49 protein-coding genes, 1 tRNA gene and 1 pseudogene (1 of these 51 running past the window's edge) are annotated in these 57,671 nt (G+C 64.1%); 18 read left to right on the forward strand and 33 right to left on the reverse strand.

Annotation, left to right across the window (positions count from 1 at the left end; all coding sequences use genetic code 11):
* Positions 1 to 251: 251 nt before the first annotated feature.
* On the reverse strand, positions 252 to 1,484 hold the full coding sequence (locus NKI05_RS21355; protein ID WP_023815299.1) for an ABC transporter substrate-binding protein: 1,233 nt from the start codon (positions 1,482 to 1,484) through the stop codon (positions 252 to 254).
* Between the two features lie 176 nt (positions 1,485 to 1,660).
* Between NKI05_RS21355 and NKI05_RS21360 the strand changes: the two genes are divergently transcribed.
* Genes NKI05_RS21360 through NKI05_RS21370 form a run of 3 tightly spaced genes read left to right on the forward strand, consistent with a single transcriptional unit; the run spans position 1,661 to position 4,433 of the window.
* A complete protein-coding gene (locus tag NKI05_RS21360; RefSeq protein ID WP_023704977.1) occupies positions 1,661 to 2,431 on the forward strand; it encodes an SDR family NAD(P)-dependent oxidoreductase in 771 nt (256 codons plus the stop codon).
* Between the two features lie 2 nt (positions 2,432 to 2,433).
* Entirely contained in the window at positions 2,434 to 3,501 is a 1,068-nt protein-coding gene (locus tag NKI05_RS21365) for an ABC transporter ATP-binding protein (RefSeq protein ID WP_023815300.1), read from the forward strand.
* Between the two features lie 50 nt (positions 3,502 to 3,551).
* A complete protein-coding gene (locus tag NKI05_RS21370; RefSeq protein ID WP_023681445.1) occupies positions 3,552 to 4,433 on the forward strand; it encodes a MurR/RpiR family transcriptional regulator in 882 nt (293 codons plus the stop codon).
* Between the two features lie 3 nt (positions 4,434 to 4,436).
* On the opposite strand, the gene NKI05_RS21375 is transcribed toward NKI05_RS21370, so the two are convergent.
* Entirely contained in the window at positions 4,437 to 4,751 is a 315-nt protein-coding gene (locus NKI05_RS21375) for a DUF167 family protein (protein WP_023730192.1), read from the reverse strand.
* Between the two features lie 13 nt (positions 4,752 to 4,764).
* The gene (locus tag NKI05_RS21380) at positions 4,765 to 5,055 is read right to left on the reverse strand and encodes a YggT family protein (RefSeq protein WP_023668602.1); all 291 of its coding nucleotides are present in this window, start codon (positions 5,053 to 5,055) and stop codon (positions 4,765 to 4,767) included.
* Between the two features lie 148 nt (positions 5,056 to 5,203).
* Here NKI05_RS21380 and NKI05_RS21385 point away from each other — a divergent pair.
* A tRNA-Ala gene (locus NKI05_RS21385) sits at positions 5,204 to 5,279 on the forward strand.
* 101 nt (positions 5,280 to 5,380) lie between these two features.
* On the opposite strand, the gene NKI05_RS21390 is transcribed toward NKI05_RS21385, so the two are convergent.
* Both NKI05_RS21390 and NKI05_RS21395 read right to left on the reverse strand, forming a co-directional pair.
* Positions 5,381 to 7,342, reverse strand: a complete 1,962-nt coding sequence (locus NKI05_RS21390) for an acyltransferase family protein (RefSeq protein WP_081727335.1) — start codon at positions 7,340 to 7,342, stop codon at positions 5,381 to 5,383.
* Between the two features lie 103 nt (positions 7,343 to 7,445).
* Entirely contained in the window at positions 7,446 to 8,054 is a 609-nt protein-coding gene (locus NKI05_RS21395; protein ID WP_023815302.1) for a TetR/AcrR family transcriptional regulator, read from the reverse strand.
* Between the two features lie 107 nt (positions 8,055 to 8,161).
* Here NKI05_RS21395 and NKI05_RS21400 point away from each other — a divergent pair, with 107 nt between their 5' ends.
* The 3 genes from NKI05_RS21400 to NKI05_RS21410 all read left to right on the forward strand — a co-directional run bounded on the left by NKI05_RS21400 (position 8,162) and on the right by NKI05_RS21410 (position 12,764).
* The gene (locus tag NKI05_RS21400; RefSeq protein WP_023715889.1) at positions 8,162 to 8,848 is read left to right on the forward strand and encodes a PspA/IM30 family protein; all 687 of its coding nucleotides are present in this window, start codon (positions 8,162 to 8,164) and stop codon (positions 8,846 to 8,848) included.
* A 111-nt stretch (positions 8,849 to 8,959) separates the two neighbouring features.
* Positions 8,960 to 9,247 (forward strand): YiaA/YiaB family inner membrane protein, encoded by a 288-nt coding sequence (locus NKI05_RS21405; protein WP_023668598.1) that lies wholly within the window; start codon positions 8,960 to 8,962, stop codon positions 9,245 to 9,247.
* A gap of 91 nt (positions 9,248 to 9,338) precedes the next feature.
* Positions 9,339 to 12,764, forward strand: coding sequence for an acyl-[ACP]--phospholipid O-acyltransferase (locus NKI05_RS21410; RefSeq protein ID WP_023815303.1), 3,426 nt, complete (start codon positions 9,339 to 9,341; stop codon positions 12,762 to 12,764).
* Positions 12,765 to 12,812: 48 nt separating this feature from the next.
* Here the strand turns inward: NKI05_RS21410 and NKI05_RS21415 are convergent, their stop codons facing one another.
* From NKI05_RS21415 to exbB, 12 genes are all read right to left on the reverse strand, one after another.
* Positions 12,813 to 14,027 carry a hypothetical protein gene (locus tag NKI05_RS21415; RefSeq protein ID WP_023815304.1) on the reverse strand — a complete coding sequence of 405 codons (1,215 nt, stop codon included), beginning with the start codon at positions 14,025 to 14,027 and terminating at the stop codon, positions 12,813 to 12,815.
* A 52-nt stretch (positions 14,028 to 14,079) separates the two neighbouring features.
* The gene (locus tag NKI05_RS21420; RefSeq protein ID WP_352793105.1) at positions 14,080 to 15,030 is read right to left on the reverse strand and encodes a hypothetical protein; all 951 of its coding nucleotides are present in this window, start codon (positions 15,028 to 15,030) and stop codon (positions 14,080 to 14,082) included.
* Between the two features lie 128 nt (positions 15,031 to 15,158).
* Positions 15,159 to 16,940, reverse strand: coding sequence for an ABC transporter ATP-binding protein (locus NKI05_RS21425; protein ID WP_023704986.1), 1,782 nt, complete (start codon positions 16,938 to 16,940; stop codon positions 15,159 to 15,161).
* Between the two features lie 187 nt (positions 16,941 to 17,127).
* On the reverse strand, positions 17,128 to 18,072 hold the full coding sequence (locus NKI05_RS21430) for an acetamidase/formamidase family protein (protein WP_023693232.1): 945 nt from the start codon (positions 18,070 to 18,072) through the stop codon (positions 17,128 to 17,130).
* On the reverse strand, positions 18,062 to 19,657 hold the full coding sequence (locus tag NKI05_RS21435; protein ID WP_460221874.1) for an ABC transporter substrate-binding protein: 1,596 nt from the start codon (positions 19,655 to 19,657) through the stop codon (positions 18,062 to 18,064). The genes NKI05_RS21430 and NKI05_RS21435 overlap by 11 nt, the downstream gene beginning before the upstream one ends.
* 76 nt (positions 19,658 to 19,733) lie before the next feature.
* The gene (locus NKI05_RS21440) at positions 19,734 to 20,654 is read right to left on the reverse strand and encodes an ABC transporter permease (RefSeq protein WP_023815305.1); all 921 of its coding nucleotides are present in this window, start codon (positions 20,652 to 20,654) and stop codon (positions 19,734 to 19,736) included.
* A gap of 13 nt (positions 20,655 to 20,667) precedes the next feature.
* Positions 20,668 to 21,570, reverse strand: a complete 903-nt coding sequence (locus NKI05_RS21445) for an ABC transporter permease (RefSeq protein WP_023668590.1) — start codon at positions 21,568 to 21,570, stop codon at positions 20,668 to 20,670.
* Complete coding sequence (locus NKI05_RS21450; RefSeq protein ID WP_023668589.1) at positions 21,548 to 22,162, reverse strand: ANTAR domain-containing response regulator; 615 nt, start codon at positions 22,160 to 22,162, stop codon at positions 21,548 to 21,550. The genes NKI05_RS21445 and NKI05_RS21450 overlap by 23 nt, the downstream gene beginning before the upstream one ends.
* Positions 22,159 to 23,253 carry a transporter substrate-binding protein gene (locus tag NKI05_RS21455; RefSeq protein WP_023700174.1) on the reverse strand — a complete coding sequence of 365 codons (1,095 nt, stop codon included), beginning with the start codon at positions 23,251 to 23,253 and terminating at the stop codon, positions 22,159 to 22,161. The genes NKI05_RS21450 and NKI05_RS21455 overlap by 4 nt, the downstream gene beginning before the upstream one ends.
* A 171-nt stretch (positions 23,254 to 23,424) precedes the next feature.
* A complete protein-coding gene (locus tag NKI05_RS21460; RefSeq protein WP_023715882.1) occupies positions 23,425 to 24,387 on the reverse strand; it encodes an energy transducer TonB in 963 nt (320 codons plus the stop codon).
* Positions 24,384 to 24,842 carry a TonB system transport protein ExbD gene (gene exbD / locus NKI05_RS21465; protein WP_352793109.1) on the reverse strand — a complete coding sequence of 153 codons (459 nt, stop codon included), beginning with the start codon at positions 24,840 to 24,842 and terminating at the stop codon, positions 24,384 to 24,386. Before exbD ends, NKI05_RS21460 begins: the two co-directional genes overlap by 4 nt.
* 6 nt (positions 24,843 to 24,848) lie before the next feature.
* Complete coding sequence (exbB, locus tag NKI05_RS21470) at positions 24,849 to 25,859, reverse strand: tonB-system energizer ExbB (protein WP_502898767.1); 1,011 nt, start codon at positions 25,857 to 25,859, stop codon at positions 24,849 to 24,851.
* A gap of 323 nt (positions 25,860 to 26,182) precedes the next feature.
* On the opposite strand from exbB, the gene NKI05_RS21475 reads away from it, so the two are divergent.
* Complete coding sequence (locus tag NKI05_RS21475; protein ID WP_023702406.1) at positions 26,183 to 26,851, forward strand: cysteine hydrolase family protein; 669 nt, start codon at positions 26,183 to 26,185, stop codon at positions 26,849 to 26,851.
* A gap of 89 nt (positions 26,852 to 26,940) precedes the next feature.
* On the opposite strand, the gene NKI05_RS21480 is transcribed toward NKI05_RS21475, so the two are convergent.
* Together NKI05_RS21480 and NKI05_RS21485 are read right to left on the reverse strand one after the other, a co-directional pair.
* Positions 26,941 to 27,894: an LLM class flavin-dependent oxidoreductase gene (locus tag NKI05_RS21480; protein WP_023715880.1), complete on the reverse strand. Its 954-nt coding sequence runs from the start codon at positions 27,892 to 27,894 to the stop codon at positions 26,941 to 26,943.
* Positions 27,895 to 28,052: 158 nt separating this feature from the next.
* A complete protein-coding gene (locus NKI05_RS21485) occupies positions 28,053 to 28,208 on the reverse strand; it encodes a hypothetical protein (RefSeq protein WP_023670454.1) in 156 nt (51 codons plus the stop codon).
* A 233-nt stretch (positions 28,209 to 28,441) separates the two neighbouring features.
* On the opposite strand from NKI05_RS21485, the gene NKI05_RS21490 reads away from it, so the two are divergent.
* A complete protein-coding gene (locus NKI05_RS21490) occupies positions 28,442 to 29,209 on the forward strand; it encodes an SDR family NAD(P)-dependent oxidoreductase (protein WP_023686096.1) in 768 nt (255 codons plus the stop codon).
* Positions 29,210 to 29,280: 71 nt separating this feature from the next.
* On the opposite strand, the gene NKI05_RS21495 is transcribed toward NKI05_RS21490, so the two are convergent.
* The 8 genes from NKI05_RS21495 to NKI05_RS21530 form a co-directional block, all read right to left on the reverse strand.
* Positions 29,281 to 30,225, reverse strand: coding sequence for an ABC transporter permease (locus NKI05_RS21495; protein ID WP_023694455.1), 945 nt, complete (start codon positions 30,223 to 30,225; stop codon positions 29,281 to 29,283).
* Positions 30,222 to 31,277: an ABC transporter permease gene (locus NKI05_RS21500; protein WP_023683937.1), complete on the reverse strand. Its 1,056-nt coding sequence runs from the start codon at positions 31,275 to 31,277 to the stop codon at positions 30,222 to 30,224. The genes NKI05_RS21495 and NKI05_RS21500 overlap by 4 nt, the downstream gene beginning before the upstream one ends.
* 281 nt (positions 31,278 to 31,558) lie before the next feature.
* Positions 31,559 to 33,070: an ABC transporter ATP-binding protein gene (locus NKI05_RS21505; RefSeq protein ID WP_023747356.1), complete on the reverse strand. Its 1,512-nt coding sequence runs from the start codon at positions 33,068 to 33,070 to the stop codon at positions 31,559 to 31,561.
* A gap of 173 nt (positions 33,071 to 33,243) precedes the next feature.
* Entirely contained in the window at positions 33,244 to 34,269 is a 1,026-nt protein-coding gene (locus tag NKI05_RS21510; RefSeq protein WP_023694458.1) for a BMP family protein, read from the reverse strand.
* A 128-nt stretch (positions 34,270 to 34,397) separates the two neighbouring features.
* A complete protein-coding gene (locus NKI05_RS21515; protein WP_023752674.1) occupies positions 34,398 to 35,345 on the reverse strand; it encodes an ABC transporter permease in 948 nt (315 codons plus the stop codon).
* 2 nt (positions 35,346 to 35,347) lie between these two features.
* Positions 35,348 to 36,319 (reverse strand): ABC transporter permease, encoded by a 972-nt coding sequence (locus NKI05_RS21520; protein WP_352793114.1) that lies wholly within the window; start codon positions 36,317 to 36,319, stop codon positions 35,348 to 35,350.
* 1 nt (position 36,320) lies between these two features.
* Entirely contained in the window at positions 36,321 to 37,838 is a 1,518-nt protein-coding gene (locus NKI05_RS21525; protein WP_023715878.1) for a sugar ABC transporter ATP-binding protein, read from the reverse strand.
* A gap of 48 nt (positions 37,839 to 37,886) precedes the next feature.
* Positions 37,887 to 38,900 carry an ABC transporter substrate-binding protein gene (locus NKI05_RS21530; RefSeq protein WP_023670464.1) on the reverse strand — a complete coding sequence of 338 codons (1,014 nt, stop codon included), beginning with the start codon at positions 38,898 to 38,900 and terminating at the stop codon, positions 37,887 to 37,889.
* A 204-nt stretch (positions 38,901 to 39,104) separates the two neighbouring features.
* Here NKI05_RS21530 and NKI05_RS21535 point away from each other — a divergent pair, with 204 nt between their 5' ends.
* The 9 genes from NKI05_RS21535 (at position 39,105) to NKI05_RS21575 (ending at position 52,783) form a co-directional block, all read left to right on the forward strand.
* Positions 39,105 to 41,525 (forward strand): glucan 1,4-alpha-glucosidase, encoded by a 2,421-nt coding sequence (locus NKI05_RS21535; protein ID WP_502898768.1) that lies wholly within the window; start codon positions 39,105 to 39,107, stop codon positions 41,523 to 41,525.
* A gap of 42 nt (positions 41,526 to 41,567) precedes the next feature.
* Positions 41,568 to 42,581, forward strand: coding sequence for a phosphogluconate dehydrogenase (NAD(+)-dependent, decarboxylating) (gene gnd, locus NKI05_RS21540; RefSeq protein ID WP_023670467.1), 1,014 nt, complete (start codon positions 41,568 to 41,570; stop codon positions 42,579 to 42,581).
* Between the two features lie 23 nt (positions 42,582 to 42,604).
* The gene (gene zwf, locus NKI05_RS21545; RefSeq protein WP_352793117.1) at positions 42,605 to 43,978 is read left to right on the forward strand and encodes a glucose-6-phosphate dehydrogenase; all 1,374 of its coding nucleotides are present in this window, start codon (positions 42,605 to 42,607) and stop codon (positions 43,976 to 43,978) included.
* Between the two features lie 119 nt (positions 43,979 to 44,097).
* A complete protein-coding gene (locus tag NKI05_RS21550; protein WP_023670469.1) occupies positions 44,098 to 44,802 on the forward strand; it encodes an ROK family protein in 705 nt (234 codons plus the stop codon).
* 214 nt (positions 44,803 to 45,016) lie between these two features.
* Positions 45,017 to 45,481, forward strand: coding sequence for a Ros/MucR family transcriptional regulator (locus NKI05_RS21555; RefSeq protein WP_023670470.1), 465 nt, complete (start codon positions 45,017 to 45,019; stop codon positions 45,479 to 45,481).
* 133 nt (positions 45,482 to 45,614) lie between these two features.
* Entirely contained in the window at positions 45,615 to 46,715 is a 1,101-nt protein-coding gene (locus NKI05_RS21560; protein ID WP_352793120.1) for an aminotransferase class I/II-fold pyridoxal phosphate-dependent enzyme, read from the forward strand.
* A gap of 158 nt (positions 46,716 to 46,873) precedes the next feature.
* Positions 46,874 to 48,115: an MFS transporter gene (locus tag NKI05_RS21565; RefSeq protein WP_023670472.1), complete on the forward strand. Its 1,242-nt coding sequence runs from the start codon at positions 46,874 to 46,876 to the stop codon at positions 48,113 to 48,115.
* A 361-nt stretch (positions 48,116 to 48,476) separates the two neighbouring features.
* A complete protein-coding gene (locus tag NKI05_RS21570; RefSeq protein ID WP_352793159.1) occupies positions 48,477 to 49,583 on the forward strand; it encodes an efflux RND transporter periplasmic adaptor subunit in 1,107 nt (368 codons plus the stop codon).
* A complete protein-coding gene (locus NKI05_RS21575; protein WP_023815310.1) occupies positions 49,580 to 52,783 on the forward strand; it encodes an efflux RND transporter permease subunit in 3,204 nt (1,067 codons plus the stop codon). Before NKI05_RS21570 ends, NKI05_RS21575 begins: the two co-directional genes overlap by 4 nt.
* A 30-nt stretch (positions 52,784 to 52,813) precedes the next feature.
* Here NKI05_RS21575 and NKI05_RS21580 read toward each other — a convergent pair.
* The 6 genes and pseudogenes from NKI05_RS21580 to NKI05_RS21605 all read right to left on the reverse strand — a co-directional run.
* Positions 52,814 to 53,448, reverse strand: a pseudogene (locus NKI05_RS21580) (LolA family protein).
* A gap of 56 nt (positions 53,449 to 53,504) precedes the next feature.
* On the reverse strand, positions 53,505 to 53,768 hold the full coding sequence (locus NKI05_RS21585) for a YMGG-like glycine zipper-containing protein (RefSeq protein WP_023670477.1): 264 nt from the start codon (positions 53,766 to 53,768) through the stop codon (positions 53,505 to 53,507).
* A gap of 188 nt (positions 53,769 to 53,956) precedes the next feature.
* Positions 53,957 to 54,673: a glutamine amidotransferase gene (locus tag NKI05_RS21590; protein WP_023670478.1), complete on the reverse strand. Its 717-nt coding sequence runs from the start codon at positions 54,671 to 54,673 to the stop codon at positions 53,957 to 53,959.
* A 14-nt stretch (positions 54,674 to 54,687) separates the two neighbouring features.
* On the reverse strand, positions 54,688 to 55,167 hold the full coding sequence (locus NKI05_RS21595) for a tellurite resistance TerB family protein (protein ID WP_023702389.1): 480 nt from the start codon (positions 55,165 to 55,167) through the stop codon (positions 54,688 to 54,690).
* A 76-nt stretch (positions 55,168 to 55,243) separates the two neighbouring features.
* Positions 55,244 to 56,845 carry a heme biosynthesis protein HemY gene (locus tag NKI05_RS21600; protein ID WP_023815311.1) on the reverse strand — a complete coding sequence of 534 codons (1,602 nt, stop codon included), beginning with the start codon at positions 56,843 to 56,845 and terminating at the stop codon, positions 55,244 to 55,246.
* A 10-nt stretch (positions 56,846 to 56,855) separates the two neighbouring features.
* A protein-coding gene (locus tag NKI05_RS21605) for a COG4223 family protein (RefSeq protein WP_023670481.1) crosses the window boundary here: on the reverse strand, positions 56,856 to 57,671 show its 3' portion. The gene runs 675 nt beyond the window's last position; 816 of the gene's 1,491 nt are visible here — the last part of the coding sequence; its start codon lies beyond the right edge, outside the window; its stop codon occupies positions 56,856 to 56,858.

Genomic DNA, 57,671 nt, shown 5'->3' on the forward strand with positions numbered 1-57,671 from the left:
GGTGTGGGTGGGTTTGGTTGGTAGCGATGCTCGACGGAGTGGGGGTCGACGGAGTGGATGTCGACCCTTGGGGCGCAAGGCGAGGTGATGTTTGCCCCTATTGCCCTTCCTATGTCCGTTCGCGGCGGTTGCCAGGTGGTTGGCCCCCCACCCGAAGCGGGGACCCGCCCCCCACCCCCCCCCCCCCGGGGGGGCGGCTTGTTGGGGGGCGCGCCCGCCGGGCCCCCCCCCCGGGCGCAGGGAGATACGCCCTATTTCTTGATCACGGCGTTGGCCTTGGCAGCCGCTTCCTTCAAGCCTGCCTCGGGGTCGCCGCCGAGATAGATCTTCTGCATGGCATCCGAGGTGATCTGGGCGACTTCTTCCCAGCCGGGGATGACCGGTGCAAAGCGGGCGTCGGGCAGCAGCGCGGTGAACGCTGCCAGATCGGCATTGTTGACGTAATAGTCCATCTTGGCCTCATCCTTGTTCACCGGCAGGAAGCCTTCCCCTTGCGTGAACTTGGCGCGCTGTTCGGTGGTGAACAGGAAGTCGAGCAGCTTCCAGGCCTCATCCTTGTTCTTGGAATTCTTGAACATGATGATGGAATCGGTGACGCCGTACGTGCCGCGCGCGCCGGTCGGTCCGGCGGGGATAGCAGCCACGCCATATTTCAGGTTCGGCGCCTCGTCCTTGATCTGGTTGGACAGGAAGGGCGCGGTGATCATCATGCCGACCTTGCCCTGCTTGAACAGGTTCTGGACGTCCTCGCGGTTGTTGGAGGTGACGCCGGGTTCCGTCAGGCCTTCGTCGATCATCGACTTGTAAAGCTTGGCGGCTTCGAGCGCGCCCGGCGTGCCGAGGCCCGACGTGCCGTCCTTGTTGAGGATCTCGGTGCCTTGCGACCACATCGCATAATAGTAATAGACGTCGGTCTCGATCTCCTTGCCCTGCAGGCCGAAGCCGAACGTGCCGGTGCCCAGCGCCTTGATCTTGCGCGCATCCTCCTGCAACTCGGTCCAGGTTGCCGGCGGGTTGGCGATTCCGGCCTTCTCGAACAATTCCTTGTTGTAGTACATGGCGCGCGCCGAGGCCGCGATCGGCAGGCCATAGGTCTTGCCCTCCATGATCGACGGCGACAGGAAGGTGTCGATGAAGCGGTCTTTGAAGTCTGGCTTGATGTAGGCGTCGAGCGGCTCGGCGACATCCTGCTGGACGAAATCGATCAGCCAGCGGGTGCCGATGATCGACAGGTCGGCATTGGTGCCGGCCGTGATGTCGGTGGTCAGCTTCTGCAGCAGCACGTCCCACGGCACAACTTCGAACTTGACGGTGATACCCGGGTTGGCTGCCTCGAATTCCTTTTTCACCGCTTCGAAATACGGGCCGGTCTTGGCGCTGTATTCGGCGACGGTTACGCGCACCTCGCCGGCATCTGCCTGCGCGGCCAGGGCGAGCAGGCTCATTCCGGCCATCAGGCCGACAGTCCATTTTGCAAGCTTCATTCGATCTCTCCCATTTGATTGCGCCTGCGCTCTTGCGGCTTCCAGCGGCCAAGGCTTTATGTGACTTTCCTACATTATCCGTGATTTCACGCTGTGCAAGCGGATTATCCTGTTGCTTAATTACATTTGTTAAAATAGCGTTTCCGACTATCGTAGATCCCAGGGAGGCGCGCAGGGTGGTTTCAACGGCCGAATTCGCGGGCAAGACCGTGCTGGTGACCGGCGCCGGCGGCGGGCTCGGCTCGGCTATTGTGGCGCTGCTGGCCGAACGAGGCGCGCGGGTCGTCGGCTGCGACCAGTCGCAAGATGCGTTGCGCAGCCCACACCTGGCGTCGCGTCACGCCTTCGACCTCCTCGACCGGGCTTCCATCGAGGCGGCGATACCAGCGATCCTTGAGAAAGATGGCGTTCCCGACATGCTGATCAACAATGCCGGCTGGACGCGCGCAGAGACGCTTGCCGCATTGACACCTGATAAGATTGAGCACGAGCTCGACCTCAATCTGACCGGGGTGATGCTGTTCGCCGATCCACTGATCAAGGCAATGGCCGCGCGCGGTTCGGGCAGCGTCGTCTTCATCTCTTCCGTCAACGCCATCGCCCACTTCGGCAACCCGGCCTATGCCGCAGCCAAAGCCGGCATCAATGCCTATGCCAAAGCGATCGCTGTGGAACTCGGCCGCAACGGGCTGCGCGCCAATGTCGTCTGCCCCGGCTCGATCCGCACCGCCGCATGGGACCATCGGCTGGCCAAGAACCCGGATGTTCTCGGCAAGCTCAAGCGGCTCTATCCGCTCGGCCGCATCGTCGACGCCACGGAAGTGGCCGAAGCGGTGGCCTTCCTTGTTTCGGATCGCGCATCGGGGATAACCGGCGCGGTGGTGCCGGTCGACGCCGGACTGACCGCCGGCTTCCTGCCCTTCATCGACGACATATTGGGAGCCTGACAATGACCGATGTCGAGTTCCGCGACCTGTCGAAATCCTTCGGACGCCACAAGATCCTTGAAAACATCAGCCTCGACATCAAAAGCGGCGAGTTCGTCGTGCTGGTCGGCCCGTCCGGCTGCGGCAAGTCGACCTTGCTGCGCATGCTGGCCGGGCTGGAGCCGATCACCTCAGGCGACCTCTTGATCGGCGGCGTGCGCGCCAACGATCTGCCGCCGCAGCAGCGCAACATTGCAATGGTGTTCCAGTCCTATGCGCTGTTCCCGCACCTGAAAGCGGCCGACAATATCGGCTTTGGCCCAAAGATTCGCGGCGAAAGCCGCACGGCAATCGACGCCAAGGTGAAAAAGGCCTCTGGCGTCCTCAACCTGTTCTCCTATCTCGACCGCTATCCCCGGGAGTTGTCGGGCGGCCAGCGCCAGCGCGTCGCAATGGGCCGCGCCATCGTGCGCGAACCCTCGGTGTTCCTGTTCGACGAGCCGCTCAGCAATCTCGACGCGCAATTGCGCGTGCAGATGCGCACCGAGATCAAGGCGCTGCACCAGCGGCTGAAATCGACCATCGTCTATGTCACCCACGACCAGATCGAGGCCATGACCATGGCCGACCGCATCGTGGTGATGGACCGCGGCAAGATCCAGCAGGTCGGCCCACCGCTGGAGCTCTACGACCGTCCCGCCAACAAATTCGTCGCCTCCTTCATCGGCTCGCCGTCGATGAGTTTTGTCTCCGGCGCCCTGAAGACGACGCCCGAGAAAAGCTGGTTCGAATCGGCCGGCGGAGGGCGACTGGCGCTCGGCAGCAAGACGGTGCCGGCTGGCAGCACGGTCGAGGCCGGCATACGGCCCGAACACTTCGTCATCGGCGAGGCTGTCGACGCGATGGCGATCAAGGTCGATGTCGTCGAGCCGACCGGCTCGGAAACCCATGTCTATGGCGCGATCGGCGCCGACACGGTGCGCGCCGTGTTCCGCGATCGGATACAGGTCAAGCCGGGTGAAATGCTGCCGGTCTCGGTCGCGCCTGCAAACATCCATCTGTTCGACACGGCGACAGGCCTGCCGCTATGAGAGCGCCGGCATGAAAACGAAAACACCACGATGAAGACGACAACCCAGAAATGAAAACGCCGGCCGACATCATCACGCGCCTGCAGCTGATGTCGCAGGACGGCACCAAATCGGACCGCCGCCTGGCCGGCCTCGTGCTGACCGATCTCGACTTCGCCTCCAAGGCGGCAATCTCGGAAATTGCCGCGCGCGTCGGCGTCAGCGAGCCGACGGTCACCCGTTTCTGCCGCAATCTCGGCTGCGAGGGTCTGCGCGATTTCAAATTCTACCTGGCGCAGGCGATCGCCATTGGCGGCCAGTATCTGTCGCCCGAACCGCTGAACCGCGACGCGCGCGAGCAGCGCATTGCGTCGGCCATCACCGAAGCGGCAATCGCCGCCATCCAGCGCGCCAGCGAAAACCTCGACATGAAGACGCTGGTGGGCGTGGCCGCGCGCATCGTCAGTTCGGGCAATGTGCTGTGCATCGGCTCCGGCGGCATTTCCTCGATGATGGCGACCGAGATGCAGAACCGGCTGTTTCGGCTCGGCGTGCCGGTGCTGGCGCAGATCGACGGGCAATTGCAGCGCATGTATGCCGCGGTCGCCACATCGGAGACGACGCTGATCGCGTTCTCGGTGTCCGGCTATGCGCGCTCGGTGATCGACGCCGTTCAGGTGGCCCAGCAATATGGCGCCACCACCATCGCCGTAACCCCGCCGGAATCAGCGCTCGCCAAGGCCGCCGATACCGTCATCCAGTTCCAGTCGCTGGAAGACGGCAACATCTACAAGCCGACCTCGTCGCGCTATGCGCTGCTGTCGATCGTCGACATGATCGTCACCTCCGTGGCCGAAACGCGCGGACCCAGGGTTCTCGAAAACCTGCGCCGCATCAAGCAGAGCGTGAACACGCTGAAGGTCGACGATCCGAAGCTGCCGCTGGGGGATTGAGGATTATCCGGCGGCCAGTGCCTCGATGCTCTTCACCAGCGTCGATGGTTCGCCAACCACACGCACCGTCTTCAGCCGCGCCGTGCCGCCTGCAATGACCGACACGACCGATGCCGGAACGCCCAGCGCCTTGGCCACCAGCCGTTCCAGCGCCGCATTGGCCGCGCCATTCTCCGGCACGGCGCGCACGCGCGCCTTCAAATGGCTGCGCCCGTCGGCCGATTTTTCGGCGCCTCCGAGCCTGTCCACGGAAGACTTCGGCGTCAGCCGGATAAACAGGTCGATGCCGTCGGCGCGCAAGTGGAATGGCGCGTTCATGCCATCGTCGGGTTCACAGGACCAGCGGCGCTATCGTGGTGAGAATGAGCTGCCTGAGGAAGAACAGGAGCAGAAGCAGGATGATCGGCGAGATGTCGACGCCGCCAAGGTCGGGCATGAACCGACGGATCGGCCGCAGCGCCGGCTCGGTCAGCCGGTAGAGCATGTTGCCGATGCTGCCGACGAACTGATTGCGCGAGTTGACGACGTTGAACGCATAGAGCCAGGAAAAGATCGCCGAGGCGATGATGACCCACCAGTACAGGTCCAGCGCCATGACGATTGTTTGAATGAGGGCGAGCATGCCGGTCTCCGATTGTTGCCGACATGTAGCCATTGCGCGCGAAACCGGCAAGGGCCGGTCGCCTACAAGCTCCGGGCACAAGGGACTTCGGCAAAACCCCGCCTTGACAGGAAACCGCAGCCTTCGATAAATGCGCCATCCGCTGGACGGGGCTGTAGCTCAGCTGGGAGAGCGCGTCGTTCGCAATGACGAGGTCAGGAGTTCGATCCTCCTCAGCTCCACCAGCGGAATTTCCATTTCCTTGCTCGTCCCGAAAAATATCTGGACTCTGTGCCTGCTGGAGCAACTTGGGAAAGCGCGTGGCCCTTTCGCTTTGGGAATCGCATCAGAGGCCGAGCCTGGGGGCGAGATAAGGCGCGAGCGCAAGCGAATAGGTGGCCGTCAAATGACCGGTGTCGCGCCAGACGATCATATTGCCGACGACCGCCGGGCATAGTTCCGGTCCGCACAAAGCGTCAGTCATATCGACGACGCGCACGTTTTTCTGACCCTCCGCGGCAAGCGCCAACAGTTTGTTGAGCTCGGCGTCGCTTCTTTTGGTGAAGCATTTTGCGGGCGTGGCGCTCAGGCAATCGCCGGGTTCGAATCGCATCAAGGGCGTGTTGCGGATGACGATGATCTGCGAACCTGCCTCGGTCAGTTCGCTCCAGACATTGCGCAGCCCCTCGATCATCAGGTCATCCGGAACCGATCCGGCGTTGGACTGGCTGGTGATGACGGCGAGCGGCCTGAGCTTTAAAATCTCAGCCAGCACTTTCTCCCTCCACTCGTAGCAAGATGGATACGGCTTGCCGTCCGACTTGGTGGGCGCACGCGCGAATGCGCAGGCGGATTTCGAGAAAGAAACCAGCTTGTATTTGCGGTCCCTGGCGATCTTGTTCAAGGCTGGACCCCATTGGGCAGCGTGGGAATCGCCAACGAGGACGATGGTTTTCGGGCCGGCGGGGTCGCCCAGCACGCATCCCACCGGTTTTGCGCCTTTGAGGTTCTGCTGACATCCCGCCGAGAACAACCTCGACACATCCCGCCTTAGCCTGGCCAGCGGCGGCAGGAGGTCCACATCGTCCGGAACCGCGGCGCCGGTCAGCAAGGCGGCAGGCCCGGGATAGGCCGGCGTGCCGATCAGCGTAATGTCGGTGCGTTGCGTCGTCACGAAATGCAGCAGCCCCTCCGATGCCGCCACGCATGCCAGGACAGCGATGGTGCCGTACCCCAGCGGCTTCCACCAGGCACCCCGGGATTGCCGGCAGGGTTGTTCGACATAGCGATAAGACAGGTCCGACAGGACCACGGTCACCGCAATCAGGCCGGCACCGCTGGCAAAGGTCAGCGGAAAGCCCTGTCCTAGGAAGAATGTGATCAACGGCCAATGCCAGAGATAGATCGAATAGGACCTATCGCCGATGAACCGAAGCGGCCACAAATCGAGCCCACGAAACCGACCGGCTTGGACTTCGCCAGCCAGGATGATGAGCACGGTGGCCAGGGTTGGCAGCAACGCACTGAGGCCAGGGAACGGTGTCGCCGCTGAAAACAGAAGAGCGGAGGCAAGGATGCCGGCGGTGCCGGCAAGCGCCATCACCCGGCTTGCACCCGCGCCCAGGCGGAACCGGTGCTCGCCAAGCACCAGCAGGCCGCCCAACGCCAATTCCCACAGGCGTGTATGACTGACGAAATAGGCCTGTGCCGGATCTGTTTTCGTCAGGATGACCGAGGCGGCCAGCGATGCCAGGAAAACGAGCGACAATGTCGTCGCCAGGCATCGTCGCAAGGAGAGATGCCATCGCCGCGCCAGCCAGATCACGCCGATCATGAGCACCGGCCAGACGATGTAGAACTGCTCTTCTATGGAAAGCGACCAGTAATGCTGCACCGGCGTCGGCAGATTGTCGGCGTCGAGATAGCTGACTGCCTCGTGGGCCAGACGCCAGTTCTCGACATAGAGCGCGCTGGCCAGGATCTGGTTGGCCGTTTCCTCCCAGCGCGCCTTGGAAATGAACAGCAGCGTACCGAGCAGCGTCACCAATAGCACCAGGATCGCTGCTGGCAGGAGCCGGCGGATTCGTCGCGAATAGAATTCGATCAGCGAGACGCGACCGTCGCGCAGCGCCATCTGCGCCAGCAGCCCGGTGATCAGATAGCCAGAGATGACGAAAAAGACGTCGACGCCGATATATCCGCCGGGAAGAGCATGGGGCCACAGGTGAAAGACGACCACCAGAGCGACGGCCAGTCCGCGCAACCCTTGTATTTCGGGTCGAAACCGACGGTTCTGATCGATTGTCACCGGGTATCCCCCAACAGTCTCAGCCGGCCTGGATCAACCGGCAGTTCGCGCCACGATCTTCATAAGGGCAGAGTGCCGTGAGGCAAGAGCCGATCGCAGCAGTTCATTCCCTTTCCGTCTCCAGTCCGCTCACCAGCGTGCCGACGAAACCCAGCAGCTCACTTTCGAGGTCGGTGGACGCCAGGCCAATGAAACGGTCTTCGAGCGAGATGGCGACGATCCCATGCACGGCGGAGAACAGCGTGCGCGCGCGGGCCAAAAGCTCCGGCGTTGCCGCCGCCGGGAGCAGCGCCGCCAGCGGCTCGACCAGATGCTGGATCAGCACGGCATGTTCGGCCAGATGCCATTCGGGCACCGCCACGCCTGGCGCCATACGGTGCTCGAACAGCGCCTTCCACGCCATGCGGTTGTCGCGGGCGAAGCCGAGATAGGCCTTGGCCAGCGCCTTCAGCCTTGCCCTTGGCTCGGCGACGCCGGTCGCCTCTTGCTGCAGGGCCGCCCCCAGCCTGGCCAGTGTGATCGAATTGACGTGCAGGATGAGCTCGTCCAGGTCGGCGAAGGCGGTGTAGAGCGCGCCCAGAGCGCAGCCGGCATCGGCCGTGATGTCGCGCGCACGCAGACCGGCGAGCCCCGAGGACTGGATGCGCGCTTGCGCGGCCTCGATCAGCCTGCCTTTGAGGTCCTCGCGTTTGGCGTCCCGTTTTGCGGCCATTAACCTTCTCTTATGCGCAATCATGAACACCGTTCATTTTCTCCTTGAACGCCGTTCGCAATGTGCTACTTTGCCTCATGAACAACGTTCATAGAGGAGAAACGGAAATGTTGAAACAGTTTTTTGCTCTCGTTCGCGGCCGAAGCTACGAAGCCGCCGAGGCGGTCGTCGACCGCAACGCGCTGATAATCCTGCGCCAGCAGATCCGCGATTGCGCCGACGCTATCGCGGCCGCCCGCCGGGCGGTTGCAATTGCCATCGCCCAGAACGAACAGGAACTCGCGCAGTTCAAGAAGCTTGTCCTCCGCATCGACGATTTGGAGAAGCGCACGATCGCCGCGATCGAGCAGGGACAGAATGAACTGGCCCGCGAAGCCGCCGAAACCATCGCCATGCTGGAAGCCGAACGCGACGCCTCCGCCGAGGCGCAGAAAAGCTTCGGCACCGAGATCGAGCGGCTCAAGCGGATTATCCGCGTCTCCGAAATGCGCCTGCGCGAATTGCAGCGCGGCCAGCGCATCGTTGCCGCGGTCGACTCGACCCAGCGCCTGCGAGAAAGCGCGCCCGGCTCCAGCCTGTCGGCGCTCAGGGACGCCGAGGAGACGCTGCTGCGCCTGCGCACCAGGCAAAAGCAGATCGACGCCACCGCGGCCGCCATGGCCGAGATGGAACAGTCGGGCGATCCTGCCGCGGTCTCAGAGAAGCTTGCGGCCGCCGGCTGCGGCGCGCCGCTGAGAAGCAGCGCCGACGCCGTGCTCGAACGGCTCACGAAGACCATGACCAAGCCGGCCTGATCGTACCCGGCCTGATTGTTATCCAGTCTGATTGTATCCGGCCTGATTGTATCCAGCCTGAAACAGACCCACGCCCAACCAACCTAACCTTGAAACGAAAGGACCATATCGATGACCCCGAACACCTATTCCCCCAAGGACTCAAGCGCCTGGAAGACCTTCACCATGGCCAGTTTCGCCGTTGCCGCCACGATGATGGCCGGCGGCATCTACTTCATGGAGGCGAGCTTCGCCGCCAAGGGGTTTTATGCGATGGCCGCCATCATGCTCGTGCACACCTCGATCACCATCACCAAGACGCTGCGCGACTCGGAAGAGGCAAGCCGCTTCATCAACCGGCTGGAAGACGCCAAGACCGAGAAGTTGCTGATGGAAGTCAGCCGCAGTAACGAAGTGTAACCGGGTTCCCGCTAAACAAGGCTCAACGCGCAAGACCGCTGATCAATCCAGCCAGGATTTTAATCGGTCATGCCCAATGGAAGTCGCCGCTATGGAAATCGCCCCGATCAACCGACCGACAGCTCATCTGATGACGTCCAGGCGCTTTGCGCCCTTGTTCTGGACGCAGTTCCTGTCCGCCTTCAACGATAATTTCCTCAAGAACACGCTGGTGTTCCTTATTCTGTTCACGCTGGCGGCGGACCAGGCGGCATCACTGGTCACCTTGGCGGGCGCCGTCTTCATGGCCCCCTTCCTGCTCCTGTCGGCGCTCGGCGGCGAGCTCGCCGACCGCTTCGACAAGGCTCTCATAGCCAAGCGTCTGAAATTCGCCGAGATCGCCGCGGCGGGTGTCTCCGTCGTCGGCATCGCCCTGTCGTCCATTCCCGTGCTGATGACGGCGCTGTTGATGTTCGGCATCATCTCGGCGCTGTTCGGACCGATCAAATACGGAATCCTGCCCGATCACCTCGAACGCAAGGAACTGCCCAAGGCCAACGCCTGGATCGAGTCAGCCACGTTTGCCGCGATTCTCGGCGGCACCATAGCCGGCGGCGTCGTTTCCGCCGATGGCATCGGCGTCGCGGTGTTCGGACCGATCATGATGGCGCTCGCCGTCGGTTGCTGGCTCGTCAGCCGCTACATCCCGTCCACCGGTTCGGCGGCGCCCGACCTCGTCATCGACAAGAACATCTTCCGCTCGACCTGGCGCCAGGTCGCCGAATTGCGCACCGACACGCGCATCTGGCGCGCCGGCCTGATGACGTCGTGGTTCTGGCTGATCGGCGCCATCGTGCTCTCGCTCCTGCCGGTCCTGATCAAGGATTCGCTCGGCGGCAACGAAATGGCCGTCACCGTCTACCTCGCCGTGTTCGCCGTCTCGATCGCCATCGGTTCGGCCATCGCCGCCTGGATGTCGCAGGGCCGCATCGTGCTGTTGCCGGCACCGGTCGGCACGGCGCTGCTCGCCCTGTTCGGCCTGCATCTCGCCTGGACCATCTCCGGCATGACGCCGTCGCCCCAGGCGGAAACCCTTGGCGCATTCTTCGCCGGCCCAAACACGATCCGCGTCGCCATCGACCTCGCCGGCATGGCCATTGCAGCCGCTTTCCTGGTGGTGCCGACCTTCGCCGCCGTGCAGGCCTGGTCGCCCGAAGCGCGGCGCGCCCGGGTCGTCGCCGCCGTCAGTATCGTCAATGCCGGCTTCATGACTGGCGGCGGCATCATCATGGCCCTGATCCAGACGAAGGTCTCGACCGGCGGCATCCTGTTCGGCCTCGTCGCGGCCAATGCGATTGCCGCCTGGCTGATGCTGAAATATTTGCCGACGAACCCCTTCCGTGACTTCGTCTCCATCCTGTTCCGCGCTTTCCTGCGCCTCGAAGTCGAGGGCATGGAAAACCTCAAGGCGGCCGGCAAGGCGCCGATCCTGGCGCTCAACCATGTCAGCTTCCTCGACGGTCCGCTCGCCTTGACGCTGACCGATGAGGAACCGGTCTTCGCCATCGACTACACCATTGCCCAGGCTTGGTGGATGAAGCCGTTCATGAAACTTGCCCGCGCTTTGCCGCTCAACCCGGCCAAGCCGATGTCGACCCGCACGCTGATCAAGATCGTGCAGGGCGGCGACCCGCTGGTGATCTTCCCGGAGGGACGCATCACCGTGACCGGCGGCCTGATGAAGGTCTATGACGGCGCCGCCATGGTTGCCGACAAGACCGGCTCGATGGTTGTGCCGGTGCGCATCGACGGGCTGGAGAAGACCTACTTCTCGCGGCTGAGCTCGCAGCATGTGCGCCGCCGCCTGTTCCCGAAGGTCAAGGTGACTATTCTGGAACCGGTCAAGCTCGAGGTGCCGCAGGAGCTGAAGGGCCGCAAGCGCCGCGCCGCGGCGGGTTCCGCGCTCTACCAGGTGATGTCGGATCTCGTTTTCCGCACCCAGGACATAGACAAGACCGTACTGGAAAAGATCATCGAGACGGCGAACGAACGCGGCATGAAACAGCTCGCAGTTCAGGATCCGGTCACCGGTTCTCTCAGCTACAGCAAGCTGCTCACGGCTGCCGCCGTGCTTGGTGAGAAGTTCCAGAACCTTTATGCCGACCAGCAGACGCTGGGCATCATGCTGCCCAACGCCAACGGCTCTTGCGCGACACTGCTCGGCGTCATGTCCGCCGGCAAGGTTCCGGCGATGATGAACTTCACCGCAGGTGCTGCCAATATTCTGTCCGCCTGCAAGGCCGCCGAAGTCCGCACCGTGCTTACCTCCCGCGCGTTCGTCGAACAGGCAAAGCTCGGCGCTGTAGTCGAGGAACTCGGTCGCTCGGTCGACATCGTGTGGCTCGACGATCTCAGAAAGACCATCAGTCTCAAGGATAAGCTGCTCGGCTTGCTGCGCAAGTCGACGCCGCGCGCGAAACGCAAGCCCGGCGATGCGGCGGTGATCTTGTTCACCTCGGGTTCGGAAGGCACGCCGAAGGGCGTCGTTCTGACCCACCGCAACATCCTGGCCAACGCCGCCCAGGCGGCGTCGCGTATCGACTTCCATTCGGGCGACAAGGTGTTCAACGTGCTGCCGATCTTCCACTCCTTCGGCATGACCGCGGGCACGGTGCTGCCGTTGATCTCCGGCGTGCCGGTCTATTTCTACCCCTCGCCGCTGCACTACCGCCTCGTGCCGGAACTGATCTACGGCTCGAACGCGACGATCATCTTCGGCACCGACACCTTCCTCTCCGGCTATGCCCGCACCGCGCACCCCTACGACTTCCGCTCGATACGCTACTGTTTTGCCGGCGCGGAGCCGGTCAAGACAGCGACGCGCATGACCTATATGGAGAAGTTCGGCCTACGCATCCTCGAGGGCTACGGCGTCACCGAGACGGCGCCGGTAATCTCCATCAACACGCCGATGTACAATCGCTCAGGAACCGTCGGCAAGATCATGCCCGGCATGGAATACCGCCTCGATCCGGTCCCCGGCGTCGACGAAGGCGGCCGGCTGTTCGTGCGCGGTCCCAATGTCATGGCCGGTTATCTCCGGGCCGAGAAGCCCGGCGTGCTCGAACCGCTCGAGGACGGCTGGCATGACACGGGCGACGTCGTCGCTATCGACGAGGGTGGCTTCATCACCATTCGCGGCCGCGCCAAGCGCTTCGCCAAGATCGGCGGCGAGATGATCTCGCTGGCTGCTGTCGAAGCGCTGGCCGGCGAATTGTGGAAGGGCTCGCTGTCGGCGGTCGCTACGGTGCCCGACGCCCGCAAGGGCGAAAAGCTGATCCTCATCACCGAGGCATCCGGCGCCACACGAGCGGAATTCCTCGCCTACGCCAAGGCCAACGGCGCCATGGACCTGATGGTCCCGGCCGAAGTGCGGGTGGTCTCAAAGGTACCGGTCCTTGGCTCCGGCAAGCTCGACTTCGCCGCCGTGACAAAAATGGTGCGCGACGAAGAAGCCTCGAAGACCAAGGCCGCCTGACCCGGCTACGGCAACGGGCCGACGCAAGAGCCGGCCCGTTCAGTATGATCAACCCTTCGCCTGCCGCTGCGAAATCAGCATCGCCATGCGCTGGACGGCGCGCAGCTCCATTTCGAGGCCTGGCGATGAGGCAAGCGTCGGCATGTTGAGCGCCACCACGGTCAGCGGATCGAGCGTCGCCAGCAGCACATGGGTCGCCTCATATTTCTCGAACAGCCATGCCAACTGCTCGCGTATGTTCTCGTCCACGGGTGAATCCGGCTGGACATCGGCGAGCGAGCGCACGGGCTCCTGCTCCAGTGCCCGGGCCAGCACCTTGAGGTCGAAATCACCGAGGTCGGCTGCCGGCAGGATCAGCGCGCCGTCGACAAGGATATGGCTCTGCAGGCCGCGCAGGAAGCGCGCCGAATCGGTGAGATCACCCTCGGCCATATGCTTCAGCAACGAGTCGCGGCGCTTCTCCGCGGTGAGGCTGACGCTGTCATTGTAGATGACTGCCAGCAGCGTCGCCGACAGCACGATCACCACGCCCTGCACACTGCCGCGCCAGCCGAGATCGTCGATGCCGCCCAGCGCCAGCCCGGCGAAAACCGAGCTCAGCGTAATCACGGTAAAGGCGCCGATCGTGTCGCGATGGCCAAGGCTCGCGCGTCCAAGGCCGATCGTCAGCCAACACAGGAACAGGATGGCGATGCCGCCAAGCCGAACCGGCACTTCGAACAGGCCGGGCCGGTAGTCGGTGACCATGAACGGAATGATCAACAGCAGCGACAGCGCCATGCGCTCGACCGTGCGGTTTTCGGCCGCCGACAGGCTGTCGCGATCGCGCGTCATCACCAGCCAGCCGATGGCGAGAAAACCTCCGAACTGGAAGGCAAGTAGTACCGCCATCCGCCATGGCTCGGCAAAGCGTTCCGGGATCGGCGCCAGCAGTAGAAACAGCAGGGCGCCGCCGGCGGCAAAGAACTTTAGCGCAAACGGCGCATGCCGGCGCAACAGCCCCTCGGTCAGCAGCAGTGCGGCCAGCGGCAGCAGACCCGCCGCCGTGATGGTGACGAACCGGAAAAAGGCAAGACCCGTGGTCCAGTCGAGGATGCGGCAGGCAAGCAGCACTGCCAGCACCTTGAGGCCGAATAGAAAGCGCCGCGACAGCGGATCGCCCGTGTCGCGCCCGCCTATGATCGATATCACGACAAGCAGGCCAACCAGCGCCGCTAGCGAGGTGATGGTGTCGGCGACGAGCGTGCCGTCGAGGTTCATCATCGGCCGGCTGCCATCAGCTTGCGGATAAACCGAGACGCCACGAATGAAGCCATCAGCGTGTCCATGGTCTCAGCACATTCCATTGGCGGGTGCTATCGGCCCAGTGAACCACCGGCAGCACCAGCCGCTGCAGCGTGGCGGCCGCGCCGGCCACGGCAAGTGCTGCAAGCGAGCGGCGCGGAACCGTGTCGGCGAGAAAGGTGCGCGCCGACTGGAAGCTCATCTGGCCGATCTGCAGCACATCGTCGCCGCGCCCGTAGTCGAGTTCCTTGCGGCAGAACTCGTTAAAGGTCTCCTCGCGGTGCTTGGCCGTCTCGTCGAAGGTTTTCTTCAGATCGTCCGAGCCGCCCGTATAGGCATTGGTGATGACGAAACGCTCTTCGTCGAAACCCGCTTCGGGGCCGACGCCGAAGACATGGCGGTGCCGCGCCATGATCTGCCGCGCCAGAAGCACATGGGTCAGCGAGCGCCGCGCGCCGGCATGCGGTCCGGGAAACACATTGCTGAACGCCTCCGCGACCATGCCGACGACGGCCGGCACCTGGCTGACGTTGGAGATCCAGATCGGCCTGAACTGGTTGCGCAAAAACATCAGGAAGCAGGTCAGGCCGTAGAGGATCCAGCTGAGACCGCGGCTGCGCTCGTCCGGATCGATCATGACCAGACCGAGGTGCAAGACTTCATAGGGCTTGCCGGCCAGCGAAATCTCCATCAGCGCCAGCGCGTTGAAGGCGATCGGCCGCCCGTCGCTGCGGCGATAGACGATGGTGATGATGGAATGTTCCAGCCGGCTGCGGTCACCGGAAAACACACCGTAGGTCAGGCTGCCGACTTTCAGCGTCTTCGACGCCACCAGCCGCAGATCGCTGCTCAACTGCTCCAGCTCGGCCGCCTTCATCCAGCGCCCGGGCCGCTCCACGACACGCGTCTCGTAGTCGGCGGATACGCGCATGCGCACATCCATGAACCGACCCGGCAGCAGCTGCAGAACCGCGTTGAGCACTATTTTTCCCCGTGGCAAGAACTCCGACCGTATAGTGGCCGCCGTCCACCTAAGACGCGGTAAACCCGAGACGGCAGTTCTTGGTTGTACTCAACAAAGTAAAAGAACAGCTGCCAGCCAGTGCGGGCTCAGCTTTCCGCAGCAACCAGATGGCCGCCGCCGACATCGTTCAGCGCCAGCTTCAGCGGCGCCTCCCCGATCCTGCGGGTGGCGCTCGGGATTTCCTGGTCGAGGCGCGCGAAGCGCGTTCTGCGCTGCGCCGGATCGGGCACCGGCACGGCGTCGATCAGCCGCCTGGTGTAGGGATGGCGCGGGTTGGAAAACACCTGGTCGCGCGTGCCCATCTCGACGATCTGGCCGAGATACATGACGGCAACGCGGTCGGAAATGTTCTCGACCACCGCCATGTCGTGCGAGATGAAGAGATAGGCGACGCCGAATTCGCGCTGCAATTCCTTCAGCAAATCGAGCACACGCGCCTGCACCGAGACGTCGAGCGCGGAGACGCTTTCGTCAGCGATGATCAGTTTTGGTCGTAGCGCCAGCGCTCGGGCGATGCAGACGCGCTGGCGCTGGCCACCGGAGAATTCGTGCGGGTAAAGCTCCATCTGGTCGGCCGACAGGCCGACACGCTCGAACAGCGCCCCCACTCGTTCGCGGCGCTCGTCCTTGGAGGCGATGCCATGAATCACCAGCGGCTCGGCGACGAGCTCGCCGACGCGCATGCGCGGATCGAGCGAAGCGAAGGGATCCTGGAAAATCATCTGGACGTCACGGCACACCGCCTTGCGCTCGTCGCGGCCAAGACCGGAGAGATTGCGCCCGCCAATGACGATGTCGCCGCTATACGGCGCCAGTCCGGCCAGCGCCTTGGCGGTCGTCGACTTGCCGCAGCCGGATTCGCCGACCAGAGCAAGCGTTTCGTTGGGCGCGATCGAGAAGCTGACGCCCTCGACGGCGTGGACGCGGCGGGTGACCTGGCCAAAGATGCCGCCACGCAGATCGAAGCGGACATGCAGGTCGTTGATCTCGGCGACATTGGCCGGTTTCAAGACGTCAATCGCATCCCTGGATTTCTGTCGACCGACGCCACTGCCGATGCGCGGCACGGCAGCCAGCAGTTCGCGCGTATAGTCGGCCTGCGGCTGGACAAAAATATCCGATGTCGTGCCTTCTTCGACCATGCGGCCGTCGCGCATGACGATGACCCGGTCGGCCATTTCGGCAACCACGCCCATATCGTGGGTGATCAGGATGACGCTGGTGCCATGCTGGCGCTGCAGGTCGCGCAACAGCTCCAGCACTTCGCCTTGCACGGTGACGTCGAGCGCCGTCGTCGGTTCGTCGGCGATCAGCACGTCGGGCTCGAGCGCCAGCGCCATGGCGATCATCACCCGCTGGCGCATGCCGCCGGAGAGTTCGTGCGGAAACTGCTTTAACCGGCTTTCCGCCTCCGAAATGCGCACCGCCTTCAACGCCTCGATGGCGCGCCGGCGGGCTTGCGCCGACGACAGGCTGGTATGCGCCTCGATTGATTCGGTGAGTTGCCGGCCGATCGACAGAACCGGGTTGAGCGAGGTCATCGGCTCCTGGAAGATCATGGCGATGCGGTCGCCGCGAATGCGCCGCATCTGGCGTTCGTCGAGGGTTGCTAGGTCGGTGTCGCCCCGATTCCCATCCCGAAGACGGATCATGCCTGACGATATGCGCGCCGCCGGCTGCGGCAAAAGCTGCATGATCGCCAGCGCGGTCATCGACTTGCCGGAGCCGGATTCGCCGGCAATGCAGAGCGTCTCGCCGCGCGCCAGCGTCAGCGACAGGTTGGAGACGACATCGCGCTCGCCGTCCTCGCCGCGCACGCTGACGGAGAGGTTGGCGATGGAGAGGATGGGGTTGTCGGCGAGGGTCATTGTGGGTGGAGCCCTGCGACGGATTGGTTCCGTCGCACCATTCGCACAAACCTTGGCGCTGACCCCCACCCGGACCTCCGGTCCGACCTCCCCACAAGGGGGAGGTAGGGTGGCAGCGCTTTACCCTCCCCCTTGTGGGGAGGGTCGCTGCGAAGCAGCGGGGTGGGGGTGCGGCGCCGACGTACCGTCATTCAAACACGCAACGCGGAAAATAGAACGACACCACCCAGTTCGGCATGTCGACGATCTCGCTGATGCGCAGGTCCCCGCACACCGAGGCCAGCATATAGGCCTCGACCGGATCGATCTGATACCGCCCAGCAAGCAGATCGACCATCTGCGCCACCGCCTCCTTGGCGCCGGTCATCAGGTCCGGCCCGATACCCGTCGTCACCTCATAGCCCTTGGCGTCGAGATGGCGCGTCACCGGACCGGCGGTGGTGAAGCGCGGCGTCTTCAGCCTGGCGTCCTTGACAAGGTCGAGCTTGAGCACGACGTCCATCGGGCTCTCGATCGCCGTGCCGCAGACCTCGCCATCGCCTTGTGCGGCGTGCGTATCGCCGACCGAGAACAGCGCGCCGGCCACCTCAACCGGCAGATAGAGCGTCGTGCCGGCAGCGAGATCGCGGATGTCGAGATTGCCGCCGACCCGCCGTGGCGGCACCACCGAGTGAAGCCCCATCTCAGCCGGCGCATTGCCGATGGTGCCGGCGAACGGCTTCAGTGGTACGCGCGCGTTTTTCCCGAACAGCGCCGGTTCGAGCGCGGCTGCATCGTATTTCCAGATGTTCAGCGCCGGTTCCGTGAAGTCGTCGGCGAGCAGGCCGAAACCCGGAATGTTCGCCGTCCAGCCGAAGCCGGACGGTTTGAACATCTCGATCGTCACCTTGAGCGCGTCACCCGGCTCGGCGCCCTCGACGAAGATCGGCCCGGTCACCGGGTTGACCCCGGCGAAGTCGAGCTTGGCGATTTCGGCAACCGTGCTGTCGGCGTTCAGCTGGCCGCCGGCGGCATCGAGGCACTGGAACTCGATGGTCGCGCCGGGCGCCACCCGCTCGGCCGGGACAAAGGAATTGTCCCAGCCGAAATGGTGGTGGCGCCCATGGATGGTGTAGTCGCAGTTATTGCACATCTTTTACGTACACATTGTCGTAGTTGATCGGGATATGGACCGGGTCGACATAGAGGTTGTCGGCGCCGCCCATGCGCGCGGATTTCATGGTGAAGCGCTGTTCGTTGAAGACCGGCGCCCAGGGCGCGTCTTCCATCACCTTGTCGTAGATGGCGCTCCACATCTTGTCGCGTTCGCCGGCCTTTGCCGGGTCGACCACCGAATCCGCCTCGGCCGCCTTGGCGTCGAGATCCTTGTTGCAATACCACGACCAGTTCCAGCCGCCGGGCACCGCGCCGGCGCAGCCGAGGATCGGGCCGTAGAAATTCGACGGATCGGGGAAGTCGGCGATCCAGGCCATGCCGCCCGACCAGATCATCGGCGCGCCGGCCTTGTCACCGCCGGCGGCGATGACATTGGCCTGCGCCAGCGACTGGATGCTGGCCTTGATGCCGATCGCCGCCAGGTCCTGCTGGATCGCTTGGGCAATGCGCGGGTTGGGATCGGTGTTCATGGCGAACAGCTGCGTGTCGAAACCATCGGCATGACCGGCCTCGGCCAGCAGCGCCTTGGCTTTGGCTACGTCATAGGGATAACCCTTGTAGTCCTTGTCGTAGCCCGGCATCGACGGCGGCAGCGGCTGGTTGGCCGGCACGGCGCGGCCGTTGATGATCTGGATGATGCGCGCCTTGTTGAGCGCCATGTTGACGGCCTGACGCACCTTAACATTGTCGAACGGCGCCATGGTGGTGTTCATGGTGACGTAGCCGGTGTGCAGCTGACCGCCTTCGACGACACGCGCCTTCTGCTCGGGATCGGCCATCACCTCCTGGAACTTGGCCGGCGGAATGCCGTCGCCGGGAACATCGATCTCGCCCTTCTGCAAGCGCAGCAGCGCCACGATCGGCTCCTGGCCGATCTCGAAGGTGATCTTGTCGAGATGCGGCAGGCCCTTGTGCCAATAGTCCGCATTGCGCTCGAAGACGATGCGCTGTCCCAGCGTCCACTCGGCGAGCTTGAAGGCGCCGGTGCCGACCGGATGCTTGCCGAAATCGGCGCCATATTTCTCGACCTCTTCCTTCGGCACGACATGGGCGAAATTGATGGCCATGACATGCAGGAAGGTGGCGTCGGGCCGGGTCAGTTCGAACTTGACCGTGTAGGGGTCGATGACGGTGACACCGGACAGGCCTTCGGCCTTGCCGGCGGCGACATCGTCATAGCCCTTGATCGAGCCGAAGAAGCCGGCGCCGGGGCTCTGCGTCTTCGGATTGGTGACGCGGTCGAGCGAATATTTCACGTCGTCGGCCGTCATCTCGCGGCCATTGTGGAATTTCACGCCATGGCGCAGCTTGAAGGTGAAGGTCTGGCCGTCGGGCGAAATCTCGTAGCTTTCTGCCAGATCGGGCTTCAAATTGGTGGTGCCCGGCTCGTAATCCATCAGCCCATCGAACAGGCTCTTGATCATCGACCAGTTCTGCCAGTCATAGCCGATCGCCGGATCGAGGGTCGCAACATCGTCCTTGTAGGTGATGGTGATGGCGCCGCCTTGCTTGGCGTTGGGATCGACCGTGTCTTCGGCGCGGACGCTTGTCATGCCGAGCATGAGGGCCAAGGCCGATGCCGCGACTGTGGATGCGAGAAACTTTTTCATTGTTGTGTTCCCTTTCTCTGTTTCATTTTCATCTGAGCTTGATGCGGGGATCGATGAACGGCGCGATGATGTCGGCGAGCAGATTGCCGAGCACGATGGCGAAGGCCGAGACCAGCGTGACGCCCATGATGATCGGAATGTCGACGCGCTGGATCGCCTGCCACGCCAGCTGACCGATGCCGGGCCAGCCGAACACGCTTTCGACGACGACGATGCCGCCCATGAAGATGCCGATGTCGATGCCTATCATGGCGATGACCGGCAGGATGGCATTCGGCAGTGCGTGGCGGAATATGATGGCGCTGCGCGCCAGGCCTTTGGCCCGCGCCGTGCGGACATAATCCTGGCGCAGGACGTCAATCATCGACGAGCGCATCATGCGCGCGTACCAGCCGGCGCCGAGTATGCCCATCGTCAGCGACGGCAGCACCAGATGGCGCCAGGTGCCATAGCCGCCGATCGGGAACCAGCTGAGACGCACGGCAAAGACGTAGAGCAGCAACAGGCCGACGACGAATTGCGGCGCCGAGACGCCGACGAAGGAGGCCACCATCAGGGTCTGGTCGGTGGCGGTGCCGCGCTTGACGGCGGCGATCAGGCCCATGGAGAGCCCGATCAGCAGTTCGCACAGGATGGCGCCTACCATCAAAAGCAGGCTGGCCGGCAGCCGCGAGACGATGAGCTCGGTGACCTCGGAGCGCTGTATGTAGGAGCGGCCGAGATCGCCGCTGACGAGCTTCGTCAGGTAGTGCCAATACTGGACCACGAAAGGCTGGTCGAGGCCGAGTTGCTGGCGGATGTTTTCCACCGTCTGCGGCGTAGCACTGCGGCCGGCGATCTGCCGCACCGGGTCGGCCGGCAAGAGGTAGAGCAGCGCAAAAGTGATCAGCGAGACGCCAAGCAGGATGAGCAGCGACTGGATCAGCCGGCGGCCGAGATAGGCGATCATGACCGGCCCCCCATTATTCCCGGCCCCTTTGCGTCGGATCGAGGATGTCGCGCAATGCGTCGCCGATCAGGTTGAAGGCCAGCGCCAACGCCAGGATTGCGGCGCCGGGGAAGAACACCAGCCAGGGGGCGGCCTGGAAATAGGTCTGGTTCTCGAAAATGATGTTGCCCCACGACGCGGTCGGCGGCTGCACACCGATGCCGAGGAAGGAAAGCGTCGCCTCGAGCAGAACCGTGGTCGAGATGCCGAGCGTGCCCCAGACGATGATGGTCGGCAGCAGATGCGGCAGGATGTGGCGAAATAGGATGCGCGGCGCACTCGCCCCGATGCTGCGCTCGGCATCGATGAACTCGCGTTCGGCCAGCGACGATGTCTCGGTGTAGATGACACGCGCCGTCTGCACCCAGTTGACCAGCGCGATGACCATGGCGACGATCCACAGGCTGGGCTGAAACACTGCCGCCAGGCAGATGGCGAGCAGCAGCGCCGGGAACGCCATCATCAGATCGGTGAAGCGCATCAGCGCGCTGCCGATCCAGCCGCGGAAATAGCCTGCGGTGACACCCACCAAAGTGCCGATCAAAAGCGCCACGCCATTGGCGACGATGCCGATGATGAGCGAGGTGCGGGCGCCGTAGAGGATGCGGGTCAAGAGGTCACGTCCGAGCAGGTCGGTGCCGAGCCAGTACTGGGCGCTGGGCGGCAGCGGCGAGCCCTCGATGGTCAGGCCGTCGAACATCTGCTCGTTGGGGTCATAGCCGGTCAGCCGGGGCGCCAGCACAGCGCCGGCAAGGACAATGGCGACTATGACCAGGCCGAGCAGCGCGAGGCGGCGTTTCACCAGCCGGCGCCAGACACCGGCGCGCGGTTTTGCCGGCATGCGCACCGGTAGATCAGGCGCGATGGGACTGGTCATCGCCGCCTTCTTCCCCCGTCGCTTCCTCGCTTGTCATTGCCACGATCCGACGCGCGGCATCCTCGACGCTGATCTGCCAGCTCATCGCCAGCGAACGCAGCTGCGCATAGGCGCGCTCGTCGTCGCTGCCTTTCGACAAGGCCGTCACCGCGCGCACGATGGTCTGGCGCTCGGCGACGCGCTGGCGCAGCGACGCTATCTCGCCGGCTAAATGTTTTCGGGCCTCGAAACTCTGTCTCGCGATCAACAGAGCGCTGTAGACGCCGGCATTGCCGACCGGCTTCAGCAGCTGCGCATCGGCCTTGTGCGACAGCGCCCATTCGATACGCCCCGGCGCCTCGGAACCGATCAGCGCCACCAGCGGCATCGGCGCCTCGCCCGGCTTCCACGGGAATTGCTCGTCGAAACCGAGATCGGCATCGAAGAAGACGAAATCGGCGGCGAGAGCTTCCGGCGGCAATTCCGGCCAGCAGTCGATCGTAGCCAGGCCGATGGCCGACAATTGCCTGGTGATGGCCTGCACCGTCGGATGCGGGCGATGCAGGATGAAAGCCCGCGCGCCGCCGAGATTGGGGATGCGCGTCCGGGTCATGACACCACTCTCAGACGCGGACGGCCGAACGTCTTGGCGGGGTCGTAGCGCGACAGATATGGATCCGGCGCGACCTCATCCTCCTGGCTGACGACCTCGAAGAAGCCATCGGCGATCCGGCCGATGATCACCGGCAGCGTCGCGTGCTGGGAGTGGGCGTCGATGGCGATCGGCCCGAGCCGGGTGGAGAAGCGCCGCTCGGCGAAGGCTTTGGAAAATTCCGCCGGGCCGGCATCAGTGTCGCGCGACAGCACGTCGGCCATCACCTGCACCGAGGCATAGGCGGAGGCCTCGAAGGACGAAGCGAAGGCAGCCGGCCGGGGCGCGAAATAGGGCCCGACCGACAGATGCCCTTTCCCTGTATCGCCGATCGCCGGCAACTCGCCTTCGGTGAGGTTGCAGGAGATGACGGGGCAGTTTTCCGGCCTGAATGCCGCATCCTCATCGCCCAGCTCGCGGTAAGCCGCCAGGAAGGCGTAGGATGAGGTGCCGATCAGATTGTTGAGGATGAAGCTCGGCCTCGTCGCCCGGATTTCCGCGATCAGCCGCGACACGTCGGTCTCGCCGATGCGCAGATAGCGCTCGCCCAGCACTTTGCCGCCGGCATCCGCGATCAGGTCGCGCGCCACGCGGTTCATCTCCCAGCCCCAAATGTAGTTCGAGCCGAGCAGGAAGCCGTTGGCGCCGAAACGCGGCACGACATGCGCCATCAGCGGAACCAGATGCTGGTTGGGGCAGGCGTGCATGTAGACGACATGCTCGTTGGCCTCGAACCCTTCATAGGGGCAGGCATACCAGAGCATGCCGCCGGCCTTCTCCAGCACCGGGATGGTTTCCTTGCGGCTCCAGGAGGTGACGCAACCGACGACATGGCGCGCGCTGCTGGTCCTGAAAATATCTTCGCACAAAGTCGCGTAGCGATCGGCATTACTTTGCGGATCGCGCTCGACCGGAACCAGTTCGATGCCATAGCTCCGATCGGCATTGATGTCGGCGATGGCGCGCATGGCGCCCATCCGGCACGCATCGGAGACCAGCTGATAGCTGCCCGAGCGGGAATACAGGATGCCGATCTCGATACGCCGTTTCAAACCGATCCTCAGAAATGACAATGCCCCGCAGCCAGCGCCGGAGGGCGAGGCATGCGAGGCATATTTGCCGCCCGGCGACCAAGGCCGGTATTTTGCGCTAGCGTATTCGGTCCGGCGGGTCAGTCAAGCGGGAAAGTACGTGGTCATGGGATCGGCCTTGTCCGACTGATTCTAGTTCCGCAGCGTGAACATCAAAGGCGCCACGACAGCCGTCCCGGCCTTCTCAGGCGGTGGCGCGGGCACCGTCGCACCCTGCAGAATGCCGAGCGCGGCGCGATCGAGATCGGCGTCCCCCGAAGATCGTGTCAGCCGGACGGAGGTCACCTTGCCCGAAGCGCTGACGACGAAGGTCACATTTGCGGTACCCACGGCGCGCCGCGACCTTGCCGCGCTCGGGTAGCGCTTGTGCCGATTGATCCATCCGATCAGCTGGGAGTTCCATTTGCTTGCACTGACTGATGATCCTCTCGATTGCGAAGCCTTCGGCGCCGACGCCTTCGCCGCTGCCTTTTGATCGACACTGGCGGTCACGACCGCTTTCGCCGGCGCGGCCTTTTCCTTCTTCTCTTTCGGTTTCGGCTTGGGTTTTTCGGCAGCCTTCTTCGCCTTCTCGATCGGCTTGGCCTCCACCGGCTTGGTTTCCGCCGGCTTGGTCTGGGGCAGCGGAATGACCACATCCGGCGCTATGGTCGGGACGATGTCGGGCACCACCTCATCCAGCGGCGGCGATTGATCGGGCTGCTCGGCCGCTGCCGTCTCGATCGGAGCGGTCTTATCGAGTTGAGCCGCTTCCGTCTTCTCGGTGACCGGCTCCGGCTTACCGGGCTCGGGCTCTACGACGGGCTTCAGTTCGGCAACCGCCTCCTCGATCTGGTTCGGCGGCTCGGGCGTCACCACGTCGGCCGCTGAGTCCACCCGCACCGCCGGCGCCACCATCATCGGCGACAGCTCGATAGCCACAGCCGGCGGCGGGCCGCCATCGGCCATGTTGGCCAGGCTGAAGCTCTGGACGGCATAGACGATCGCGACATGCGCGCCGACAATGACAATGGCCGCAGCCGCCCACAAACCGATCTCGCGCGCGCCGGCGCCCGGCGGGTCGGCGGTGGGAACGGCCGCGGCCAGTTGCGTCATGGGGCGGCGCCTGGTTGCGGCGGGGATGCGTCCGCTGGCACCGTCTCCAGCCCGACCAGCGCGATCTTCAGATAACCGGCGCCGCGCAGCAGGTTCATCACCTCCATCAACTCGCCATAGCCGACCGCCTTGTCGGCACGCAGGAAGATGCGGGTCTGCTTATCGCCCTTGGTTCTGCCGTCGAGCACGGAGGCAAAAGCCTGGCGCGGCACGCTGTCATTGCCGATCGCCAGCGTCAGATCGTCCTGCAGCGTCAGGAACAGCGGCGTTTCCGGCCGCGGCGCCGGTGTCGCGGTCGAACCCGGCAGATCGACATTGACGTCGACTGTCGCCAACGGGGCAGCGACCATGAAGATGATCAGCAGCACCAGGATGACGTCGATGAACGGCGTCACGTTGATCTCGTGGCTTTCCTCGAGATCGCCGTCGACAGTCTCGCGAATACTAGCCGCCATGGCCCATCACTCCGCCGCCAGCGCGGGCGCCTGCGGCACCGTGCGGAAATCGAGATCGCGGCTGACCAGCCGTTCGACCCCGGCCGAGGCATCGGCAAGGAGCTGCCGGTAGCCGGCTATCGACCGCGCAAAGACGTTGTAGATGACCACCGCGGGAATGGCCGCGACCAGGCCCATCGCAGTGGCGAGCAGCGCCTCGGCGATGCCGGGCGCGACGACCGCGAGGTTGGTGGTCTGCGCCTGCGAGATGCCGATGAAGGCGTTCATGATGCCCCAGACGGTGCCGAACAAGCCCACGAAGGGCGCCGTCGAGCCGATCGTCGCCAGCACGCCGGTGCCGCGCGACACGCGCCGCGCCGCCGCCGCCTCGATGCGCGACAGGCGCGACGCCACTCGTTCCTTCAGCCCGTCGCCGGTAACATGGCCGAGCGCACCGGCCGAAAGGGCAGTCTCTTCCTCGGCTGCCCGCACCAAAAGCGCACCGGGGCCGCCATTGTTGCCAAGCGAGCGCCCGGCCTGGCGCAGCGTGGCGGCATTGCCGATGGCGCGCGCAGCGCGCCGGGCGCTGAGCTTGCCGAAGAGAATCTCCAGCGATTTGGCCAGCCACACCGTCCAGGTGACGAGCGAGGCGAAGGCCAACCCGATCATCACCGCCTTGACGATGATGTCGGCGGCCATGAACATGCCCCAGGGCGACAGATCGTGCGGCAGCGTCAGCGATATTGCCGAAGGCTCGGCCTGCGCGGATGCACCGGGCTGGTTTGCCGGCTGGGGCGCGGTCGGCGCCGCCTGCCCGGCAGTTGGCGAAGCCGGCGCGACAGGCGCAGCCGGTGCGGGCCGTTCGACTGCGACCGGGGAAGGCTGGGCCGCCGACCGGGCAGCTGCAGCGGGTTCCGTCGTCACCCTGGGCTGCGTGTTTGGCTGCTCTTGCGCAGCAGCGCTGCCGGCCGACAGCATGACCGCGGCCAGCGCCGCCAACAAACCATTTCTGGACACGCTTCGTCCTCGCTTCGTCATTGCACGTACCGATCGGCTGGTCGGTGACGGGATGCGGGAACACCCCGATCTCGACCCCGAAAACTCCAGCCACGGATTCTGGCTTCTCTCAAACGCGGCACAGCCGCTGGAAACAATTCAGGCGGCCGAGTGCCCCTGCTTGACTATAAAACATGAGTTTAATAGTCAACAAACAAGATGGCTTTTTTGGCCAACGATTGTGGGCGCGATGTCTCAACGGCACATCGTCCTGGCATCGGTCTACCTGGTGTCGTCGCACTGAGGGATGGACGGCCGCAGGGTTGCTGGGCCACGATACCGGGCAGCAATTGAGGCAGGCTGCGATGATCAAGGCGATACCGTTCGATTTCCCCTATGACGGCCGGCTGGTGCCAGCAAACACCGCGCTGCTGGTCATCGACCTGCAGGAGGATTTCCTTTCGCCGACCGGCTATTTCGCCAGGAAGGGTTATGACCCCGCGCCGCTGCGCGCCATCCTGCCGACAGTTAACCGACTGATATCAGCGGCACGTGCGGCCGGCCTCACCATCATTTACACCAGGCAGGGATATCGCGGCGACATGGCCGACATGACGCCGTACGAGAGATGGCGCCGCAAGCGGGCGGGTCTCGAAGGCACCGACGTGCTGCTGCGCTCCGGCCCCGGCTTTCAGATCGTCGCCGAGATCGACGTCGCGCCGCACGACATCATCGTCGACAAGACCTGCAACAGCGCCTTCACCTATACGGATCTGGAGCTTGTGCTGCGCGCACGCGGCATCACCCATCTGATCTTTTCCGGCTGCACGACCGATGTCTGCGTGCACACGACGCTGCGCGAGGCCTGCGACCGCAATTTCCAGTGCCTGACCATCGCCGATGCCTGCGCCAGTGGCGACCAATACGCGCATGACGCGGCGCTGCATATGGTGACGGTGGAGGACGGGGTATTTGGTACGCTGACGGAATCTGACGCGGTGCTGGAGGCGCTGGCAGTGCTGAGTGGTGATTAGACGCTGGCGGGACAGCGCCCCTCTGCCCTGCCGGGCAGAGGGGGGTGTGACGGAACGCTACGAAATAGCTTTTCATTCCACCCGCAAATTCACCCTGCGTGAATGTCCCCACCCGCCCGCGCAAACGCGCCGGGCTGCGGCACCTCAGCCTCACGGCGTGCCAGCGAGTTGCGCAAGAGCGCGATCGTCTCGCGGCCGACGCTGGCGATCTCGCGCGGCCGGTCGACACCGACGATCATGAACTCGCTGATGCCCAGCGCTGCATAGGGCAGCAGCGACAGGGCGATCTGCGCCGGTGGTCCGGAAAGTTCGACCGCCTTGTGTCCGACGGTAGAGGCGCCACCCTCCGAGCGGACCCGGACCGGAAGCGCAAAACGCAGCTTGCCGGCGCGGCCATGCTCGGCGGCGGCGCTGCGCGCCCGTTCCATCAGCTGGCGGATCTCGTCGAGCGAACCAGCCGTGAGTTCAAACACGTCGGCATGGCGGCCGGCGACCTTGAGCGCGGTGCCGGACTGGCCACCCATGCGGATGATCACGTCGACGCCATGCGGCCCCTTGCGCGGCACATAGCCACCCTTGATGCTGTAGAACGCACCTTCATGGTCGAAGGGCCGGTCGTTCGACCACAGCCGCTTCAGCAGCACCAGATATTCGTCGATGCGCTGCCAGACCACGGTGTGGCCGACCGGACGCGTCTCGGCATCGTCGTCATCCAGCGGCTCGCTCAGCATCCTCAGCGCCAGCCGGCCGCCGCTCCTGGCGTCGAGCGCCGCCAGTTGCCGCGCCGCAACGGCTGGCGCGATCACGCCGGCCCAGTGCGTCAGCACCACTTCCAGCGACGAGGTGCGGTCCAGCGCCTGGGCGGCGATGTCCATATTGGTCAACAGCCCGGCCGGGTCGTCGACGACGATGTTCTGGAAGCCGGAATCCTCGATCAGCGACAGCTTGGTCGCCGTCTCGACGAAATCATAGAAGAACGGTACGGCCGAACCGGCATCGGCGGCGTGCGTTTTACCGGGAACATGCGTGAACTCGATCGGCATTGCCATCTCCTCCATCACGTTGGATGTATGTCGCCCCCGGTTTTGAGACGACGACATGCGTAAAAACAAGCATCAGCGCCAAAGCGCGTCCGCGTTCGGTTCATCAACTCCGGTCACTCACTGAAAGCGCTAGGTCGCCACCCTTTCGGCCTGATCGGTCAGGGAATCAAGCCGAGCACGACTGCCCCGGTGAACACGAACGCAAGGGCAAAGACGAGATAGGCGAAAGCGCCGGCATAGGCCGGGCGGAAAGCCTGGCTATTGGCCAGCCTCTGGCTGGTGCGGTCCGTCTCGGCGTTCTGGATATAGGACATATCGACCTCCGTCTTGCGGATTAATCTATAAAATCAGTAGACTTTGTCGAGTGCTATTTTTTGGCGATATGTAGAACGATTTTCTCAGTATTCCTTATTATTTGGTTTGGGATTGCTGGGAGACCCCTGTTGGCGACAAGCGAGCGACAAGCTTGGCCGACATCTGCATAGGCGATAGCATCGCCATTCCGGCGTAAATGCGGATCATTTCGATCGGGAACGGGGAACAGAACATGGGTACAAGACTAGCCGGCAAGATTGCAATCATCTCGGGCGGCGCGACCGGAATGGGCGGAGCGGCCTCGGAATTGTTCGCCGCCGAAGGCGCCAAGGTGGCGATCATCGACCGCAATGGCGAGGCGGCGGCAGCCACTGCGGCGGCGATACGCGCGCGGGGACATATCGCCGAACACTGGGTGGCCGACGTCTCGGACGAGGCGCAGGTCGAGGCCGCAGTGAAGGCGGCGACTGCCAGGCTCGGCCCGGCCACGGTGTTGTTCAACCATGCCGGCACCATCGTGATAAAGCCGTTCCTGGAGACGACAGTGCAGGAATGGGACTGGCTGCATGCGGTCAATGTCCGCTCGATGTTCCTGATGACGCGCGCCGTGTTGCCGGGCATGATCGCTGCCGGTGGCGGTTCGATCGTCTGCACCTCGTCGATCTCGGCTGTGGCGGCCACACCCATGGAGGTGCTCTACGACACCACCAAGGGCGCCTGCCACATGTTCGCGCGCGCCATCGCAGTCGAATTCCGCGACCGCAACATACGCTGCAACGCCGTCTGTCCCGGCTTCATCCGCACGCCGCACGGCCTGCGCGAGGTCGCCGATCTCGGCAAGCTCGGCGTCGACGTGTCGGACGCCGCATTGGCCGCACAGCAGGGCCGCATCGGTGAGCCGGAGGAAGTGGCCAAGGCAGCGCTGTACCTCGCCAGCGATGAGTCCAGCTTCGTCAATGGCACGCATCTGTTTGTCGATAATGGTTTTACGGCGATGTGAGTATCCCAGGCTTGGCGCCCTTCCTCTCCCCCGTCGATCGGGGGAGAGGAAGGGCGCCAAGTCCTACTCGCTTACCGCTCTTCTCGTCGAAACGGCTTCAGCAGCGCCGACGGCGCAACCGCGTTGCGTGACATCACGGCCATCGCGACGATGGTGAAAATGAACGGCAGCATCAAGAACGTCTCATAGGGAATATGCCCGAGGCCGCTCGCCTGCATGCGCAATTGTAGCGCATCGACGAAGGCGAACAGCAGCGCCGCGCCCGCAGAGCGCCACGGGTCCCAGCGGCCGAACACGACCAGCGCGATCGCCACCCAGCCACGGCCCGACACGACACCAAAGGTGAAGGCGTTGAACTGTGCCATGGTGAGGAAGGCGCCCGCAAGCCCCATCAGCGCACCGCCGAGGATGACCGCCTGGAAGCGCGTGGCGATGACGCTGACCCCAGCGGAATCAGCGGCGCGCGGGTTCTCGCCGACCATCCGCACCGACAGCCCCCAAGGCGTGCGGTAGAGCACGAAAGCAGCGAGCGGGATGGCAATGATTGCCAAGTAGACCAGCGCAAACTGGTTGAAAACCGCTGACCCCAGAACCGGAATATCCGACAGCAGCGGGATCGGCACCGTCTGAAAACCCTTGATGCTGGGCGGCACCGATTGCTGGCCGAAGGTCAGACGGTAGAGGAAATAGGCAAGGCCGGACGAGAACAAAGTAACGCCGATGCCGCAGACATGCTGGCTGAGGCCGAGCGCCACGGTGAACAGCGCATGCAGCGCGCTCATCGCCATGCCGGTCAACACCGCGGCCAGCACGCCGAGCCACAGGCTGCCGCTGAGGCTGGCGGCGGTGAAGCCGGTCATCGCGCAGAGCAGCATGATGCCTTCGATACCGAGATTGAGCACGCCGGCCCGCTCGGAGAACATCTCGCCCAGCGTGGCAAATGCCAGCGGCGTGGCGATGCGGATAATGGCGGCGAGGAAGCCGACCTGAAAGATCTGTTCGAACACCGCGCTCATAAGGCGGCACCGACGCGGCGGATGCGATAGGCCGTGAACAGCAGCGCCACCAGCATGGCGAGCAGCGCCGTGCCCTGGATGACATCGCTGAGGAACGCCGGCACGCCGGTGGCGCGCGACATCGCTTCGGCGCCGGTCATCACGGCGGCCAGGAAGATCGCCGCCGGTACGACGCCGAGCGGATTGAGCCTGGCCAGCATGGCAACGACGATGCCGGAATAGCCATAGCCCGGCGAAATGTCGCTCATCACCTGGAAATGCACGCCGCCGACTTCGCCGACGCCGGCAAGCCCGGCCAGCGCGCCCGACAGCAGCGCCGTCGAGATCAGCACCCGCTCGACATGTATGCCGCCATAGCGGGCGGCTTCCGGGCTTTCGCCGGTGACCCTGATCCGGAAGCCGAGCGTGGTGCGCACGATCAGGAACCAGATCAACGGGGCCGCGATCAACGCGGCGATGACACCCAGATGCAGCCTTGTGCCTTCGAGCAGCACCGGGAAATTCGCCGAATCCTCGATCGGCGGCGAGATCGGATAGCCGCTGAACGAGTCCTTCCACGGCCCCTCGATCAGCGCCATCAGCGCATAGTAGATGACCGAGTTGAGCAGCAGCGAGCTGACGACGTCATCCACCTTGAATTTGACCCTGAGCGTCGCGGGCACCAGCGCTACCGCGGCACCGGCAGCAGCGCCCGCCAGCGCCATCGACAGGATCGCCAGCGCGCCCGGCATTGGGATGGCGCCGACGAAGCAGCTGGCCACGGCGCCGGCCAGCAATTGGCCCTCGGCGCCGATGTTCCAGAATTTGGCCCGGAAGGCGACGGCCACAGCCAGCCCGGTGAAGATCATCGGGGCGGCGCGCACCAGCGTTTCGGTGATGGCATAGCTGTCGCCGAACGAGGCCGACAGCATCACGCCATAGGCCTCAAGCACGCCGGCGCCTGCCAGCGCGATGAGGCCGCTGCACAGGACCAGCGCTGCGCCGATGGCCAGCAGCGGCAAAGCGAGATTGAACCAGGCGGGGGTGGAACTGCGGGCTTCGAGGCGGAACATCAGCTATGCCCCTCCGCCGCCCAGACGGTCGCGCCGCCCTTCATCCGCCTGCCGGCACCTTCTCCCCGAATAGACACGGGGAGAAGGGATCCGGGCCCTATGCAACTCCCCTCTTGCAGCTGTGGTGATTGGCGAAACCATGGGTGAGAGCCCCTCTCCCCGTCTCTATACGGGGAGAGGATGCCGGCAGGCAGGTGAGGGGCAGCGCTGACGCTTAAAGTCAGCCAAAAGCGGGCAGTATTATTTGAGGTTTCTGCGAGGAACCGAGTGAGAAAGTCCATCTAGGCTCTGCCCTCCGCCCCGGTCATCAGCAGCCCAAGCCGCGCGATGGTCGCATCGGCGCTGTCCAGCGTGCCGGCGATGCGGCCCTCATACATCACCGCGATGCGGTCGCAGAGCACCAGCAGCTCTTCGAGATCCTCGCCGATGACGATGATCCCGCAGCCCTTGGCACGCATGTCGAGGAATTTTTCGTGGATGAAGCGGGCGGCACCGATGTCGAGGCCGCGCGTCGGCTGCGAGACGATCAGCACCTTCGGGTCGAAAGCCAGTTCGCGCGCCAACAGCGCCTTCTGCAGATTGCCGCCCGACAGCGCGCCGGCGCGGGTCATCGGCCCGGGGCACCTGATGTCATAGGCCTTGATCTGTTCTTCGGCGAAGGCGCGGATCGCATCTGGCTTGAGCAGGCCCCGGCTGCTGAAAGCCGCAGTACCAATGCGCGGCAACACCATGGAATCGGCGAGCGGCAGATTGGTGACCAGCCCGGTCGTCATACGGTCTTCCGGGATGCGGCCAAGGCCGAGCGCCTGCACCTCGCGCGGGGAGAACCGCGTCACAGGTTTGCCGGCTATCGTCATCACGCCGGCGTCGGGCGCGCGCGTGCCGGAAATCACCTCGGCCAGTGCCCGCTGGCCATTGCCGGAGACCCCGGCAATGCCGAGGATTTCGCCCGCGCGAACGGCAAGCGATACATCGCGCAGCGGCGTCCCCGAATGCCGTGAGGTGGAAATACCGTCGAGCGTCAGCACCGCCGCGCCTGGGGTCGAAGGTCCTCTTGCCGGCGGCACGATCTCATGGCCGCACATCAGCTGCGCCATTTCTGCCGATGTCGTGTTCGCCGGATCGTCGACACGGCCGGCGACGCGGCCGTGCCGCAACACGGTGCAGCGATGGGTGAGCGCCCGCACCTCGTTCAATTTATGCGAGATGAAGATGATGCCGAGCCCCTGCGCCGCCATCGAGCGCAGCGCCGAAAACAGCCCGTCGACCTCGCTCGGCGCCAACACCGCCGTCGGCTCGTCGAGGATCAACAGCCTGGCGCCGCGAAACAGCGCCTTGACGATTTCGAGCCGCTGCTGCTCGCCGACCGACAGCGCGGAGACAGGCAGGTTGGGGTCCAGCGTCAGCCCATACTGACGGCTGATGTCGGACAACCGGGCAAGTCCGCCGGCGCGGTCGATGCGGCCGGATTTGCCGGGAATGCCAATCAGAAGGTTTTCCAGGACCGTCAGCCTTGGCGCCAAATGAAAATGCTGGTGCACCATGCCGATGCCGGCGGCCAGCGCATCGGCCGAACTGGTGATCCGCACGGTCTTGCCCTGGATAAGAATTTCGCCGGCATCGGGCGCATAGGCGCCGAACAGCACATTCATCAGCGTCGTCTTGCCGGCGCCGTTTTCGCCCAGCAGGCCGAGGATCTCACCTGGGGCGACGCTTAGATCGACAGCCTCATTCGCCTTGACGGCGCCGAAGCTCTTGGTGATGCCGCGCATTTCGATGAGAGGGGCGGACAAGGATGCTCCTGCGGAGATACCCCTCCCCCTCGAGGGGAGGGTGCCGAGCGAAGCGAGGCGGGTGGGGTCACCTCAACTGCCTCAACCCATGACTTAGCAGGATGGAGCACTTCGCGGAGGACCCCACCCGGCCCTGCGGGCCACCCTCCCCTCAAGGGGGAGGGTACGCCGAGCTAATCCGAAACCGGCGTGTTCTCATCCACATCCACCCGGAAATTGCCTTCCAGGATCTCGGCCTTCTTCTTCTCGACCAGATCCTTCACATCCGCCGGCAGCGTCTTGTCGAATTTATGGTAGGGCGCCAGGAACGACCCGCCCTTGGCCATGCGCGAGAAATCGCCATAATCCTGCGCGGTGAAGACACCGGCCTTGACCAGCTTGATCGCCTGCTCGACCGTCGGATACATGTCCCAGACCGGCCCGGTTATGACCGTGTCGGGGCCGAGGCTCGACTGGTCGGACATGTTGGAGATGGCGAGGATCTTCTTGTCCACCGCCGCCTCGATGACGCCGAAGCGCTCGGCATAGATGACATCGACGCCGGCATCGATCTGGGCGACCGCCGCTTCCTTGGCCTTGGGCGGATCGAAGAACGAGCCAATGAAGGCGACCTTCTTCTTGATGTTGGGATTGACCTCCTTGGCGCCGGCAAAGAAGGCGTTGACCAGCCGGTTCACTTCCGGAATGCCCATGGCCGCCACCGCGCCGATCGTGCCCGACTTCGACATCTTGCCGGCGATCATGCCGGACAGATAGGCCGGCTCGTGGATCCAGTTGTCGAAGACGCCGAAATTGGGCTCGGCCGGGCCGGCGCCCGAGCCGAACAGCCATGCCGTCTTCGGGAACTGCTTTGCCGTGCGGCGCGATTCACGCTCGGCGGCGAAGGCGTCGCCCAGCACCAGCTGGTACCCGCCTTGCGCATATTCGCGCATGACGCGGCTGAAATCGGCGGTCTGCACCTTTTCCGACCATTTGTATTCGATGCCGAGTTCCTTCTCGGCCTTCTGCAGGGCGACGTGGATCTGGTTGTCCCACGGCTCCTCGATCGGCGTGGCGAAGATCGCCGCCACCTTCAGCTTCTTGTCCTTGGCGAGGGCTGCACCCGGCAGCATGGCTGCGGCCAGGCCAAGTGCGCCGAGTTCCAGCACGTCGCGCCGCGACAGGCCGGTCGATTGCGATTTGTTTTTCCGGTTTTCCATCTAGTGCCCCTCTGTTTGACAGCCGTGTCGAGCCGACTGTTCCGAAATCAGACGCGGAACTATGGAACGGGTGCGGACTTTTGTCCACATGGTCAAATTTGGCGGGACTGCTGCCGGGCTCACGCCTTTTAGCGCAGCGCTTTCTCGCCGCCGGCTACGGTGATGACGCCGACGATGATCAGCCCGGTCAGCAACAGCCGAACGCCGGCGCTGACGCCGAACGTGTTGAGCATGGTCAGAAGCAGCACCAGGAACAGCGCCGCGCCCCAGACACCGGGAACATTGGCCTTGCCACCGGCGACCGAGGTGCCGCCGATGACGACGACGGCGATCGAGGCCAGCAGGTACTCGTTGCCGATATCGACATTGGCGCCGCGGAAATAGCCGGCGAGCAGCGCCCCGTCCATGCCGCCGAGCGCGCCCGACAGCGTGTAAGTCAGGAAGCGGGTGCGGCCGACATTGACGCCGGCAAGCCACGCGGCGCGGATGTTCTGGCCGATCGCCAGCACCGAGCGGCCATAGATCATGCGCTGCAAGGCGATGGCCGCACCGATGCTGAACAATACGGTAAGGATCGCCAGCACTGGAATGCCCAGGATTTGCCAGTTGGCAAAATCGGCAAAGCCGGGCGGCGGCTTGATCTGCAGGCCACGCCCATAGCTGATGTCGATCGACTGGATGATGAAGCTGGCCGACAGAGTGGCGATGATCGGCGGGATCCTCAGCGCCCAGATCAGGAGATAGTTGACGGCACCGATGGCGGCGCCGCAGGCGAGCGCGGCGAGCAGCCCGACCACGATCATGGAATCGCTGCCGCCCATGACCTTCATGGCGACGGCACTGGCGAGCCCGATATTGGCCGGCAGCGACAGGTCGACATTGCCTGGCCCGAGCGTGATGACGAACATTTGGCCGACTCCGACGATGACGGTGAACACCGCCAGCGACAGTGCCGCCGTGACCATGCCACCGCCGCCATAGCCGCCGGTGAAAGCGATGGTCGCCAGCCAGACGAACATCGCGCCGATGAACGACCATATCCAGGGTTTGGCGGCCAGCGATTTCACAAATGTCATCGCTATCTATCCCTGCGACTGATCAGGACGCGGGCTGCCAGCACGATGATCAGGATGGCGCCGTTGGCGGCGACCTGCCAATCCGGCGGAATGTGCATGAAGGTGAGCAGAGGCGATGCCGCCAGCGCCAGTGTCAGCGCGCCGAGCACGGCGCCAATCGGCGATACCCGGCCGCCGACGAACTCGCCACCGCCGAGGATGACGCCGGCGATCGCCAGCAGCGTGTAGCCATTGCCGATATTAGCGTCGGCCGAGGTGGTGATGCCGATCAGCGCCATGCCGGACAGAACGCCGAATAGGCCGGTCAGCGCAAACAGCACGATCTTGGTTCGAAGCAGCGACCAGCCAGCGCGCCTGAGCGCCGCCGGATTGCCGCCGGATCCCCGCAGGATAACGCCATAGGAGGTGCGCATCAGCCCAAAATGCACCACCGCTGCGATCGCCAGCGCGGCGATGATAGGGAACGGAATGAAGGGCGGCTTGAAGGCCATCAGCGACAAGAGCCAGTCCGGCGCCTTGCCACCGGGCTTGGGCAGCACCAGAATGGCAAGCCCCTGCCAGACAAAGCTCATGCCCAGCGTCACCACGATCGACGGCAGATTGCGCAGATGGATCAATGCGCCGAGCAGTGCATAGACCCCGATGGCGCCGAGCAGGATGACCACGCCGAGCAGCGGCGCGTCCTTCAGCCAGGTCGCGGTGACGCAGCCGACAAAGCCGACAAAAGTGCCGATCGACAGATCGAGCTCATTGCCGGCGATGACGAACATCTGGGCGATCGTCGCCAGCGCGATCGGGATAGCCAGGTTCAACATCAGGCTGAAGCCGAAATAGCTGATGGCGCGTGGGTTGAGCCAGGCGATGGCGATAACCACCAGCGCCAGCGACAGCGCCGGCAACAGGCTGCGCAACAGGCGCGCGCGGGCGGCACTGCTGCGCGGCGAGGTCGTCGGGCCGGGAGCGATTGCCGTCATCTCAGGCCGCGTCGCCGAATGAGGACTGGATGATCTTTTCCTCGGTCAGCTCGTCGCGCGTGAGATTGGCGACGATGCGGCCGTTCTTGAAGACATGGATGTGGTCGCAATTGTCGAGCTCTTCGGTCTCGGTGGTGTACCAGAGGAAGGTCCGGCCCTTGGCCGCCTCCTCGCGCACGAGATCGTAGACCTCGAGCTTGGTGCCGATGTCCACGCCGCGCATCGGATCGTCCATCAGCACGATCTGCGCATCGGAACCCAGTGCGCGGGCAAACAGCGCCTTCTGCTGGTTGCCGCCGGACAGCGAGAAGATGTTGTTGGTCATATCAGGCGTGCGGATGCCAATCTTCTGCTTCCAGAACTCGGCAAGCTCGGCCTCGCGCTGCGGCGAGATCAGCAGCCCTTTGCGCAGCTGCGCCAGCGAGCGGATGCCGATGTTTTCGGCAATAGACCATTGCGGGAAAATGCCGTCCGATTGGCGGTCTCCGGCCACCAGCGCCACCGGGGCGGTCACCTCGATATCAAGCCTTCTACGCGTCGCGGCGGCAAAGATCGCCAGCAACAGGTCGGTCTGGCCATGGCCGGCAAGCCCGGCAAGCCCGATGATCTCGCCGGCGCGGGCGACAAGCTCCTTGCCGTCCTGCTGCCGCTCGGGCCGCGCCCGCACCCTGAGCGGGCCCGCCGCCGGCCTGGCGGCGATCTCCGCCGCGATCTTCTCGCGCGCTTCCGCGCCGCCCATCGTCGTCACCAGCCGGTCGCGGTCGAACGCTTTTGCAACGTCCGTGGCGACCACCTTGCCGTCGCGCATGACCACGATGCGGTCGGCATTCTGCAGCACCTCGCCCAGCACATGCGAGATCAGGATGCAGCTGCCCCCGGTGGCGACGAAACGGCGCACGAAGGCAAGCAGCTGGCCCGCAGTATGCGCGTCCAGCGAAGAGGTCGGCTCGTCGAGGATGACCAGGTCGAGCGGATCGCGCGTCACCGTGAAGGCGCGCGCCACCTCGACCATCTGCCGCCGGCCGATGGAGAGATCGCCGGCAATGTCGTCCGCCGAGATGCCGTGATCCGGAAAGATTTCGTCCAGCTTGGCGGCAATGAGAGCAGCCGCCTTGCGTCGCCAGCCGAAGCCGGTGAGCGCCGGATGGTTGATGCGCGTATTCTCCGCGATACTGAGGTTAGGGCAGAGCGACAGTTCCTGGAACACGCAGCGTATGCCGAGTTTCAGCGCGCGCGCCACCGAGTAGTCGGTTTCGGCATTGCCACGCACCGCGATCTCACCGCCATCGGGCTGCAGTGTACCGGCCACCATATGCATCAGCGTCGACTTGCCGGCTCCGTTGTGGCCGACCAGCCCGACGCATTCGCCTGATACAACATGGAAGTCGACGCCGTTAAGCGCCCGAACGGCGCCGAAATGTTTTTCGGCGCCGTTCAGCCTGATGATGTCCAAATGGGCGGCGCCGAAATGTTTTTCGGCGCCGCCCAGTCTGATGATGTCCGTATTGGCCTCAGGCATGCTCAACGATATCCGGTCGGTCATGCCGCTGGCAATGAATGCAATGCATCACTTGATATTGGCTTTGATCGCCGCGATTGCGTCTTCCTGGCTGTATTCGTGGGTGGCGACGCCGCCCTCCTTGATTTTCGGCAGCTCGGTCTCGAAATTGTCCTGGGTAAAGGCGAGATACGGCACCAAAAGGTCATGCGGAATGTCGGTGCGGCCGTCGAGCACCTGCTGCGCCACCCAGAAGGCCAGCGACGACACGCCGGGCGCGATCGAGGCCGACCAGGTCTGGTAGCCATCCTTGTCCTTCTGCTCCTTCCACCATTTCAGCTCGTCCTGGCGGTTGCCCATGATGATGGTCGGACGCGGCTTGCCTGCGGCGGCAAAGGCTTGTGCCGCGCCATAACCGTCACCGCCCTGGTCGACGATGCCGACGATGTCGGGCAACGAAGGCAGGATCGTCGCGACCGCCTTCTGCGCCGTCGTCTGGTCCCAGTCGCCGGTCACCGAACCGACGATCTTGAACTCGGGATGGGCGGCGACGCCTTCGAGGATGCCGGCATGGATGGCATCGTCGATCGAGGTGCCGGCAAGGCCGCGGATTTCCAGCAAATTGCCGCCCTTGGGCTGGAACTTGGCCATCTGCTCGACTTCCTGCTTGCCCATGTCCTTGAAGTCGACGACGACGCGGTAGGCGCAAGGTTCGGTGACCGTCCCGTCGAAGGAGACGACGACGATGCCGGCATCGCAGGCCTGCTTGATGGCGCCGTTCAGCGCATCCGGCGATGCGGCATTGATGACGATGGCGTCATAACCCTGCAGGATCAGGTTCTGCACCTGGGCAGCCTGGGTCGGCACTTCCTTGTCGGCGGTGGTGAAGATGTCGGCGGCGCCGACGATCTTATCCTCCACCGCCTTCTTGGTGACGATGCCGTAGCTGTCGAGCATCGCCTGGCGCCACGAATTGCCGGCGTAATTGTTGGAGAAGGCGATCTTCTTGCCGCTGGTGTCGGCAAGCGCCGTGCCCGAGGCGAGCATCGCCGCCAGAGCGCTCAGGACGAGCAGTGTCTTCATGTCATAATCCTCCCATGGATTGTCGGCCCCGCCGACTGTTGCAGATGGTTTTGGCGTTGTCTGCCTGTTTTTTATCTATTGTCAGACAAATTCAGATACGCCCGCTTGTCAACTGCGATCGATCACGCTTGGACGATCAACTTCAGGTGCGGCGGTTGAAAAGCCTTCGCGTGCTGGTCTAGGGAAGGGTCCAGGAGACCATGCATGGCAGCGATGCCGCCGACCCTTCCCCCCAGTGCACCCAAAAGAATGGGCGCCCCCGGAATTCCGGCGCGCTGGACGTCAAGCGCCAAGAGCGGCGTAGGTGCCGCGCTTTCGCCGGCGAGCCGCGTCTGGTTCACGCTCAGCCATGGCATCGTCAACGAGGTCTATTATCCCGGCCTCGACAGCGCCTGCACGCGCGACATGGGACTGCTGGTCACCGGTCCCGGCGGCTGGTTCTCCGAGGAGAAGCGTGACGCCACGCATGCCATCGAGCCGTTCGAGGACGGCGTGCCCGCCTACCGGCTGGTCAACGCGACGGCGCGTTACCGGATCGAAAAGCGCATCCTGGCGGATCCGGCGCGCCCGGCCCTGCTGCAGGAAATCAGCTTCACGGCACTCGAGGGCGTGGCCACGGACTACCGCGTCTACGCCCTGCTGGCGCCGCATCTGGTCAATGCCGGCATGGGCAACACCGCCTGGATCGGCGTGCACAAGGGCAAGCCGATGCTGTTTGCGTCCGGGCACGGCGCCTGCTTGGCGCTTGCCTCCTCGCTGCCCTGGGGCGACTGCTCGGCCGGCTATGCAGGCTTTTCCGACGGCTGGCAGCAACTCAGCCGCGCCGGCCGGCTCGATCCGACCTGCCAAAGGGCGGAGGACGGCAATGTCGCGCTGACCGGCGAGATCGGCTTTTCCTTACGCAACAGCAAAGCCTTGCTTGCGCTTGGGTTTGGGGCAACGCCGGATGAAGCGGCCGAAAACGCCGCCGCCAGCCTGAAACGCGGTTTTGAGCCGGCGGCAAAGGCCTATGTCGCGAAATGGCGGAAATGGCAGGCAGGCCTGACGCCGCTCGACCACCATGATGCATCCGGCCTCAACACCTACCGCGTCAGCACAGCGGTGCTGGCGACGCACCTGTCGCTGGCGAGGCCCGGCGCGGCCGTTGCCAGCCTGTCGATCCCGTGGGGAGCGAGCAAGGGCGACGACGACCTTGGCGGCTATCATCTGGTCTGGCCGCGCGACCTTGTGGAAACCGCGGGCGGCTTGCTCGCCGCCGGCGATCCGGCGCAGGCGCTTGAGATCCTCGCCTATCTCCGTTCCATCCAGCAGCCGGACGGCCACTGGCCACAAAATGTGTGGCTCGACGGCTCGCTCTATTGGCCGGGCATCCAGATGGACGAATGCGCCTTCCCACTGCTGCTTGCCGATGCGCTGCACCGCGCCGGCCACCTGCCGCGCGCCAAGCTCGCCGCCTTCATGCCGATGGTCGAGAAAGCAGCGTCCTATGTCGTGCGCAATGGTCCCGTCACCGGGCAGGACCGCTGGGAAGAGGATGCCGGCTACAGCCCATTCACGCTCGCCGTCGAAATATCGGCACTGCTTGGCGCCGCCGATCTGTTCGACGTTGACGGCAAACCGGAGCCGGCTAACTATTTGCGCGAGGTCGCGGATTGCTGGAACGACCAGATCGAGCGCTGGACCTATGTCAGCGGCACACCGGCGTGCCACGAGGCTGGCGTCGACGGCTACTACATCCGCATCGCGCCGGCCGACGGTTCAGGCGCCGCATCGCCGAAGGACGGCTTCGTACCGATCAAGAACCGTCCGCCGGGCGATACCGACAAGCCGGCCGAAGCGATTGTCAGCCCGGACGCGCTGGCGCTAGTCCGCTTCGGCCTCAGGGCCGCGGACGATCCGCGCATCGTCGGCACGGTCAAGATCATCGACGCGCAACTGCGCTGCGACCTGCCGCAAGGGCCTCTATGGTACCGCTACACCAGCGACGGTTATGGCGAACACGCCGACGGCGCCCCCTTCGACGGCAACGGCCAGGGCCGACCCTGGCCGTTGCTGGCCGGCGAACGCGCCCACTACGAGCTGGCCGCCGGTAACAAGGACAAGGCGGCAAGCCTGCTCAGGACATTCGAGGCTTCGGCTGGTGTGGGCGGTCTGCTGCCGGAACAGGTCTGGGACGGCGCCGACATACCGGAGCGCGAATTGTGGCTGGGCAGGCCGTCGGGCAGCGCCATGCCGCTGGTCTGGGCGCATTCGGAACACATCAAGCTGTTGCGCTCGCTCCGCGACGGCGCCGTCTTCGACATGCCGCCGCAAGGCGTCAAGCGCTATGTCAGGGACAAGACCGGCTCGCCGCTGAGGATATGGCGCTTCAACAACAGGCTGCGCACCCTGGAAGCCGGCAAGACGCTGCGGGTTGAACTGCTGCAGCCGGCACTGATCCGCTGGAGCGGCGACCAGTGGCAGACCAGCCATGAAATCAACACGTCCGTGAATGTCTTTGGCGTCCATCTGGCGGATCTGCCGGTGGCCGATATTCCGCGAGGTAATACGATCGTCTTCACTTTTTTCTGGCCCGACGGCGGCCGTTGGGAGAATGTCGACTTCACCGTCGGCATTGAGAACTAACTCGCCCACAATTTTCTTTCCTCAAGCGACTAGGACAAGACCATGCAGATCGGAATGATGGGACTGGGCAGGATGGGCGCCAACATGGTGCGCCGCCTGATGCGCGACGGCCATGAATGCGTCGTCTACGACATCAACCCGGCAAGCGTTGCCGCCCTGGTTGCCGATGGCGCCATCGGCGCCGCCTCCATGGAAGAGTTCGTCGGCAAGCTGTCCAAGCCGCGTAGCGCCTGGCTGATGCTGCCGGCGGCGATCACCGGCAGGATCGCCGACCAGATGGCAGCATTGATGGAGCCCGGCGATATCATCATCGACGGCGGCAATTCCTATTATCACGACGCTGTCGACCAGGCGGCCGAGCTCGCGGCCAAGGGCCTGCACTATGTCGATGTCGGCACCAGCGGCGGCGTCTGGGGCTTGGAGCGCGGCTATTGCCTGATGATCGGTGGCCCCGACACGGCGGTCAAACACCTCGACCCGATCTTCGCCACGCTGGCGCCCGGCGCCGATGTCGGCGCCACGCCCGACAAGGCGGGTGGAACCGCACCCTTTGGCTACCTGCATTGCGGACCGAGCGGCGCCGGCCATTTCGTCAAGATGATCCATAACGGCATCGAGTATGGCGTCATGGCCGCCTATGCCGAAGGCATGAACATTTTGAAATCGGCAAATGCCGGCAAAAGACAGCGCACGGCGGACGCCGAGACCAGCCCTTTGGAAAACCCGCAATACTATCAGTTCGACATCGACCTGCCGCAAGTGGCCGAGGTCTGGCGCCATGGCAGTGTGATCGGCTCGTGGCTGCTCGACCTCACCGCCGGCGCACTGAAGAGCGACCCGGCATTGGCCCAGTTCGGCGGCCGCGTCTCCGATTCCGGCGAAGGACGCTGGACGCTGAAGGCGGCGATCGACACCGGCGTGCCGGCGCCGGTTCTGTCCTCGGCTTTGTTCGACCGCTTCTCCTCGCAGGGCGAATCCGAATTCGCCGACAAGCTGCTGTCGGCCATGCGCTATGCCTTTGGCGGCCATGTCGAAAAGCCGAAGGCCGGCAAGTGAAGGCCGCAGGGGAGACGCGCAAGATGAGCCCGGAACGGTCCGACACGCTGGTGCTCTTCGGAGCAACCGGCGACCTTGCCCACAAGAAGATATTTCCGGCCCTCTACCAGATGGTAGCCAAGGGGACGCTGACCGAGCCGGTGATCGGCGTCGCCTTCGATGCCTGGGACATCAACCAATTGCAGGCGCGGGCCCGCGACGGCATCGTCAACGCTCTCGGCAAGATCGACGAAAAGATCTTCGCCAAATTCGCCAGTCTGCTGCGCTATGTCAGCGGCGACTACCGCGACGGCGCGACCTTCGAGAAGCTGAAGACGGCGCTCGGCTCGGCGCAGCGGCCTCTGCACTATATGGCGGTGCCGCCGACCATGTTCGAGACCGTCGTCCAGGGGCTGGAGCAATCCGGTACCGCGCATGGCGCGCGGCTGATGGTGGAAAAGCCGTTCGGCCACGATCTCCAATCGGCGCGCTGGCTGAATCGCGTGCTGCATCTGGTGTTCGAAGAGCAGTCGATCTTCCGCATCGACCACTATCTCGGCAAGGAGGCGATCCAGAACCTGCTCTATTTCCGCTTTGCCAATTCCTTTCTCGAGCCGATCTGGAACCGCAACTTCGTCGAAAGCGTACAGATCACCATGGCCGAGGACTTCGGCGTTGAAGGCCGTGGCAAATTCTATGACGATGTCGGCGCTATCCGCGACGTGATCGAGAACCATCTGCTCAACATCCTTTTGCTGCTCGCCATGGAACCGCCGGTCGGCCGCTCGGCCGACGATCTGATCGACGAGAAGGTGCAGGTGCTGCGCGCCATCCGCACGCTGACCAAGGACGACGTCGTGCGCGGCCAGTTCACCGGCTACCTCGCTGAACCCGGCGTGAAGCCGAACTCGCCGGTCGAAACCTTTGCCGCGGTGCGCTTCATGGTCGACACCTGGCGCTGGCAGGACGTGCCCTTCTTCATCCGCACCGGCAAGAACATGCCGGTGCATGTGACCGAAGTGATCGTGCGGCTGAAGCGGCCGCCGCTCGACGTCTTCGATCCGATCAAGCCCAGCGACGCCAATTACGTGCGCTTCCGCATCGACCCGCAGGTGGCGATCTCGATCGGCGCGCAGCGCAAGGCGCCCGGCGACGACATGGTCGGCGAGCAGGTCGAGCTCACCGCGCTGGACGATTCGAAGGGCGACATGCCGCCCTATGAGCGGCTGATCGGCGATGCCATGAACGGCAATGGCCAATTGTTCACCCGCCAGGATGCCAGCGAGCTTGCCTGGCGCATCGTCGGCCCGGTGCTGGGCGACACCACGCCGCCGCATATGTATGACCCGAAGACCTGGGGGCCTGCCGACGCCATGGCCAGCTTCGGGCCGCCCAACGGCTGGATCAATCCGAGTTGAGCAATTCCAGGAAAAGTGCGAGCGGTCTTTCCGTCCGAAATTGGGTAAAAACAAAGAGTTGGAGCATTCCCCCGTTTCCCTGAAACGCGGGAATGCGCCAAGTGAGCGGAGGAAACGACATGGCCAAGGCAGCCAGGCCCGCGAAGGCCAAGGCCGAACCGATCGTGCTGACGATCGATGTCGGCGGCTCGCATGTGAAAATCCTCACCAGCGCAGGCGGCGAGATGCGCCGCGCCGATTCCGGACCGGACCTGACGCCGCAGCAGATGGTCGCCACGGTGAAGACGCTGGCCGAAGGGCTGGCCTATGACCTGATCTCGATGGGCTATCCCGGCCCGGTCAGGCACAACAGGCCTTCGCTCGATCCCGCCAATCTCGGCAAGGGCTGGGACGGCTACGATTTTGCTGCCGCCTTCGGCAAGCCGGTCAAGGTCGTCAACGACGCGCTGCTGCAGGCGATCGGCAGCTACGATGGCGGGCGCATGCTGTTCCTCGGCCTCGGCACCGGCCTGGGCGCGGCGATGATCCTCAACAATGTCGGCCAGCCGATGGAACTGGCGCATCTGCCGTACCGCAAGGGCGGCAGTTTCGAAGATTATGTCGGCGAGCGCGGCCTGGAGAAATACGGCAAGAAAAAATGGCGCAAATACGTTTTCGACGTCGTGGGGCGGCTGCGTGCGGCGCTGCAGCCGGATTATGTCGTCATCGGCGGCGGCAATGTCGACAGACTGGATGAATTGCCCGCCACATCCAGGCGCGGCGACAATACGCGCGCTTTCGAGGGCGGTTTTCGACTATGGCGCGACAAGGCGCTGATCGTCTGATAGTATTAAAATTCAGTATAGTTGTTCAAAATGACGTGTGGCGCGATACGAAGTCATTGCGTTACGCAGATTTGGCGATTAGATCGGTGGCACCGGATGGAATCATCTGGCGCAACCGCACATATGCGGCAAGACAAATGACTAGAGCGGATTTCCGGCTCCGCTGGGACCACTCTGGGAGTTTCCGCCACCCCCCTAGCGACGGAGAGATAAATTGGCCGACGACAGCAACGACTCTGACAAGGACATCGACCTGCTCGAGCTTACCGCCCATATCGTGTCCGCTTACGTCGAGAAGAACCGCTTGCCCGTTGCCGGCCTGAGCGATCTCATCGCCAGCGTTGCGGCGTCGATCGGCGGGCTCAGCCAGCCGCCGGCCCCAGTGGCGGCGCCGCAGATCCCGGCCGTCAATCCCAAGCGGTCGGTGACGCCGGATTACATCATCTGCCTCGAGGACGGCAAAAAATTCAAATCGCTGAAGCGCCATCTCGGCGTCCATTTCAACCTGACGCCGGAAGCCTATCGTACCAAATGGGCCCTGCCGGCCGACTATCCGATGGTTGCCCCCAACTACGCGGCGTCGCGCTCCGAGCTGGCCAAGTCGATCGGCCTCGGCCGCAAGGCCGCAGTTGCCGCGCCGGCGAAAGCCAAGGGCCGGAAGGCCAAAGTTCCGGCCTGAGTGGGATCAGCGCCTCGGCCCTGAGCCAATCGTTTGGACGACTGGAACAGAAGCCTGCCGGCGAATGAGCCTTGGCAGGCTTCGTGCTTTTATGGCTTGTACCTCTGAGTGTCAGGACTTTGGGGGAGCAGCCATGAACTACGCCAGAATGGTGATCGAGAAAGAGGCGCCGGAGGAATACGGCTACGATCGCATTCGGTTCAATCTCTCCGAAAGCTCGATCGCCGATCAGAAACTCTCCGACGTCGGCCTGTCGCTGCCGGATCTCACGCTGTTCTACGGCGAGCATCGCGGCGACAAGGAGTTGCGGGCGCTGATCGCGGCGCAGGATTCCGGCATTTCGCCTGACGATGTTCTTGTGACCGCCGGTGCGGCGGGCGCGCTCTTCATCATTTCGACCTCGCTTCTGTCGGAGCGCGACCACCTTGTCGTCGTCCGGCCGAACTACGCCACCAACATCGAGACCCCCAAGGCGATCGGCTGCGCCATTTCCTATGTCGATCTCGATTTCGACGCAGGCTTTGCCATCGATTTCGGCCGCGTCGCCGCCAGCATGCAACCGAACACCAAGCTGATCAGCGTCACCTGCCCGCACAACCCGACCGGCACGATGATGGGCCGGGCCGATCTCGACGCGCTGATTGCGCTGGCCGAAGCGAGCGGCTGCCATCTGCTGGTCGACGAGACCTATCGCGACCTCTCCTATGGACAGCGCCTGCCGGCGGCGGCTTCTCTCAGCCCCAAAGCGATCAGCGTCTCGTCGCTGTCGAAAGCCTTCGGCATTCCCGGCATCCGCATTGGCTGGCTGATCACCAGCGATGCCGAACTGCAGGAGCGCTTCCTCGCCGCCAAGGAGCAGATCGGCATTTGCGGCAGCGTCATCGACGAAGGCATTGCGCGCGGCATGCTGGGGCGCCGCGACGCTTTCTTGGGCGCGCTGCTGCCCGAGATGGCGAAACGCCGCGACATCGTGCAAGCCTGGATCGACCGCGAGCCGCTGGTCGACTGGGTGCGGCCACAAGGCGGCGTCGTCGGATTTCCAAGGCTCGTTGTCAGTCCAGACTTCGACCTCGACCGTTTCTACGTCAATCTCTTGGAAAACCACGGCACCTATGTCGGTCCCGGCCAGAGGTTTGATATGCCCAAGCGCTTCTTCCGCGTCGGTTTCGGCTGGCCGAAAGAGGCGGAATTACAGGGCGGCCTCGACGCCATTTCCGCCGCGCTGAGGCAGTAACGTCCGCGTGCAATCGGGCGAGCGGCTTGAAAACCGCTTGATCCGGGCCCGATTTTCACGCATACGCGCCCCGAACTTTGATAAGTTTCATTGGCCGGAACAGCGCCCATTTCCGGGAAGTGCCCCGCCGGCCAATGCAAGCAACGGGGCCTGTATCCATGACATCCCATTCCCATACACCGCCTGACCGGCGTTACGCCGCCTTCCGCCATCGCTCCTTCCTGAGCTATTGGGCGGCGCGTTTCCTGACCACCTTCGCCACCATGATCGTGTCCGTCGCCGTCGGCTGGCAGATCTATGATCTGACGCGCGATCCCTTCGATCTCGGCATTGTCGGCATCGTCCAGTTCCTGCCGTCGCTGCTGCTGGTGCTGGTCACCGGCGTTGTCGCCGACCGTTTCGGCCGCCGCCTGATCATGGCGCTGGCGACGGTAGTCGAGGCAGGTTGTGCGCTTGTCCTGTTGTACTTCACGCTGCGCGGTCTCGTCAGCCCGCTGCCGATCTTCATCGTGCTGGCTATGTTCGGCCTGGCGCGCGCTTTTTATGGGCCGGCCTCGTCGTCGCTGTTCGCCAACCTTGTTCCGCCGGAAGATTTCGGCAATGCGATCGCCTGGAACTCGTCCGCCTGGCAAACGGCGACCATTGTCGGCCCGGTCGCCGGCGGCCTGCTCTATGGCGTCTCGGCCGAAGCCGCTTACGCCGTTGCCTCCGTGCTGATGCTGGTGGCCGGTCTGCTGATCTTCACCATTCCGAAACCGGCCCAGCAGAGCGCCACCGACAAGCCGACGATGGAGACGCTGTTTGCCGGCTTCCGATACATCTGGAGCGAGAAGATCGTCCTGGGCGCCATCTCGCTCGACCTCTTCGCCGTGCTTCTGTCCGGTGCCTCGGCGCTGCTGCCGGTCTATGCCCGCGATATTCTGGAACTCGGCCCGTGGGGCCTCGGCCTGCTGCGCTCGGCGCCCGGCATCGGCGCCATCTGTGTCGCGGTCTGGCTTGCCGGGCACCCGCTGCGCGACAGTGCCGGCAAGATCATGCTCGGCTTCGTCGCCGGGTTCGGCGCCTTCACCGTGCTGTTCGGCGTCTCGACCATCACCTGGCTGTCGATCCTGGCCCTTGCCGGCCTCGGCGCCACCGACATGTTCAGCGTCTATATCAGGGAGACGCTGATCCAGCTGTGGACACCCGACGAGGTGCGCGGCCGCGTCAACGCCGTCAACCAGGTCTTCGTCGGCGCCTCCAACGAAGTCGGCGAGTTCCGCGCCGGCACCATGGCGGCGCTGATCGGCACCGTGCCGGCGGTGGTGATCGGCGGCGTCGGTGCGATTGCCGTCGCCGGACTGTGGGCGGTGCTGTTTCCGCAACTGCGAAGGGTGCGGCATCTCAACAGCCGCAACTGATCGAGTAAGCCGCAGGATCCGGCGCTCGGTCCAAATCAGCTTGCGCCGATGACGGCTGAGATGGGCCGGAAGCGGATGGGCCGGTTCTGGGCGAACTAGCCAGAAGGCGGGGCAGCCACAGGGTGGACATTTCAGTCCATATGGAAAATGATTATGTTGCCATGCACAATACTGCAGTGCTCTGGTCTCGACGAGAAACCTTAAATATAGAAGAGAACCACCCGACCTCCGGGTCCAGCTAGCGGGGACGCAAATGGACACTTCAGGGAATCGGCAATCGCATCGCGACGCAAGCGGGCGACCCAGCCGATCGGTCGGCTGGCTGGCCCGCTCCGCCGTCCCAGTGGCATTCCTGCTCGGCATGGCTTTCAGCAGCAACGCGTTTGCGCAGGACCAGCAACTGCCGGTGGTGACGGCGGCCAAGCCGGTGGTGCGTGAAATCGTCGAAGACGACGAGTTCGTCGGGCGCTTCGAAGCCGTCGACGAGGTCGCCATCCGTTCGCGCGTCAGCGGCTATCTGGACAAGATCAGCTTCCAGGACGGCGCACTGGTCAACAAGGGCGACCTGCTCTTCACCATCGACCAGCGTCCGTACCAGGCGGCCTACGATGCCGCCAAGTCGCAAGTAGACGTCGCCAAGTCCCTGCTCGAATTCTCCAAGATGCAGCTGGATCGCGCCGATGAACTCGCCAAGACCGGCAATATCTCGGCCGCGACGGTCGACGACCGTCGGCGGGAATACCTTTCGGCGCAGGCGCAGATGCAAGGCGCGACGGCTGCGCTGACGACGGCCAACCTGAACCTGGAGTTCACCGAGATCAAGGCGCCCTTGTCCGGCCGCATCGACCGCCGGCTGGTGTCGGTCGGCAACCTCGTGCAGCCGGATTCCACCTTGCTGACGACTATCGTCACACGCGATCCGATCGACTTCTATTTCGACGTCGATGAGCGCCTGTATTTGAGCTACGCCCGCGACGCGAAGGAGCGCGGCGGCAGCATGCAGGAAGGCGCCGGCGGGCTCGAGGTGGTGGTTCGCGTCGCCGACCGCGCGGAGGCGGTATTCAAGGGCAAGCTCGATTTTGCCGAGAACCGGATCGACAACGCGACCGGCACCATGCGGGTGCGTGCAAGGTTTGCCAACGCCGACGGCGTTCTCCAGCCAGGCATGTTCGGGCGCATCAACGTGCCGGGGTCGCTGCCGCATAGCGGCGTCCTGGTGCCCGACGAGGCGGTCGGCGCCGATCAGGATCGCCGCATCGTGTACCTGGTGGATGAGGCCGGGATGGTGTCGGCGAAGCCCGTGCGCACCGGCCCGCTTCTCGACGGCTACCGGGTGATCCGCGCGGGCCTGACCGGCGACGAGACGATCATCGTCAACGGGCTGATGCACGCCAGGCCCGGCACCAAGGTGAAAGTCGAGATGGTGACGTTGCCGCCCAAGGTCGAGACCGCCGGGTTGCAGCAATGAGGTTCGCCCATTTCTTCGTCGACCGTCCGATCTTCGCATCGGTGGTTTCGATCGTCCTCCTGATCCTCGGCGGGATTGCTTATACCCAGCTGCCGATCGCGCAATATCCCGAGATCGCGCCGCCGACCATCGTCGTTCGCGCCCAGTACCCGGGCGCCGACGCCGAGACGGTCGCAGCGACGGTGGCAACGCCGATCGAGCAGGAGATCAACGGCGTCGAGGGCATGCTTTACATGTCGTCCTATTCGTCCGGCGACGGGGCGATGGCGCTGACCATCACCTTCAAGCTAGGCACCGATCTCGACCAGGCGCAGGTGCTGGTACAGAACCGCGTGTCGGTCGCCGAGCCGCGCCTGCCCGAAGAAGTCCGCCGCCTCGGCATCACCACCATCAAGAGCTCGCCCGACCTGATGATGGTCGTGCACATGCTGTCGCCCGACAATACCTACGACCAGCTCTACGTCTCGAACTACGCCCGCTCGCGGGTGCGCGACATACTGCTCAGGTTGGACGGCGTCGGCGACCTCATCATCTTTGGCGAACGCGAATATTCGCTGCGCATCTGGCTCGATCCGGAAAAACTGTCCGCCCTGGGGATGACCTCGGGCGATGTGGTGCAGGCGCTGCGCGACCAGAACGTCCAGGTGTCGGGCGGCTCCATCGGCGCGCCGCCGACCAATACCGGCACGGCGTTCCAGTACACCGTCACCACGCAAGGCCGCTTCAACGACGCACGGGACTTCCGATACGTGATCGTCAAATCGGCCGAAGACGGCCGCCTGATCCAGCTGCAGGACGTGGCGCGCATCGAGCTCGGCGCCAAGGATTACGTCACCAACTCCTATCTCAACGGCAAACCGGCGGTGGCGCTCGCCATCTTCCAGCGGCCAGGCACCAATGCGCTCGCCGCAGCCGCGGAGATCCAGGACAAGATGAAGGAGCTTTCCCAGGACTTCCCGAAGGGATTGAGCTACGACATCGTCTACAATCCGACCGAGTTCGTCGCCGAGTCGATCCAGGAGGTCTACAAGACGATCCTCGAGGCGATGGTTCTGGTCATCATCGTCATCATCGTCTTCCTGCAATCGTGGCGCATGGCGATCGTGCCGATCGTGGCGATCCCCGTGTCGCTGATCGGCACGCTGGCGGTGCTTTACGCCGCCGGCTTCTCCCTCAACATGCTGACGCTGTTCGGCCTCGTGCTGGCCATCGGCATCGTCGTCGACGATGCGATCGTCGTGGTCGAGAACGTCGAGCGAAATATCGCCAGCGGGCTGGCGCCCAATCCGGCGTCGCATCTGACCATGGACGAAGTCGGAACGGCGGTCATCGCGATCTCGCTGGTGCTGATAGCGGTGTTCGTGCCGACAGCCTTCATTCCCGGCATTTCCGGGCAGTTCTACCTGCAGTTTGCGATCACCATCGCGGTGTCGACGGCGATCTCGGCATTCAATTCGCTGACGCTCTCGCCGGCCTTGGCCGCGCTGCTGTTCAAGCCGCACCACACTGCTGCGGCGCCGCCGCGCTTTTTCCTGGCGCGGTTCGGACGGGCGCTCGCCGACGGCTTCAATCGCGGCTTCGACAAGGTCGCCCATTGGTATTCGAGCATCGTGCGCGTGTTGGTCGGCTCGCGGATAGCGATCGCCGCCACGCTGGCCGTTTTCGCGGCCCTCATCTACGCCACGGTCTATATGGTCCAGACGGTGCCGCGCGGTTTCATTCCGTCGCTCGACCAGGGCTATGCGATCGTCGTCGTCCAGTTGCCGGACGGCGCCTCGCTATCGCGGACCGATGCCGTCATCCAGCAGGCGTCGCAGATCATCCAGAAAACGCCGGGCGTCGACTACGCGGTCGCCTTCGCCGGCTTCTCCGGTGCCACCTTTACCAATGCCAGCAACGCGGGCGTGATCTTCGCCAGGTTCAAGCCGTTTGACGAGCGACTGGAAGCCGGCCAGTCCGCGACCCAGGTCATCGGCAATTTGTTCGGCAGCCTGCAAAGCATTAAGGAAGCCTTCATTATCGCACTGCCGCCGCCGCCGATCCGCGGCGTCGGCAATGCCGGCGGCTTCAAGCTGCAGATCCAGGAGCGCAACAGCGCCGACATGCGGCAGATCCTGGCGCTTGCCTATGAAATTGCCGGCAAGGCCAACAAGACGGCGGGGCTGACCGGCGTGTTCACCACCTTCTCCGCGTCCAGCCCGCAATTCTTCCTGGCGATCGATCGCGACAAGGCGCGCATCCTGAACGTGCCGATCCCCAACATCTTCGAGACGCTGTCGATCAATCTGGGCACCGCCTACGTCAACGACTTCAACGCTTTCGGGCGCGTCTACCAGGTGCGCGCGCAGGCCGACCAGGCGTTCCGCCTCGATCGCGCCGACATCTTGAAACTGAAGGTGCGCTCGGCGACCGGCGCGCTGGTTCCGCTGGGCACGTTGATCGAGATCCGCGACGTCACCGGCCCGGCGCTGGTCCAGCGCTACAACATGTACGTCTCCGTGCCGCTGCAGGGCAACGCCGCGCCCGGTGTTTCCACCGGCGATGCGCTTGCCAAGATGGAAGCGATCACGGCACAGACGTTGCCGGCCGGTACCTCCTACGAATGGACCGAACTCGCCTATCAGGAGCGCAACACCGGCAATGCCGCTGTCTATATCTTCGGACTGTCGGTGCTGTTCGTGTTCCTGGCGCTGGCGGCGCAATATGAAAGCTGGGTGCTGCCGTTCGCCATCGTGCTCGTGGTGCCGCTCGGCGTGCTCGCAGCGTTGCTCGGCGTGTCGTTCCGAGGGCTGGACAACAACATCCTCGTGCAGATCGGCCTCATCGTGCTGATCGGGCTTGCCGCCAAGAACGCGATCCTGATCGTCGAGTTCGCGCGGCAGGCCCAGGAACGCGGCCTGTCGGCGGCCGAGGCTGCCGTCGAAGCCTGCCGGCTCAGGCTGCGGCCGATCCTGATGACCGCCTTCTCGTTCATCCTCGGCGTCGTGCCGCTGATGATCGCGACGGGCCCGGGCGCCGAAATGCGCCAGTCGCTCGGCACCGCGGTGTTCTCCGGCATGCTCGGCGTCACCTTCGTCGGCCTGTTCCTGACGCCGGTGTTCTACGTCACGCTCAGGTCGCTGTTTTCACGGCGCAATCCGCATGCCGAGGCCGAGCCTTCGGCACCGGCAGAGGTGCCGTCCGAGACGGCCGCCGAGTAGTGTTACACGGGCAGTTCGTGGCGCTGCCGACTATTTCGTTTTGGTGTTGAATTCACGGTTTGCGGCATAGTCGATAGTGAAGGTGCCCGCAGGAGCGCGAACGCCCTGCTTTACATTGGATATGGTGACTGTCGAGGTAAGGCCCCTCTCGTCAGTCAGGGTCCATCTGCGTAGATCGAGCGATTCCCTGTCAAACACCATAGTGATATTCGAATTGCCGAAGGCCGACTTGTCGGCCAGCCTGATGATCACCTGGGCGCCATCGTCCCTGATACTTTGAGGCGATTGCCGGAAAAGTTGACCTGATTGTCGAGGAGCAGCTTGAGCGGCGTCTTCGAGAGAGCATAAAGCCGCGATGTCTTGAGCTTCTTGTTATAGACCACCAAGGATTTTCCATCTGCAATTACGCTGACCCCTGATTGGCCTGCATAGTTGAACCGGATCTTGCCCGGCCGCTGGAGGAAAAATTTTCCTTTGGTCCTTTCCGCTCTTGGGCCCGACTGGACAAAGTCCCCGGACATGGACTTTACCGATGAGAAGTGATCGGCAATCGTCTTCGCTTCTACAGGTGCGGCCAAGGCCGCGGTCGAAAGTTCGGCGTTTATCGCGACAGCGCTGACAACGGCTAACCAGAAAGCCAGCAGTCTTTTGCTGTTATATGCCATTCAGTTATCCTACCCCGAGCAGGCGCGTGATCGAAAGAGATCACGCGCCTTTGAGATCAGTAGCCGTCCGGGCACTGAGCAACGTAAACTCGACCGTTCCGACCGCGATATCTGCACTGGCCGGCTTCGCTGGCGTGCCCGATGACCGCCCCGGCCAGCGCTCCGACCGCCCCGCCAACAACCGCCCCTTTTACCGGGTCGCCGGCCACTGCTGCGCCTACAGCTGCGCCACCCAAACCACCGACGGCAGCGCCTTGTTCGGTGCGGGAGCATGCCGCGAGCGGAATGAGTAGGCTCAAAATGAGCAGCGTCTTCTTCATTGGTTCTCTCCTGGGGCCGTTATTAGCCGAAGCTTAAATGCGCCACGGAGTTTTTCGATCCATCGGAGTGTTTGGGGCGCAATCCAAATCTGCGGGAACGGGCTAAGGTCCCGGATCCATCGTACACGCCTCCCAGAGGTAAGTCGTCTTTGGGCAAGCTCGGCCGTTCAGAGTAGTTGGATTTTGCTCTATCCCTCAGTAGGCTTGCCGAAGATCAGGCTCAAAAATTCGCTCAGCCAGCGCTTGAGGTGCATATCCCAGATCAGCCGGCCGCCGAGATGGTCGCGGCCGGGCTGCGCGCCGGGCAATTCGAAACGGTGCGCGCCGCGCACCACCCAGCGCTGCATCATCAACCGGGTCAGTTCGCCATGGAACTGGATGCCCCAGGCATTGTCGCCATAGCGAAAAGCCTGGTTGGGGTAGGTTTCCGCCGTCGCCAGCAGCGTCGCATCCCTGGGCAGCGAAAAGCCTTCGCGGTGAAACTGGTAGACCATGTCGGGCCAAGGCAGCAGCTTCTTGCCGGCTTCGGTCGGCTTCAGCGGATACCAGCCGATCTCGACCAGCCCCTCGCCATGCCCCTCGACCTTGCCGCCGAGATGATTGGCCAGCATCTGCGCGCCAAGGCAGATGCCGAGGAAGGGCCGGTTCTCCTTTAGCGGAACATTGAGCCAGTTGGTCTCGCGGCGGACGAACTCATCTTCGTCATTGGCGCTCATCGGCCCGCCGAACACCACGGCGCCGGCGTGTCCCTCCAGCGTCTCCGGCAGGTTGTCGCCGAGAGGCGGCCGGCGGATGTCGAGGTCGAAACCTTCCTCGAGCAGCATGTGGCCAACCCGGCCGGGGCTCGAAGTCTCCTGATGCAGCACGATCAGGATTTTTGGTTTCGAGCTCGGTCTGGGCGGCATGGAAAGGCGGAATCCTATTCGTCGCTCGACGTTCCGCTGGCGCCGGGCGCGGCGGCCGCCGCCTTGCGGCGCGCCTCGACGCGATCCTGGCGCTCGACGCCGATTAGCTCGGCGACGCGCCAGACGGTGTTGTCCTCCAGTTCATGCAGTTCGCCGTCGGCATAGACGATTTCCCACATCAGGCCGATGAAAGCCTTGCGCGCCTCGGCGTCGAGATGGCGCTTCAAGACGCTGGTGAAGGCATAGAGGTCGATCGCCTCATTGTCGGCGCGCTCGCCGGCGGCAGCCAGTGCATCGAGCTCGTCGCCGCTGATCGAATAGCTCTGCGCCAGCACCTGCTTGAACCGCTCCCACTCGACATCCTGGCGTACGCCGTCGGCATTCATCACATGATAGAGCAAAGCCGACGCGGCGACGCGCGGATCGTCCGCATTGGCGCGAGCCCCAGCCCCCGAGGGCAGGTCTTTCAGAAAGGCCAGAACGCGTTCGAACATGGTGCTCACATCACATTATTGGAGCATGATCTTTTCCAAAAACCGGTATCCACTTTTTGGGATCATGCTTCAGGGATCAAAACAGGCGGAAGCGGCGCGGTGACTTCTCCGCTTCGTCATCGGGGTCGACGCCGGGGTCGTCGGGCAGCCGCGCCAGTTCCTCGGCAGGTTCGACGGGTTCGGCGTCGTTTGGTATTGCGGCGAAAGCGGCGGCGGTGACCGGCGTGACCTGGTCATCGCCCACAGCGGGCTTCGGCTCGATCGGCGCCTCGCTGCTCGTCCTGGCGATGGCCGGATGATCGATCACTTCGGCTTCCTTTGTCGGCTTGGCGGGTGCCGCAAGCACCGGCACATCGGCTTCGTCTTCATGGCTGTCGATGAGCTGGCCCAGCCGCTCCATCGGTGCGCGCCAGGCGAAAGCGTCGAGCTTGCCGCTGACCGGCGATACCGGCGCCCAGCGTTCGGAGACGACGCCGTCGGCGACCCAGGCCGGATCGCGCGGCGCCCTGACCGCCTTGGACAGCAATTGCCTGATCTTGCCCTGGTCGCCGGTCTCTGCCTCCTCGATATCGGCCAGCAGCAGGTAAGCGCCTTCCCGGCGATCCATGCGGATCGCGGCTTCCGCCTCGCGGCGGGCGGTGGAAAAATCCTGCGCATCGAGCGCGGCGCGCGCCACCGTCATCGACGATTCGGCATTGTTGCGCTTCAGCTCCTGCAGCTTCTTCGCCCGGTTGAGACGATCGACCACGGCATCTCCCGGCCTTGCATGGGTGTAGAGCTCGGCGATCTCGGGATGCGGCTCCGCCTTCCAGGCTGCCTCAAGGATCTTCGAGCCTTTGCGCACATCGTTCTGTTTGAACAGAAGATTGGCGGCTGCAACCGCGGCCGGCGCGAAATCGGGCGCGAGCTTGTTTGCCTCGAGTGCCGCTGCCTTGGCTGCATTGGGGTCGCTGTCGGTCAGCGCCTGCGCCTTGGCGGTCAACAGCACAGCGCGGCGGCGATTGGCGGCGTCGCGTTCGATCTGCCTGGTCGACTTCTGCGCCTCCACCAGCTTCAGCGCGCCGTCCCAGTCGCCGCGCCCGGTCAGATCTTCCAGCGTCGATTCGGCGGCCCAAGCCAGTTGCGGTGCGACGGAAGCGGCGCGCCCGGCATAGTGACGCGCCGCGTTGCGGTCGCCGAGCCGCTCGGCTTCGAGATAGAGCCCGCGCAGGCCAAGCAGCCGCATTTCGGGATCGTCGAGCATCGCCTCGAATTTTTCGCGCGCGCCCTCATGGTCGCCTTCGAGCAGCGAGGCTTGCGCTTCGAGCAGCTGGATCAGCGGCTCCTGGTCGGAGCGGATCAGTTTGGCGGCTTCCTTGGACTTCTTGCGGGCCAGCGCGCCATCGCCGGCGCCGGCTGCGATCATGCCGGTCGACAGCGCCTGATAGCCACGGTCGCGGCGGCGGACGCGGAAATAGCGCGAGATCGTGTACGGGCTGTTCCACAGCGACTTGATCAGCCACCAGACGATCATCACCGCTGCGACGACGGCAACGATCGCCACCGCCGCCACCATCAGGCTGACCTGGTATTGGTAACCGTTGAAGGTGACGACCATCTCGCCGGGACGATCGGCCAGCCAGGCAAAGCCGAGGCCGAGCGCGAAGACGGCGGCGAGAAAGATGAGAATGCGGATCATCGTGTCGTCCTCATGCCTTCATCGCACCTGCAATCAGCGCGTCGACCTGCGTCTCGACGTCGATGCGCGCCTTCAGTTTGCCGGCAAAGTCGGCGCCAGCAGCCTTGACCGCATCCGGCAGCGTTGCGTATTCGCTGAGCGCCTTGGCGTAGTCGCCCTGATTGACCGCCACTTCGATGCGCGCCACGGTTTCCGGCGCGCCGGCGCCTTCGACGGCGCCGATCGGCCGGACCTTGACCAGCGATTCGGCGCTCGACAAAAGGTTCTGGAAGAAGCCGGCATTTTCATCGACCGGCGTCGCCGCCACGACCATCGCATTGGCCGCGGCGTCGGCCTCGCCGGCGATCTCGGTGCGGGTCGGGACGCCCTTTTCAGCGTAGGGGCGCAGCGCTGCAATCTGCGGTGCATCGGGCGAGATCGCCGCGAAGGTCTCCAACTCGGCGGCGAACGGCGCGCCGCGGTCAAGCGCCGCCTTCAAGGCCGAAGCGGCGATGGCCATCGCGATCTTTGGCTGCGAGGCCTGCGCATCGACCTTGCCGGCGAGCTGCGTCACCGACTGCTCCAGCGCGGCGATCTTGCCTTCCTGCGTCTTGGCTGCCTCACCGGCCGATTTCACCAGTGCGTCGAGGCCCGCCAGTCTTTCATTGAGCGGCGCGAGATCGACGGGCGCTGCACCACCGGCCTGGCCAAGGGCGGCGACCGCGGTCTCGATCTGCTTGACCTTGTCGCCAAGCGAGGCAAGCCCGGCATTGTCGCCGGCGCCGCCCCTTTCGACCGCCGATTTCAGCGATGCGACATCGGCCTTGACCTGATCCAGCGCCGAAGA

The sequence above is a fragment of the Mesorhizobium sp. M0771 genome, from assembly GCF_040320155.1.
Taxonomy (GTDB): Bacteria; Pseudomonadota; Alphaproteobacteria; order Rhizobiales; family Rhizobiaceae; genus Mesorhizobium.

Excerpts from the sequence above, each read along its gene's own strand:
- NKI05_RS21575 (WP_023815310.1), top strand. The coding sequence starts at position 49,580 with ATGAGGTTCGCCCATTTCTTCGTCGACCGTCCGATCTTCGCATCGGTG.
- NKI05_RS21495 (WP_023694455.1), bottom strand. The coding sequence starts at position 30,225 with ATGAGCGCGGTGTTCGAACAGATCTTTCAGGTCGGCTTCCTCGCCGCC.
- NKI05_RS21600 (WP_023815311.1), bottom strand. The coding sequence starts at position 56,845 with ATGATCCGCATTCTCATCTTTCTCGCCGCCGTCTTCGCGCTCGGCCTC.
- zwf (WP_352793117.1), top strand. The coding sequence starts at position 42,605 with ATGAGCCCGGAACGGTCCGACACGCTGGTGCTCTTCGGAGCAACCGGC.
- NKI05_RS21485 (WP_023670454.1), bottom strand. The coding sequence starts at position 28,208 with ATGTCCTATATCCAGAACGCCGAGACGGACCGCACCAGCCAGAGGCTG.
- NKI05_RS21490 (WP_023686096.1), top strand. The coding sequence starts at position 28,442 with ATGGGTACAAGACTAGCCGGCAAGATTGCAATCATCTCGGGCGGCGCG.
- NKI05_RS21550 (WP_023670469.1), top strand. The coding sequence starts at position 44,098 with ATGGCCAAGGCAGCCAGGCCCGCGAAGGCCAAGGCCGAACCGATCGTG.
- NKI05_RS21430 (WP_023693232.1), bottom strand. The coding sequence starts at position 18,072 with ATGTGCAATAACTGCGACTACACCATCCATGGGCGCCACCACCATTTC.
- NKI05_RS21355 (WP_023815299.1), bottom strand. The coding sequence starts at position 1,484 with ATGAAGCTTGCAAAATGGACTGTCGGCCTGATGGCCGGAATGAGCCTG.
- NKI05_RS21500 (WP_023683937.1), bottom strand. The coding sequence starts at position 31,277 with ATGTTCCGCCTCGAAGCCCGCAGTTCCACCCCCGCCTGGTTCAATCTC.
- NKI05_RS21510 (WP_023694458.1), bottom strand. The coding sequence starts at position 34,269 with ATGGAAAACCGGAAAAACAAATCGCAATCGACCGGCCTGTCGCGGCGC.
- NKI05_RS21405 (WP_023668598.1), top strand. The coding sequence starts at position 8,960 with ATGACCCCGAACACCTATTCCCCCAAGGACTCAAGCGCCTGGAAGACC.
- NKI05_RS21520 (WP_352793114.1), bottom strand. The coding sequence starts at position 36,319 with ATGACGGCAATCGCTCCCGGCCCGACGACCTCGCCGCGCAGCAGTGCC.
- NKI05_RS21425 (WP_023704986.1), bottom strand. The coding sequence starts at position 16,940 with ATGACCCTCGCCGACAACCCCATCCTCTCCATCGCCAACCTCTCCGTC.
- NKI05_RS21415 (WP_023815304.1), bottom strand. The coding sequence starts at position 14,027 with ATGATGAACCTCGACGGCACGCTCGTCGCCGACACCATCACCTCGCTA.
- NKI05_RS21530 (WP_023670464.1), bottom strand. The coding sequence starts at position 38,900 with ATGAAGACACTGCTCGTCCTGAGCGCTCTGGCGGCGATGCTCGCCTCG.
- NKI05_RS21570 (WP_352793159.1), top strand. The coding sequence starts at position 48,477 with ATGGCTTTCAGCAGCAACGCGTTTGCGCAGGACCAGCAACTGCCGGTG.
- NKI05_RS21395 (WP_023815302.1), bottom strand. The coding sequence starts at position 8,054 with ATGGCCGCAAAACGGGACGCCAAACGCGAGGACCTCAAAGGCAGGCTG.
- NKI05_RS21375 (WP_023730192.1), bottom strand. The coding sequence starts at position 4,751 with ATGAACGCGCCATTCCACTTGCGCGCCGACGGCATCGACCTGTTTATC.
- exbB (WP_502898767.1), bottom strand. The coding sequence starts at position 25,859 with ATGACGAAGCGAGGACGAAGCGTGTCCAGAAATGGTTTGTTGGCGGCG.
- NKI05_RS21440 (WP_023815305.1), bottom strand. The coding sequence starts at position 20,654 with ATGATCGCCTATCTCGGCCGCCGGCTGATCCAGTCGCTGCTCATCCTG.
- gnd (WP_023670467.1), top strand. The coding sequence starts at position 41,568 with ATGCAGATCGGAATGATGGGACTGGGCAGGATGGGCGCCAACATGGTG.
- NKI05_RS21445 (WP_023668590.1), bottom strand. The coding sequence starts at position 21,570 with ATGACCAGTCCCATCGCGCCTGATCTACCGGTGCGCATGCCGGCAAAA.
- NKI05_RS21400 (WP_023715889.1), top strand. The coding sequence starts at position 8,162 with ATGTTGAAACAGTTTTTTGCTCTCGTTCGCGGCCGAAGCTACGAAGCC.
- NKI05_RS21480 (WP_023715880.1), bottom strand. The coding sequence starts at position 27,894 with ATGCCGATCGAGTTCACGCATGTTCCCGGTAAAACGCACGCCGCCGAT.
- NKI05_RS21435 (WP_460221874.1), bottom strand. The coding sequence starts at position 19,657 with ATGCTCGGCATGACAAGCGTCCGCGCCGAAGACACGGTCGATCCCAAC.
- NKI05_RS21380 (WP_023668602.1), bottom strand. The coding sequence starts at position 5,055 with ATGCTCGCCCTCATTCAAACAATCGTCATGGCGCTGGACCTGTACTGG.
- NKI05_RS21535 (WP_502898768.1), top strand. The coding sequence starts at position 39,105 with ATGGCAGCGATGCCGCCGACCCTTCCCCCCAGTGCACCCAAAAGAATG.
- NKI05_RS21560 (WP_352793120.1), top strand. The coding sequence starts at position 45,615 with ATGAACTACGCCAGAATGGTGATCGAGAAAGAGGCGCCGGAGGAATAC.
- NKI05_RS21595 (WP_023702389.1), bottom strand. The coding sequence starts at position 55,167 with ATGTTCGAACGCGTTCTGGCCTTTCTGAAAGACCTGCCCTCGGGGGCT.
- NKI05_RS21525 (WP_023715878.1), bottom strand. The coding sequence starts at position 37,838 with ATGCCTGAGGCCAATACGGACATCATCAGACTGGGCGGCGCCGAAAAA.
- NKI05_RS21515 (WP_023752674.1), bottom strand. The coding sequence starts at position 35,345 with ATGACATTTGTGAAATCGCTGGCCGCCAAACCCTGGATATGGTCGTTC.
- exbD (WP_352793109.1), bottom strand. The coding sequence starts at position 24,842 with ATGGCGGCTAGTATTCGCGAGACTGTCGACGGCGATCTCGAGGAAAGC.
- NKI05_RS21450 (WP_023668589.1), bottom strand. The coding sequence starts at position 22,162 with ATGACCCGGACGCGCATCCCCAATCTCGGCGGCGCGCGGGCTTTCATC.
- NKI05_RS21475 (WP_023702406.1), top strand. The coding sequence starts at position 26,183 with ATGATCAAGGCGATACCGTTCGATTTCCCCTATGACGGCCGGCTGGTG.
- NKI05_RS21365 (WP_023815300.1), top strand. The coding sequence starts at position 2,434 with ATGACCGATGTCGAGTTCCGCGACCTGTCGAAATCCTTCGGACGCCAC.
- NKI05_RS21585 (WP_023670477.1), bottom strand. The coding sequence starts at position 53,768 with ATGAAGAAGACGCTGCTCATTTTGAGCCTACTCATTCCGCTCGCGGCA.
- NKI05_RS21460 (WP_023715882.1), bottom strand. The coding sequence starts at position 24,387 with ATGACGCAACTGGCCGCGGCCGTTCCCACCGCCGACCCGCCGGGCGCC.
- NKI05_RS21370 (WP_023681445.1), top strand. The coding sequence starts at position 3,552 with ATGAAAACGCCGGCCGACATCATCACGCGCCTGCAGCTGATGTCGCAG.
- NKI05_RS21590 (WP_023670478.1), bottom strand. The coding sequence starts at position 54,673 with ATGCCGCCCAGACCGAGCTCGAAACCAAAAATCCTGATCGTGCTGCAT.
- NKI05_RS21565 (WP_023670472.1), top strand. The coding sequence starts at position 46,874 with ATGACATCCCATTCCCATACACCGCCTGACCGGCGTTACGCCGCCTTC.
- NKI05_RS21410 (WP_023815303.1), top strand. The coding sequence starts at position 9,339 with ATGGAAATCGCCCCGATCAACCGACCGACAGCTCATCTGATGACGTCC.